The sequence below is a fragment of the Novosphingobium sp. FW305-C-111 genome, assembly GCF_058783565.1.
This window is the reverse complement of the sequence record NZ_JBYSYP010000001.1, coordinates 54,640-109,854: the sequence shown is the minus strand read 5'-3', so window position 1 is coordinate 109,854 and position 55,215 is coordinate 54,640. Positions and strand designations below refer to the sequence as shown.

51 protein-coding genes, 1 tRNA gene and 2 other RNA genes (2 of these 54 cut by a window edge) are annotated in these 55,215 nt (G+C 68.0%); 28 read left to right on the top strand and 26 right to left on the bottom strand.

What is annotated here, in order from left to right:
- A protein-coding gene (locus AC3WLD_RS00555; protein ID WP_492554958.1) for an NAD(P)-dependent alcohol dehydrogenase crosses the window boundary here: on the bottom strand, nt 1-67 show its 5' end (the start). 974 nt of this gene lie to the left of the window's left edge; only the first 67 of its 1,041 coding nucleotides appear in the window; its start codon is at nt 65-67; its stop codon lies beyond the left edge, outside the window.
- Nucleotides 68-164: 97 nt separating this feature from the next.
- Here AC3WLD_RS00555 and AC3WLD_RS00550 point away from each other — a divergent pair, with 97 nt between their 5' ends.
- Both AC3WLD_RS00550 and AC3WLD_RS00545 read left to right on the top strand, forming a co-directional pair.
- Nucleotides 165-947 carry an SDR family oxidoreductase gene (locus AC3WLD_RS00550; RefSeq protein ID WP_492554957.1) on the top strand — a complete coding sequence of 261 codons (783 nt, stop codon included), beginning with the start codon at nt 165-167 and terminating at the stop codon, nt 945-947.
- A gap of 72 nt (nt 948-1,019) precedes the next feature.
- Complete coding sequence (locus tag AC3WLD_RS00545) at nt 1,020-2,291, top strand: MFS transporter (RefSeq protein ID WP_492554956.1); 1,272 nt, start codon at nt 1,020-1,022, stop codon at nt 2,289-2,291.
- On the opposite strand, the gene AC3WLD_RS00540 is transcribed toward AC3WLD_RS00545, so the two are convergent.
- The gene (locus AC3WLD_RS00540) at nt 2,286-2,975 is read right to left on the bottom strand and encodes a L,D-transpeptidase family protein (protein ID WP_492554955.1); all 690 of its coding nucleotides are present in this window, start codon (nt 2,973-2,975) and stop codon (nt 2,286-2,288) included. The two genes, AC3WLD_RS00545 and AC3WLD_RS00540, sit on opposite strands and share 6 nt — an antisense overlap.
- A gap of 98 nt (nt 2,976-3,073) precedes the next feature.
- On the bottom strand, nt 3,074-4,285 hold the full coding sequence (locus tag AC3WLD_RS00535; protein ID WP_492554954.1) for a glycosyltransferase: 1,212 nt from the start codon (nt 4,283-4,285) through the stop codon (nt 3,074-3,076).
- 47 nt (nt 4,286-4,332) lie between these two features.
- Here AC3WLD_RS00535 and AC3WLD_RS00530 point away from each other — a divergent pair, with 47 nt between their 5' ends.
- Nucleotides 4,333-5,457: a phospholipase D-like domain-containing protein gene (locus AC3WLD_RS00530; protein WP_492554953.1), complete on the top strand. Its 1,125-nt coding sequence runs from the start codon at nt 4,333-4,335 to the stop codon at nt 5,455-5,457.
- Here the strand turns inward: AC3WLD_RS00530 and AC3WLD_RS00525 are convergent.
- The gene (locus AC3WLD_RS00525; protein ID WP_492554952.1) at nt 5,454-7,823 is read right to left on the bottom strand and encodes a putative bifunctional diguanylate cyclase/phosphodiesterase; all 2,370 of its coding nucleotides are present in this window, start codon (nt 7,821-7,823) and stop codon (nt 5,454-5,456) included. The genes AC3WLD_RS00530 and AC3WLD_RS00525 overlap by 4 nt on opposite strands.
- A gap of 85 nt (nt 7,824-7,908) precedes the next feature.
- Complete coding sequence (locus tag AC3WLD_RS00520; RefSeq protein WP_492554951.1) at nt 7,909-8,703, bottom strand: transglutaminase-like domain-containing protein; 795 nt, start codon at nt 8,701-8,703, stop codon at nt 7,909-7,911.
- A gap of 91 nt (nt 8,704-8,794) precedes the next feature.
- Between AC3WLD_RS00520 and AC3WLD_RS00515 the strand changes: the two genes are divergently transcribed.
- Nucleotides 8,795-9,424 carry a retropepsin-like aspartic protease family protein gene (locus tag AC3WLD_RS00515; protein WP_492554950.1) on the top strand — a complete coding sequence of 210 codons (630 nt, stop codon included), beginning with the start codon at nt 8,795-8,797 and terminating at the stop codon, nt 9,422-9,424.
- A 3-nt stretch (nt 9,425-9,427) separates the two neighbouring features.
- Here the strand turns inward: AC3WLD_RS00515 and AC3WLD_RS00510 are convergent, their stop codons facing one another.
- The gene (locus AC3WLD_RS00510; protein ID WP_492554949.1) at nt 9,428-10,651 is read right to left on the bottom strand and encodes an SPOR domain-containing protein; all 1,224 of its coding nucleotides are present in this window, start codon (nt 10,649-10,651) and stop codon (nt 9,428-9,430) included.
- A gap of 268 nt (nt 10,652-10,919) precedes the next feature.
- Here AC3WLD_RS00510 and AC3WLD_RS00505 point away from each other — a divergent pair, with 268 nt between their 5' ends.
- The 3 genes from AC3WLD_RS00505 to AC3WLD_RS00495 are packed head-to-tail and all read left to right on the top strand — an operon-like array spanning nt 10,920 to nt 13,634.
- Entirely contained in the window at nt 10,920-11,639 is a 720-nt protein-coding gene (locus tag AC3WLD_RS00505) for an AAA family ATPase (RefSeq protein ID WP_492554948.1), read from the top strand.
- A 16-nt stretch (nt 11,640-11,655) separates the two neighbouring features.
- Nucleotides 11,656-12,228: a hypothetical protein gene (locus tag AC3WLD_RS00500; RefSeq protein WP_492554947.1), complete on the top strand. Its 573-nt coding sequence runs from the start codon at nt 11,656-11,658 to the stop codon at nt 12,226-12,228.
- A 26-nt stretch (nt 12,229-12,254) separates the two neighbouring features.
- Complete coding sequence (locus AC3WLD_RS00495; protein ID WP_492554946.1) at nt 12,255-13,634, top strand: SPOR domain-containing protein; 1,380 nt, start codon at nt 12,255-12,257, stop codon at nt 13,632-13,634.
- A 119-nt stretch (nt 13,635-13,753) separates the two neighbouring features.
- Here the strand turns inward: AC3WLD_RS00495 and AC3WLD_RS00490 are convergent, their stop codons facing one another.
- Nucleotides 13,754-14,980 (bottom strand): dihydroorotase, encoded by a 1,227-nt coding sequence (locus AC3WLD_RS00490; protein WP_492554945.1) that lies wholly within the window; start codon nt 14,978-14,980, stop codon nt 13,754-13,756.
- On the bottom strand, nt 14,977-15,990 hold the full coding sequence (locus AC3WLD_RS00485) for an aspartate carbamoyltransferase catalytic subunit (protein ID WP_492554944.1): 1,014 nt from the start codon (nt 15,988-15,990) through the stop codon (nt 14,977-14,979). Before AC3WLD_RS00485 ends, AC3WLD_RS00490 begins: the two co-directional genes overlap by 4 nt.
- A gap of 110 nt (nt 15,991-16,100) precedes the next feature.
- On the opposite strand from AC3WLD_RS00485, the gene sppA reads away from it, so the two are divergent.
- Nucleotides 16,101-17,993 carry a signal peptide peptidase SppA gene (sppA, locus tag AC3WLD_RS00480; protein WP_492554943.1) on the top strand — a complete coding sequence of 631 codons (1,893 nt, stop codon included), beginning with the start codon at nt 16,101-16,103 and terminating at the stop codon, nt 17,991-17,993.
- 104 nt (nt 17,994-18,097) lie between these two features.
- Here the strand turns inward: sppA and AC3WLD_RS00475 are convergent, their stop codons facing one another.
- Nucleotides 18,098-18,274: a hypothetical protein gene (locus tag AC3WLD_RS00475; protein ID WP_492554942.1), complete on the bottom strand. Its 177-nt coding sequence runs from the start codon at nt 18,272-18,274 to the stop codon at nt 18,098-18,100.
- A gap of 134 nt (nt 18,275-18,408) precedes the next feature.
- On the opposite strand from AC3WLD_RS00475, the gene AC3WLD_RS00470 reads away from it, so the two are divergent.
- The 3 genes from AC3WLD_RS00470 to AC3WLD_RS00460 all read left to right on the top strand — a co-directional run bounded on the left by AC3WLD_RS00470 (nt 18,409) and on the right by AC3WLD_RS00460 (nt 20,769).
- Nucleotides 18,409-18,493 (top strand) — tRNA-Leu (locus AC3WLD_RS00470).
- A gap of 56 nt (nt 18,494-18,549) precedes the next feature.
- Nucleotides 18,550-20,112: a trigger factor gene (gene tig / locus AC3WLD_RS00465; protein WP_492554941.1), complete on the top strand. Its 1,563-nt coding sequence runs from the start codon at nt 18,550-18,552 to the stop codon at nt 20,110-20,112.
- A gap of 405 nt (nt 20,113-20,517) precedes the next feature.
- On the top strand, nt 20,518-20,769 hold the full coding sequence (locus AC3WLD_RS00460; RefSeq protein ID WP_492554940.1) for a hypothetical protein: 252 nt from the start codon (nt 20,518-20,520) through the stop codon (nt 20,767-20,769).
- A gap of 3 nt (nt 20,770-20,772) precedes the next feature.
- Here the strand turns inward: AC3WLD_RS00460 and AC3WLD_RS00455 are convergent, their stop codons facing one another.
- Nucleotides 20,773-22,383, bottom strand: a complete 1,611-nt coding sequence (locus tag AC3WLD_RS00455) for an amidase (protein ID WP_492554939.1) — start codon at nt 22,381-22,383, stop codon at nt 20,773-20,775.
- 330 nt (nt 22,384-22,713) lie between these two features.
- Between AC3WLD_RS00455 and AC3WLD_RS00450 the strand changes: the two genes are divergently transcribed.
- Nucleotides 22,714-23,400 (top strand): ATP-dependent Clp protease proteolytic subunit, encoded by a 687-nt coding sequence (locus tag AC3WLD_RS00450; RefSeq protein ID WP_492554938.1) that lies wholly within the window; start codon nt 22,714-22,716, stop codon nt 23,398-23,400.
- Between the two features lie 141 nt (nt 23,401-23,541).
- Complete coding sequence (gene clpX / locus AC3WLD_RS00445) at nt 23,542-24,795, top strand: ATP-dependent Clp protease ATP-binding subunit ClpX (protein WP_492554937.1); 1,254 nt, start codon at nt 23,542-23,544, stop codon at nt 24,793-24,795.
- 31 nt (nt 24,796-24,826) lie between these two features.
- Here the strand turns inward: clpX and AC3WLD_RS00440 are convergent, their stop codons facing one another.
- Complete coding sequence (locus AC3WLD_RS00440) at nt 24,827-25,762, bottom strand: cation diffusion facilitator family transporter (protein ID WP_492554936.1); 936 nt, start codon at nt 25,760-25,762, stop codon at nt 24,827-24,829.
- 393 nt (nt 25,763-26,155) lie between these two features.
- Here AC3WLD_RS00440 and AC3WLD_RS00435 point away from each other — a divergent pair, with 393 nt between their 5' ends.
- The gene (locus tag AC3WLD_RS00435; RefSeq protein ID WP_492554935.1) at nt 26,156-29,377 is read left to right on the top strand and encodes a TonB-dependent receptor; all 3,222 of its coding nucleotides are present in this window, start codon (nt 26,156-26,158) and stop codon (nt 29,375-29,377) included.
- A gap of 198 nt (nt 29,378-29,575) precedes the next feature.
- Nucleotides 29,576-30,733 (top strand): PPC domain-containing protein, encoded by a 1,158-nt coding sequence (locus AC3WLD_RS00430; RefSeq protein WP_492554934.1) that lies wholly within the window; start codon nt 29,576-29,578, stop codon nt 30,731-30,733.
- Between the two features lie 34 nt (nt 30,734-30,767).
- Here AC3WLD_RS00430 and mtgA read toward each other — a convergent pair whose 3' ends face one another.
- Together mtgA and AC3WLD_RS00420 are read right to left on the bottom strand one after the other, a co-directional pair.
- On the bottom strand, nt 30,768-31,484 hold the full coding sequence (gene mtgA, locus AC3WLD_RS00425; RefSeq protein WP_492554933.1) for a monofunctional biosynthetic peptidoglycan transglycosylase: 717 nt from the start codon (nt 31,482-31,484) through the stop codon (nt 30,768-30,770).
- Nucleotides 31,485-31,523: 39 nt separating this feature from the next.
- A complete protein-coding gene (locus AC3WLD_RS00420) occupies nt 31,524-32,828 on the bottom strand; it encodes an acyltransferase family protein (RefSeq protein ID WP_492554932.1) in 1,305 nt (434 codons plus the stop codon).
- Nucleotides 32,829-33,043: 215 nt separating this feature from the next.
- Between AC3WLD_RS00420 and AC3WLD_RS00415 the strand changes: the two genes are divergently transcribed.
- Entirely contained in the window at nt 33,044-33,208 is a 165-nt protein-coding gene (locus tag AC3WLD_RS00415) for a hypothetical protein (RefSeq protein ID WP_492554931.1), read from the top strand.
- A 78-nt stretch (nt 33,209-33,286) separates the two neighbouring features.
- On the opposite strand, the gene rpoH is transcribed toward AC3WLD_RS00415, so the two are convergent.
- Nucleotides 33,287-34,192 (bottom strand): RNA polymerase sigma factor RpoH, encoded by a 906-nt coding sequence (gene rpoH / locus AC3WLD_RS00410; protein ID WP_492554930.1) that lies wholly within the window; start codon nt 34,190-34,192, stop codon nt 33,287-33,289.
- 79 nt (nt 34,193-34,271) lie between these two features.
- Nucleotides 34,272-35,252, bottom strand: a complete 981-nt coding sequence (locus AC3WLD_RS00405) for an RluA family pseudouridine synthase (RefSeq protein WP_492554929.1) — start codon at nt 35,250-35,252, stop codon at nt 34,272-34,274.
- 10 nt (nt 35,253-35,262) lie between these two features.
- Here AC3WLD_RS00405 and AC3WLD_RS00400 point away from each other — a divergent pair, with 10 nt between their 5' ends.
- From AC3WLD_RS00400 to AC3WLD_RS00375, 6 genes are all read left to right on the top strand, one after another.
- Complete coding sequence (locus AC3WLD_RS00400; protein WP_492554928.1) at nt 35,263-35,664, top strand: M67 family metallopeptidase; 402 nt, start codon at nt 35,263-35,265, stop codon at nt 35,662-35,664.
- An 11-nt stretch (nt 35,665-35,675) separates the two neighbouring features.
- Nucleotides 35,676-36,320 carry a histidine phosphotransferase family protein gene (locus AC3WLD_RS00395; protein WP_492554927.1) on the top strand — a complete coding sequence of 215 codons (645 nt, stop codon included), beginning with the start codon at nt 35,676-35,678 and terminating at the stop codon, nt 36,318-36,320.
- Nucleotides 36,321-36,326: 6 nt separating this feature from the next.
- A complete protein-coding gene (locus tag AC3WLD_RS00390; RefSeq protein ID WP_492554926.1) occupies nt 36,327-37,028 on the top strand; it encodes an N-acetylmuramoyl-L-alanine amidase in 702 nt (233 codons plus the stop codon).
- Nucleotides 37,029-37,128: 100 nt separating this feature from the next.
- Nucleotides 37,129-37,564, top strand: an RNA gene (gene rnpB, locus AC3WLD_RS00385) — RNase P RNA component class A.
- 79 nt (nt 37,565-37,643) lie between these two features.
- On the top strand, nt 37,644-38,813 hold the full coding sequence (locus tag AC3WLD_RS00380; protein WP_492554925.1) for an acyl-CoA dehydrogenase family protein: 1,170 nt from the start codon (nt 37,644-37,646) through the stop codon (nt 38,811-38,813).
- 13 nt (nt 38,814-38,826) lie between these two features.
- Nucleotides 38,827-39,747 carry an acyl-CoA dehydrogenase family protein gene (locus AC3WLD_RS00375; RefSeq protein ID WP_492554924.1) on the top strand — a complete coding sequence of 307 codons (921 nt, stop codon included), beginning with the start codon at nt 38,827-38,829 and terminating at the stop codon, nt 39,745-39,747.
- Here AC3WLD_RS00375 and AC3WLD_RS00370 read toward each other — a convergent pair whose 3' ends face one another.
- The gene (locus AC3WLD_RS00370) at nt 39,748-40,644 is read right to left on the bottom strand and encodes a dienelactone hydrolase family protein (RefSeq protein ID WP_492554923.1); all 897 of its coding nucleotides are present in this window, start codon (nt 40,642-40,644) and stop codon (nt 39,748-39,750) included.
- A 142-nt stretch (nt 40,645-40,786) separates the two neighbouring features.
- Here AC3WLD_RS00370 and AC3WLD_RS00365 point away from each other — a divergent pair, with 142 nt between their 5' ends.
- The 3 genes from AC3WLD_RS00365 to AC3WLD_RS00355 all read left to right on the top strand — a co-directional run bounded on the left by AC3WLD_RS00365 (nt 40,787) and on the right by AC3WLD_RS00355 (nt 44,162).
- Nucleotides 40,787-42,901, top strand: coding sequence for a PQQ-dependent dehydrogenase, methanol/ethanol family (locus tag AC3WLD_RS00365; RefSeq protein WP_492554922.1), 2,115 nt, complete (start codon nt 40,787-40,789; stop codon nt 42,899-42,901).
- 171 nt (nt 42,902-43,072) lie between these two features.
- The gene (locus AC3WLD_RS00360; protein WP_492554921.1) at nt 43,073-43,984 is read left to right on the top strand and encodes a methyltransferase domain-containing protein; all 912 of its coding nucleotides are present in this window, start codon (nt 43,073-43,075) and stop codon (nt 43,982-43,984) included.
- A gap of 43 nt (nt 43,985-44,027) precedes the next feature.
- Nucleotides 44,028-44,162 (top strand): hypothetical protein, encoded by a 135-nt coding sequence (locus AC3WLD_RS00355; protein WP_492554920.1) that lies wholly within the window; start codon nt 44,028-44,030, stop codon nt 44,160-44,162.
- Here AC3WLD_RS00355 and AC3WLD_RS00350 read toward each other — a convergent pair whose 3' ends face one another.
- The 6 genes from AC3WLD_RS00350 to AC3WLD_RS00325 all read right to left on the bottom strand — a co-directional run bounded on the left by AC3WLD_RS00350 (nt 44,163) and on the right by AC3WLD_RS00325 (nt 48,117).
- Nucleotides 44,163-44,564, bottom strand: coding sequence for a VOC family protein (locus AC3WLD_RS00350; protein WP_492554919.1), 402 nt, complete (start codon nt 44,562-44,564; stop codon nt 44,163-44,165).
- Nucleotides 44,565-44,574: 10 nt separating this feature from the next.
- Nucleotides 44,575-45,357 carry an SDR family oxidoreductase gene (locus AC3WLD_RS00345; protein ID WP_492554918.1) on the bottom strand — a complete coding sequence of 261 codons (783 nt, stop codon included), beginning with the start codon at nt 45,355-45,357 and terminating at the stop codon, nt 44,575-44,577.
- 123 nt (nt 45,358-45,480) lie between these two features.
- Complete coding sequence (locus AC3WLD_RS00340) at nt 45,481-46,023, bottom strand: NUDIX hydrolase (RefSeq protein WP_492554917.1); 543 nt, start codon at nt 46,021-46,023, stop codon at nt 45,481-45,483.
- 6 nt (nt 46,024-46,029) lie between these two features.
- A complete protein-coding gene (locus AC3WLD_RS00335) occupies nt 46,030-46,710 on the bottom strand; it encodes a TPM domain-containing protein (protein WP_492554916.1) in 681 nt (226 codons plus the stop codon).
- Between the two features lie 2 nt (nt 46,711-46,712).
- Nucleotides 46,713-47,492: a TPM domain-containing protein gene (locus AC3WLD_RS00330; protein ID WP_492554915.1), complete on the bottom strand. Its 780-nt coding sequence runs from the start codon at nt 47,490-47,492 to the stop codon at nt 46,713-46,715.
- Nucleotides 47,493-47,517: 25 nt separating this feature from the next.
- Nucleotides 47,518-48,117 (bottom strand): LemA family protein, encoded by a 600-nt coding sequence (locus tag AC3WLD_RS00325; protein ID WP_492555321.1) that lies wholly within the window; start codon nt 48,115-48,117, stop codon nt 47,518-47,520.
- 169 nt (nt 48,118-48,286) lie between these two features.
- Between AC3WLD_RS00325 and mscL the strand changes: the two genes are divergently transcribed.
- Together mscL and ssrA are read left to right on the top strand one after the other, a co-directional pair.
- Entirely contained in the window at nt 48,287-48,706 is a 420-nt protein-coding gene (gene mscL / locus AC3WLD_RS00320; RefSeq protein ID WP_492554914.1) for a large conductance mechanosensitive channel protein MscL, read from the top strand.
- A gap of 94 nt (nt 48,707-48,800) precedes the next feature.
- Nucleotides 48,801-49,165: a transfer-messenger RNA gene (gene ssrA / locus AC3WLD_RS00315) on the top strand.
- A gap of 156 nt (nt 49,166-49,321) precedes the next feature.
- Here the strand turns inward: ssrA and AC3WLD_RS00310 are convergent.
- The 4 genes from AC3WLD_RS00310 to AC3WLD_RS00295 all read right to left on the bottom strand — a co-directional run bounded on the left by AC3WLD_RS00310 (nt 49,322) and on the right by AC3WLD_RS00295 (nt 53,344).
- The gene (locus AC3WLD_RS00310) at nt 49,322-49,585 is read right to left on the bottom strand and encodes a hypothetical protein (protein WP_492554913.1); all 264 of its coding nucleotides are present in this window, start codon (nt 49,583-49,585) and stop codon (nt 49,322-49,324) included.
- A 141-nt stretch (nt 49,586-49,726) separates the two neighbouring features.
- A complete protein-coding gene (locus AC3WLD_RS00305) occupies nt 49,727-50,977 on the bottom strand; it encodes an N-succinylarginine dihydrolase (protein WP_492554912.1) in 1,251 nt (416 codons plus the stop codon).
- 130 nt (nt 50,978-51,107) lie between these two features.
- Nucleotides 51,108-52,124, bottom strand: a complete 1,017-nt coding sequence (locus tag AC3WLD_RS00300; RefSeq protein WP_492554911.1) for an arginine N-succinyltransferase — start codon at nt 52,122-52,124, stop codon at nt 51,108-51,110.
- A complete protein-coding gene (locus AC3WLD_RS00295; protein WP_492554910.1) occupies nt 52,121-53,344 on the bottom strand; it encodes a hydrolase in 1,224 nt (407 codons plus the stop codon). The genes AC3WLD_RS00300 and AC3WLD_RS00295 overlap by 4 nt, the downstream gene beginning before the upstream one ends.
- A gap of 183 nt (nt 53,345-53,527) precedes the next feature.
- Between AC3WLD_RS00295 and AC3WLD_RS00290 the strand changes: the two genes are divergently transcribed.
- Nucleotides 53,528-55,215, top strand: the 5' portion of a protein-coding gene (locus AC3WLD_RS00290) for a malate synthase G (RefSeq protein WP_492554909.1). It continues 421 nt past the right edge of the window; 1,688 of the gene's 2,109 nt are visible here — the first part of the coding sequence; it begins with the start codon at nt 53,528-53,530; its stop codon lies beyond the right edge, outside the window.

Genomic DNA, 55,215 nt, shown 5'->3' with positions numbered 1-55,215 from the left:
GGTCGATCGAAAGCGGGGTTATCGGCGCGTCGGCGGCGGCGGCGCCCCAGGCAGCGGTAGGGGTCATGCTCGTTCTCCCGGAGTTTGCAGCCAGTTGTTGCACCTGGTGCAATACCTTGGCAAGAGCTGCTTTAAGCGATCACTTAAACCGGGAAAGGCAGGAAATGAAAGTCGATTCGAACACCGCAGCGGTCGTCACGGGGGGCGCATCGGGCCTTGGTCGCGCGACGGCCGAAGCGCTGGCGTCTGCCGGGGCGAAAGTCGCGATCTTCGACATCAACGAAGAACAGGGCGAGGAGGTCGCCAAGGCGATCGGCGGGGTGTTCTGCAAGGTCGACATCATGAGCGAGGATTCGGTCGTCGCCGGTCTCGAAGGCGCGCGCGCCGCCAACGGGCAGGAGCGTGTGCTCGTCCACTGCGCGATGGCCAACCGCAAGGGCAAGACCGTTGGCCGCAATCGCGAGACCGGCGGATTCACGCGGCTTTCGACGGAGGACTATGCCTTCGCGGTCGAGGGTATCCTCGTCTCGAGCTACCGCGTCGCCTCGCTGTCGGCGCTCGGCATGGCCGGGCTCGAGCCGCTCGAGGACGGCGAGCGCGGTTCGATCGTCCTCACCGCCTCGGTCGCGGCGCAGGACGCCCAGATCGGGCAGGTTGCGTACGGTTCGGCCAAGGCCGGGGTGAACGGCCTCGTCCTGCCGATGGCGCGCGACCTGATGGACCTCGGCATCCGGGTGAACTCGATCATGCCGGGGATTTTCGGGACGCCGCTGCTCGGCCGCCTTCCCGAAAAGGTGCTCGACGGCCTCAACGCCTCCGTCCCGTTCCCCAAGCGCCTCGGCAAGCCCGAGGAATACGCGAGCCTCGCCATGGAGCTCGTTCGCAACAGCTATTTCAACGGACAGGCGATCCGCCTCGACGGGGCTATCCGCATGGCACCGCGCTGATCCGGACTGCCGGGGGGCGCCGCCACTGACGCGGATCCGGCGACGATGGCCGGGCCGCGGGGAGAGACCAGAATGACGAATGCGCCCCCGCATACCCCCAGCCCGCCGGTCCCGGCATGGCGGGCATGGCTGACCCTCGCGCTGCTGCTGAGCGTGGCGATCCTCAGCTATGTCGACCGGCAGATCTTCGGCATCCTGATGGAGCCGATCCGGATCGACCTCGGGCTCGACCGCAAGGAGATCGGGCTCATCGCCGGGCTTTCGTTCTCGGTGTTCTACCTGCTCGGCGCATTCCCCATCGCCCGCCTTGCCGACCGCGGCGACCGGCCGCTGATCGTGGCGCTGTGCGTGGGCGTGTGGAGCCTGGCGACGGCGGCGTGCGGGCTGGCCCAGAACGTCTGGCAGCTCGTGCTCGCGCGGGTTGGCCTGGCCGCGGGCGAGGGCGGGGCAGGTCCGGCCTCGCAGTCGCTGGTCCTCCACCTGTTCCCGCCGCAGCGACGCACGCTGGTGCTGGGCTCACTCGCGGCGGCGAGTGCGGTGGGCATCGGCGCCGGCGGCTGGATCGGCGGGGTGCTGTCGCAGCACTACACCTGGCGCGAGAGCATGATCATCGTCGGGCTGCCTGGCCTGGTGGTCGCGCTGCTGGTGTGGCTGCTCGCCGCCGAGCCGCGCCGCCGCGAGAAGGGCACGATCGCCCCGCCGCCGCAGCTGCCGATCCGCGAGGTGCTGCGCTTCATGGCGCACAACCCCTCGCTGCGCTGGATCGCGGCGACGATCATCCTCGTCTCGTCGTGCGGCTTCCCGTTCCTGATCTGGTCGGGCTCGTTCTACCAGACGGTTCACGGCATGAGCGTGCGCGAGAGCGGCGACGGACTGTTCTGGCCGATCACCGGCGGTCTCGTCATCGGCAACCTGCTCGCGGGATGGATCACCGACCGCTTCGGCAAGGGCAACCCGCGCTTTGCCGGGGCGATCGCCGGATTCGGGCCGCTCGCCGGCTATCCGTTCGGGATCGCGATGGCGCTGGTCGACGATCCGACGCTGTCGCTCGCCTGCTTCTTCGTGTTCCACATCCTCATCACCCTGCACCTGCCGCCGATGTTCGCGCTGGCCTTTGCGCAGGTGCCGGTGGCGATGCGGGCGATGCTGGGGGCGACCGTCAACGCGATCATCACGCTGTGCGGGATCGGCGTCGGCACCTTCCTCGTCGGCGCGCTCAGCGACTGGTTCGGCGCGCACTATGGCGCGATGGGCCTGCGCTATGCGATGGTGACGATGGCGAGCACACTGGTCCTCGCGGCGTTCACCGCGTGGCGGGCGGGGGCGACGGCAAAGCCGTTATGAGGCGAGCTGGCCGGCGATGATCGGGTCGCCGACGCCGATCCGCTTGCCGTCGGTGACGATGACCTTGTCGCCCAGGCTGACCACGCCGAACACTTTCTTCGCGAACGCTTCCGGCACGCCGATGCAGCCGTTGGTGGCATAGCCCTTTTCGACCTTCGAGCCGTGAATCGAAACCCCGTCGTTGGTCAGGCGCAGCATGTAGGGCATCGGCGCGTCATAGATGTTGGAGACGTGGTCAGCGTCCTTCTCGGTGATCGGGAACACGCCTGTCGGCGTCGGCTTGTCGCCATAGCCCTTGAGAATCGCCGCCGCGCCGATTTCGTGCCCGTCGCGGAAGACGGAGATGGTCCGCGCGGTCAGGTCCACGGTGATGACCATCGGGCCGGCCGCCGGGGCCCGCGCCTCGTCCCAGAAGAACTGGCCGAACTTGATCGGCTCGTGGATCGGCAGGATCGACTTGACCACGAACGGGCTGTCGACCGGCTTCGGTGCGGCTTTCGGGGCGGGAGCCGCGGCGCGCGGGGCCTCGGCGGCCTTCGCCGGCTCGGCCCCGCCCAGCACCTGCTGCGCGACGTCCTGCCCGGTCTCGAACGCCAGCAGCGTGGCGAGGCTCATCGCCGCCATGCCGAGGCCCTTGCGAACCCAGCGGTTGTGAAACGTCTCTGCCAGCACGAAGCGGATCATCGCCAAAGCTCCTCAAGGGATACAGATAGCGCGATTCGGCTGTTCTTGCAGGGGGTTCTGGAGCACGTCCCGCGCCGGGACGCGGGCCTTGGCAATGGTTACCCGCGGGAACCGGCGGCGGCCTGTTCCTCGAACAGCTTCGCATAGGCGGCCAGCATCGGATCGATACGGAACAGCTCGACCCGCCTGAGCCCTTCCGCGGTCAACCTCGCCCGCAGCTCCGGTTCGGAGATCATCCGGTAGATCTGCACCGCCAGCGCCGCCTCGTCGTCTACCGGCACGAGTTCGCCGCTCGTCCCCGGCACCAGCACGTCGCGCGGGCCGAAGCTGCAGTCGGTGAGCAGCAGCGGCGCGCCGCAGGCCATCGCCTCGGCGGCGACGGTCGGGAAACCCTCCCATCGGCTGGGCAGCACGAACAGGTCGGCCTTGGCCATCCATGCATAGGGATTGGCGACAAAGCCGATGAAGCGGACGTATTCGCCGATGCCGAGCTGCGCGGCGAGGCGGTGGAGTTCGCCCAGCCGGCTGCCCTTGCCGAGGATGACCAGCGCGTGCGTGCGCCACGCCTGGCTCTTGGCGAAGGCGCGCAGAAGGACTTCGTGCCCCTTCTGGTACTCGAGCCGCCCGGCGGTCAGGATGAACGGGCGGTTGGGCGCGCCGGGGATCGGTTCGCGCGCGCGGCGCTGGATGCCGTCGATGTCGATCGGGTTGTTGATCATCCGCATCTTCGCGGGATCGAGGTCGAGGTCGCGGGCGATGCCGGTGGCCATGTCGCTGGAATTGGCGAGGACGGCATCGGCCCGCTTGTATGCCCTAGCAGTGAGGTCACGGCTGACCTTGGCGACGAAGCCGTTGGGAGCCTCCTCGCGGATCACCTCCATCACGTTGTTGCCCTCGCGGGCGATCCACCGGGGGCGGCGTGCGCCCATGTTCACCAGCGCGAGCCAGACGAGCAGGTTGGTGCCCTTGAGGAAGCTCATCACCACGTCGGGGCGGAACTCGTCGATCATCCGCCGGAACGCGAGCGGCGCGCGCACCGCGCTGCCGATCAGCTTGCCGGGCCGGTACTGTGCCGAGTTGGGCCCGTCGTAGTTGAAGTGCGTCTCGCCGTCGGGCGCGACCATGACCCGGCTCATATCCGCCTGATCGAGATACGGACCGGCAGCGCGGAGCAGGCCCATCCGCATCTCGAACCTGTCATGCAGCTGGTTGAGGACGTGGACCGCGACGCGCTCCGCCCCGCCGCCGTGGAGCGAGGTCAGGAGCAGGAGGACGCGGGGGCGCGCAGTGCCGGCGGGGGTATTTGACACGTGCCGCCCTTGCCACCCGCCGCCCGCATTGGCAAGGAGCCCGCGCTGTGACCGCTGCCCCCTCCCGCTACCAACTCTCTGTCGGATCGGCCGATTTCTGGGCGCGCGCGGCGCAGGACATCGCCGCGGCCAGGCACCGCGTGCTGGTCCAGGCGATGACCTTCGAGGGCGACTCGGCCGGGCACTCGGTTGCCGAAGCGATCGCCTCTTCGCCGGCCGACGTGCGGCGGGTGCTCGTCGATGATTACAGCCGCAACGTGATCAACGACACGATGCTGCCGCTGCCGCTGCGCCCCGCGTCGGTCCGGGCGGAAGCCGGCGCCACGCTCGACATGTTCGATCGGCTGGTACGCCGGGGTGTCGGCGTTCGCATCACCAATCCGGTGCTCGGCAACCCGCTGCGCTACCCCTTGCGCAACCACAAGAAGCTGCTGGTGATGGACGGGGTCGCGTGGATCGGCGGGATCAACTTCTCCGACCACAACTTCGCCTGGCACGACCTCATGCTGCGGATCGACGACGCCGCAGTGGCGGACTGGCTTGCCGCGGACTTCGAGCGCGACTGGCGCGGCGTGCCGCAAGGCGCGATCCGCCGCTTCGGCGACATGGACCTGACGACGCTCGACGGCAGCACCAACCTCGCCCTGATACAGCCGCTGATCGACCTCGTTTCCCGGGCGCGGCACTCGGTGGAGATGGTCAGCGCCTATCCGACGATGCCGTTCGTCGAGGCGATGGCGAGCGCGGCGCGGCGCGGGGCGAGGGTCACCATCCACACCCCTGCCCCCAACAACAAGCCGGTGGTGCGCGACTACCTGACCGGCGTGGCCTCTGCGGCAGGAATCGAGCTGCGACTTGTGCCGGAGATGACTCACGTGAAGGCGGTGCTGGTGGACGGACACACCCTGATGCTGGGATCGAGCAATTTCAATTTCGCCAGCTTCCGCACCAGCAACGATATTGTCGCGGTGATCGCCCATGCCGGGCTCGTCGCCGATTTCGAGGCGCGGCTGCTCGGACCGATGCGGGCCCGGGGGCGGCCCGCCGGCCAGGGTGAGACCCCGCGCTGGCGGCAGTGGCGGGCAAAGCTGGCGCTCGAACTGGCCGATGCGGCGCTGGCCCGGCTCGATCACGGCCCGGTTCGCGCGATCGACTGGCGGCGGAAGGGTTAGCCCGTGAGACGGCCGTGGCGCGTCCGGCGCGTGCGCGCCGCGGCGGAGCGGGACTTGATCGGGATGACGTTCGCCATCCGCTTGCGCGGCTCGTAGTCCGCGACCGGGACGGCTTCGCCGAACAGCCAGCCCTGGACCATCTGGCAGCCCATCGCCCTCAGCGCGGCGAGCTGCGCGCTGTTCTCGACGCCTTCGGCCAGGGTGACCATGCCGAGCCGGTGGGCAAGTCCGATCACCGCCTGGACGATCGCCTGCGAATCCTCGCGCCCGGCAAGATCGCCGACGAAGCTGCGGTCGATCTTGATCTTGTCGAACGGGAAAGTGAGCAGGTAGTTGAGCGAGGCATAGCCGGTGCCGAAATCGTCCAGCGCGATCCGCAGGCCAAGCGCACGCAGGCGTTGCAGCACCTGCAGGTTCGACGCGCTGTTTTCGAGCAGCACGCTTTCGGTGATCTCGAACTCGACCCGGGCGGGATCGATGCCCGTCTCGCCCAGCGCGCGGATCACCGTCGGCAAGAGGTTGGCGCTGCCAAGCTGCACCGGCGAGAGGTTGATGGAGACCGTTTCCTGACCGCTCCACCGCGCCGCCTCCAGCAGCGCCTCGCGGATCACCCATTCGCCGATGCCGACGATCTGGCCGGTTTCCTCGGCGATGCGGATGAAATCGCCGGGCGGAACCATGCCGCGCTCCGGGTGCTGCCAGCGCAAGAGCACCTCGTATCCCGAGGTCACCCCGCTCGGCAGGTCGACCAGCGGTTGCAGGAACAGCCGGAGCTCGTCCTGCGTGACCGCCTGGCGCAGGTCGCGCGAGAGCATGTGCTTGTCGTGGAGCTTGCGGTCCATCCCGGACTCGAACATCTCCCAGCGATTGCGCCCGCCCTGCTTGGCCGCATCGAGCGCGATGCCGGCATCGACCAGCAGCTGCTGGGGCATGTCGGCATGGTCCGGGCACAGCGCGATGCCGATGCTGGCGGTGATGTCGATGGTACACTCGCCGATAACGAAGGTGCTGGAGAGTTCCGCAAGCAGTTCCTCGGCAAGGCGGACCGCGTGGTCGCAGGCGTCCTGCCCGGCAATCATGATCGCGAACTCGTCACCGCCGAGGCGGGCGACGAAATGGCCTTCGCCGCCCAGCCGGGTGCGGTCGATCGCGGTCCGCATCGCATCGGCTGCATCGCGCAGCAGCGCGTCGCCCACGGGATGGCCATGGACGTCGTTGACCAGCTTGAACTGGTCGAGATCGACCAGCAGCAGTGCCAGCCGCCCGTCGTTGCCCAGCGCCGCGATCATCCGCCGCGAGGCCCCTTCGAACAGGGCGCGGTTGGGCAGGTCGGTGAGGCTGTCGTAAAAGGCCATGCGCCGGGCGCGGCGCTCGGCCAGCTTCTGCCCGGTGACGTCGGAGATCACCCCGCGAAAAGCGACGCCCGATGCCAGCGTCGCGTATACCGGGCGGCCCGAAACGGACCACCAGCGGACGTTGGAGGCATCGCCGGCCCGCAGCGCCAGTTCGAGGTGGCGGAATGCGTGGCGTCCGGCCAGGCGCTCGACCAACTGCTCGCGCCCGCCACCTGCGGCGAACAGGCGCTCGAAAGGCTGGCCATCCATGTCGGTGACTGCGCGGCCCGCGGCTTCGGCGAAACGCTTCCCCACCGAAACCATCCTGCCCTCGCCGTCGAGCTCGAACAGCCAGTCGGACCCCGATTCCTCGAACTCGTTGAGCAGCAGCTTGACCGTGTGGTTGGCCGAATTGAGCTCGCGCTCGCGCAGGATGCGGGTGACGAACAGCATGTGGCCCACCTCGACCATGTGCAGCATCAGCCCGGTGTACACGGCCATCAGCACGACCGCGCTGTAGGCGGGCAGGCCGCCGACGCGGGCCAGGCCGATACACAGCCCCGCGGCTGCGGGGATCATGAAGGCGCGCGCCGCCTTGGGCAGGGTGCGTACGGTATAGCCCGTCGCCGCGAGCTGCGTCGCCACCGCCAGCCCCATGAGCATGCGATTGCCCGGGCCGACAAGCGGCATGAACAGGATGGAGCCGAGGCCGACCGTCACGCCCATGACCGCACTGTTGATAGTGAGGGCCCGTGCCATCCGCGTGACCTGGGCGCGCCGCCGGGCGCGGCTGATGCCGCGGGCAAGCCACAGACGCATGCCGATCACGCCGGCCAGGGCCACGTCGATCGCGACGAGCAGCGGCAGCGATACCGCGTGCCAGAGCGCAACCGTGACAACCACCAGGTTTAGCAGGCTGCCCATCGTGATCGCGGGAATGTTGCGAATGTGCGCCGTGACGACCCGGTTTGCGACCCAGTCGCGCAGTTCGGGCGCGACAGCAACGCCGCGATTGCTTTTCCTCCTGAGCATGCGGCGCCTGATCCCTCTGACCGTTCGTCAGGTTCCTATCGGCGCATTGTAAAGTTCGCGTTACCAGACGGGCGCGATAACTGCGCTAAGTCCTTGTAACGGAAATGGCCTTGTCGAGGAGTATGGCCGCGCCATAGGCGGTGAGGAAGCTGGCATCGGCGGCGTCCCGGCCGACTCCGATCCGGGCGATCTCGGACGGATCCGCCATTCCCGTAGCGTCGACGAGATGCCAGAAGCCCGATACTCCGTCGCCGGAATCGAGGAACACCTCGGCGACCGCATGGAAATCCTGCGGGGTCACATCGGGGGCATAGACGCTCGAGAACCGCGCGGGAATCGCCGCGGCACGGGCGAAGGTGACGAGGAGGTGGGCGAAATCGCGGCACACCCCCTGCCGGTCGAGGAACGTGTCGAGCGCACCGGTCCGGGACGTGCTGCTGCCCGCGACGTAGGCGACATGGCTTGTGATCCAGTCGCGCATCGCACCGACCAGCGTCCCGCCCGAAAGGCCGTCGAACTCGCCCGCGACGAACGACTGGAAGCGCGTGGCCGGGCAATACGTCGAGTCCATCAGGTAATCGACCGCCTCTCCCGGCAGGAGATGGGGCGGAAGCGCGGGCAGGCCTTCCAGAGGGCCGACATGGCGCTGGGGCGTGACCTCGGCGCGGTAGGCGATTTCGAGCCGGCCCTCATGGCGCAGCCAGATTCGCTCGCCGATGCCGCCATGGCCCGCGACCCGCGCGAAGTGGTCGCAGGGAGGCAGGTCGATCCACGGATCGCGGATGACCTGCTCGGGCAGGATCGCCGCTTCGATCTGGAGAAGGAGGTCGGCCTGCTGCGGCAGGTCTAGGACCAGGGTGGTTTCGATTATGAGGGACATGCCGCGACGAACCCGGCGCGGGCAGGGGTGTTCCCGCGAATCGTCGTCCGGGTCAGCACAGCGACAGGTTTGCCCTGCTATCCCGTTCGCAATGCAAGGTTTAACACCTTACCTGCCGACGACGCTGCCGCCGCTGCTCCTGCTGGCGCTGGCTGCGATCGTGCTCGGGATCATCGGCGGATTGGCCGGCCGCGTGCTTCCGCGGACCGGCGGGGCGCTTCGCCTCGTCGGCAACCTCGTCCTGGCCGGTGCGGTGCTGCTGTCGTTCGTTCGCTTCGCCCGGATGGACCCGGCGTTCGATTCGCTGCTCGCTCCGTTCGGGATGCCGGCTGAGCGGGTGTCGGGCGGGGAGACGCGGGTGCCGCTGTCGTCCGACGGGCACTACTGGATCAGCGCGACGATCAACGGCGAGACCGAGCGGTTCATGGTCGATACCGGCGCGACCATCTCCGCGCTCAGCGAGGAGGCGGCGAGCGCGGCGCGGCTCAAACCCGATCCGCTGCGCTTGCCGGTGATGGTCCGCACCGCCGGCGGCGACATCGCCGCGCGCCTCGCCCGGATCGAGGACCTGCGCTTCGGCAACGTCGTCGCCCGCGACCTCGACGTCATCGTGACCGGCGAGACCGGGGTGAACGTGCTCGGCATGAACTTCCTCTCGCGCCTCAAGGGCTGGCGGGTGGAAGAAGGCGTTCTCGTGCTGACCCCGAAGGGCGAGGGGTAGAGCCTAGTTCCGCACCACCAGGCACTGCCCGCTGGTCGCGACGAGCGCCTGGCACGCCCGGGTCGCCTCTGCCTCGCTGGCGAAAGGCCCGGCCTGCAGGCGGCTGACCGCTCCTGCGGGAACATCGAAACGGCTTCGGCCGGACAGCTCGGGCTTGCCCTTGAGCCGGTTCCACAACGCGTCCGCATTCCCCTTGTTGCCGAACGCGCCGAACTGGATGCGATAGCGGCCCGTGGTCGCAGTCGCAGCCGCGGGCGCGGGCGTCTTGGCCGGCTTCGCGGCGACGGCGGGCGCGGGCCTGGGCGCGGCCGGACGGATCGGCGGGACCCCGGCATGAACTGCGACCGGCGGCGGGGCGCTTGATGCGGCGGGCGCGGGTGCGGACGTCGGGGCCGGTTGCGGTGCGCCGGAAATGTACGAACCGACCACGCGCTTCGTTGGCTTGGCGGGCGGCGGCGGTGCTGCGTCGCCCAGCACCACGGGATTGGCGAAATCGGCTCCGGCCGTGGTTTCCCCGGCGCTCGACGGCGGGACGACAACGCTCGCCACCGGCTGCGGCGGATCGCTCCGGCGGATCGGCGCGGTCGCGCCCGAGCCTGAGCCGAGGTCGACGGCAGCGGTTTCGCGCGCGCGCGTCTCGGCCGCCTGGCGTTCCAGTTCGCCGGCAAGGCTGACGCCCATCTGGCGCTGTTCCATCGGCACGAGCTGATCCATCGAGGCCAGTCCGTCGCGCGCCTGCGGCAGCCCGGCAGCGGCGGCGCGGGTCATCAGCGCATAGGCGCGGACCCAGTCCTTGCCGACGATGTCGCCGTTGAAGCTGGCAATGCCGAGGATGTACTGCGCGCGCGGCTCGCCCCGCGCCGCGCTCTTCTCGATCCACGGCAGCGCCTGTTCGCGCTGGCCGCGCTGGAACAGCAGCAGGCCATAGTTGTCGCCCGCCTGGAGGTGGCCCTGCTGCGCCGCGCGCCCGTAAAGGTCTTCGGCCCGCGTGAGATCGGCCGGCACGCCGCGACCCAGCTTGTAGGCCTGTGCGAGGTTGAACTGCGCGTCGGCGTCGCCCGCCGCAGCGGGGCCTTGCCACGCCTTCACCGCGCCGGTGTAGTCCCCGGCGGTCCAGGCATCGACTCCCGCCTTGACCGTGACGGCCGTGTCGATCGGCCTGGCGGCAGGGCCGGCAAGCGCCGGCACGGCGATCCCGGCGAGAAGCATGGCTGCGAAAAGTCGCATCGTTCCAAATCCCTCCTGCGACCCGGCCGGAACCGGAGTCGCCGTAAACCCGGCGCGGGGGCGGTGAGGCACTCACCTCACGCCGCATCGCGCGATAGATGGTCAAGCGCTATAGTGAATCACCTCTTAGCAAAGTCTTTAGGGCGCAAACGGCGGATTTCCGGGCCGTTGCCGTGATCCCCGGCAAGGGCGCCGGGGCGCGCGTTAACCAATAATTAGGTCTGATCTGCGATCCCCGCTGGCAAGTTCGCTTCGCCAGGGGGAAGAATTGCGCGTTCTCGCATGTGCATCGCAAAAAGGTGGGTCCGGCAAGACAACCTTGTCAGGCCACCTCGCCGTCCAGGCCCAGCGCAGTGGCGCCGGGCCGGTCGTGCTGATCGACATCGACCCCCAGGGGAGCCTCGCCGACTGGTGGAACGAGCGTGAGGCGGAATTCCCCGCCTTCGCCCAGACCACCGTTGCGCGCCTCGCCAGCGACCTTGCGGTGCTGCGCCAGCAGGGCTTCAAGCTGGCGGTGATCGATACCCCCCCCGCGATCACCATGGCGATCCAGTCGGTCATCTCGGTCGCCGAGCTGATCGTCGTCCCGACCCGGCCCAGCCCGCATGACCTGCGCGCCGTGGGCGCCACGGTCGACCTGTGCGAACGCGCCGGCAAGCCGCTGATCTTCGTGGTCAACGCCGCCACGCCGAAGGCCAAGATCACCAGCGAGGCCGCGGTCGCGCTGTCGCAGCACGGCACCGTGGCCCCGGTGACGATCCATCACCGCACCGATTTCGCCGCCTCGATGATCGACGGCCGGACGGTCATGGAGGTCGATCCGGGTGGCAAGTCTGCGGCCGAGGTCACCGCGCTGTGGAACTACATCTCCGAACGGCTCGAAAAGAACTTCCGCCGCACCGTGTTCGCCGCGCCGAATTCGGTCTCCGCGATCCCTACCGGTCCGCGTCCGATGGGTGGCTTCGGCCGCCGCGTCGCCGGCTCGTAAGGCGGGAGGCCCGGCCATGTCCGAACCCAAGCCCATCGCCTCGCTTTCGCCCGGCCTGCTCGCCCGCAAGGGCGCGGCGCGGCCCGCGATGCGCCCGCAGCTTCAGCCGCTGAACTTCGACGACGACACGCCCTACGGCGCGCAGCTGCGTGCGCAATTCGGCTTCACCGATGCCGAGCCGGTCGCGCTGACCCAGGACGACCTCGGCTGGAACGACATGGGCGAAGAGCCCGCGCCCGCCCCGGTCGCCGAGCCTGCGCCGCAGGTCGTGCCGATCGCCGGGAGCGAAGCCGTGGACAGCCCGGTCGTCGCGCCGGTCTCGCCCGCGCTGCGCCAGCTCGAGGAACTCGCCCAGACCATTGCCGCCGCGCCCAAGCCGCGTGCGCCGCGGCAGATGCGCTCGGCGCTCAAGGAAGGGCGCAAGGCCGCCTTCACCCTGCGCGTCGACGGCGAACGCCACCTCCGCCTGCGCCTGGCCTGCACCTTGCAGAACCGCAGCGCGCAGTCGGTGGTGACCGAAGCGCTCGACCGGCTGCTGGAAGAGCTGCCGGGACTCGACGAACTTTCCCGCCGCGTGAAGCGGCACTGATCTTACGGACTGCACGGGGGACGATCATGACCACCACTGCCAGCATCCTTCGCACCGGCCTTTCCGCCGCGGTCATGGCGGGCCTTCTCGCCGGCTGCGCCATGGGCGGATCGGGCGCGCACCCCTCGAAATTCGCGGCCGGGGCCGGCTCGGCGCTGGAGAAGGGCAACCCCTCCCGCGCCATCGAGCTCGCCGAACAGGCGGTCGCCGGTGATCCGCGCAACGCCGAATACCGCGTGCTGCTCGGCAACGCATATCTTCGCGCGGGGCGCTTCGCCTCGGCCCAGCAGGCCTACAACGAGGCGATCGACCTCGGCGCGGACAGCGGCAAGGCCGGGCTCAGCCTCGCCCTGGCCGACGTTGCGCTGGGCCAGAATGCCCAGGCGCTCGATACGCTCAACACGTACCGCGCCGCCATCCCCGCCAGCGACCTCGGCCTCGCCTATGCGCTGGCCGGCGACACCAACCGCGGGGTCGCGGTGCTGGTCGATGCGCTGCGCGGCGGCGAGAACACCCCGAAGGTCCGCCAGAACCTCGCCTATGCCTATGCCCTCGACGGACAATGGCGCGAGGCGCGGATCATGGCCTCGCAGGACGTGCCCGCCGACCAGCTCGATGCGCGGATGAGCGACTGGGCGATGGCCGCCCACCCGGACAACGCCGGCGGCCGCGTCGCCGCGCTGCTCGGCGTACCGGCGGGCGTCGTCGATGCCGGCTTCCCGCAGGCGCTGGCGCTCGCCAACTTCCCCACCACCGACCAGCTCGCCGCCGAGGCCCAGGCCGCCGCGCCCGAGCTGGCCCAGGCCGCGCAAGCGGAACTGCCGCCGACCGATCTCGGTGCGCCGCTGATCGACAGCCAGCCGCCGGTCCAGCTCGCCGCGTGGGATGCGCCGGCCTCGTCCGCCGCGCCGGTCGGCCCCGAAGCCGCGCCTGCGCCGGCCCCGGCCAAGCGCGGCTCGGCCTACCGCGTCGTCGGTGATTACATTCCGGACACCCCGGCTCCCGCGCCGGTCATTCCCGGCGCGAGCCCGTCGCCCAAGGCGGCCCAGCCCGCCGCCAGCCCCGCGCCGCGCCAGACCGCGAGCTGGGTCGCCCCGCCGGAGCGCAGCACCCATGTCGTCCAGCTCGGCAGCTTCGCCACGCCCGAAGGCGCGCGCCGCGCCTGGCGGCATTACCTGTCGCTGATGCCGCAGCTCAAGAGCTACCGCAACGTGACCACGCAGGTCACCGTGAATGGCCGCCAGTTCTGGCGCGTCCGCGCCGAAGGCTTTGCCGGCTACGCGCCTGCGAGCAGCATGTGCGGCTCGGTCAAGGCCCGCGGCGGAGCCTGCCTGGTGATGGCTTCGACCAAGGCCCCGGTGCCGGGTTCGCGCGTGGTCGACACGCGGATGGCGCGCCGGCGCTGATTGGAATCGGCGTCGTCCCGGACTTGCCTGCCCTCGCGAAAGCGGGGGATCCGGGACCGCTGTGAAGCTGGGCGCAAGGCTGCCAGCGGTCCCGCGTCGAGCCCGGGACGACACTGGGGTTACGCGACCTTCATCCCGCCCTTGAACAGCGCGGTGCAGCGCCCTTCGACCGGCCGCCGGTCGAACGGGGTGTTGCCCGCGCTCGCCGCCATCTTGTCAGAATCGACGATCCACGGGCGCAGCGGATCGATGAGGGCGATGTCGGCCTCGGCCCCCTCCGCGAGAGTTCCCGCGTCCACCCCCAGCAGCTTCGCCGGGTTCGCCGCGAGCAGGGCGAACGCACGGGGCAGGTCGATCACCCCGTCGCGCACCAGCGTCAGCGTCAAGGGTAGCAGCGTTTCCGCGCCCGCCATGCCTGGTTCGGCATCGGCAAAAGGCAGGCGCTTATCCTCCGGCCCGCGCGGGTCGTGGCCGCTGGCGATGACGTCGATGGTCCCGTCGCCGATGGCCTCGACCACCGCCTTGCGGTCGGCGTCACTGCGCAGCGGCGGGGACAGGCGGCAGAACGTGCGGAAGTTGGCAAGTTCCAGGTCGGAGAGCATGAAGTGCGCCGGGGTCACCCCCGCCGTCACCGCCACGCCGCGCTTCTTCGCCGCCCGCACCAGATCGAGCGCCGCGCGCGTCGTCACCTGCCGCAAGTGGAGCCGCGCCCCGCTGATTTCGGCGAGCGCGATGTCGCGCGCCACCGCGAGCGCCTCGGCCTCCGCGGGCGCGCTGGGCAGGCCGAGCCGGGTCGCCATTTCTCCCGCGGTCGCCACCGCGCTGCCGGCGAGGCCGGCATCCTCGGCGTGGCTTACCACCACCAGCCCGAGCATCGCCGCATAGCGCAGCAGCCGCAGCATCGTCCCGGAATCGCCGATCCACTGCCGCCCGGTGGCGACCGCCTTCGCGCCCGCGTCGCGCATCAGCGCGAGTTCGGCGAGTTCCTCGCCCTCCAGGGCGCGTGTCGCGGCGGCAAGGGGGTGGACCCACAGGTCGGGCTTGCCCGAAGCGGCGGCAAAGCGGACGCGCGCCGGGTGGTCGAGCGGCGGGCCCTGGTCGGGCATCAGTGCGGCGCGGGTGATCCCGCCGAAGTGGAACGCCGGCTTGTCGATCGCGAACACGCCCATGTCGACGAGGCCCGGCGCGATCAGCTGGCCCCGGGCCGCCACGACCTCGTCGCCGTCCCGCGCGGCGATGTCGCCCAGCGCGACGATGCGCCCGTCCTCACAGCGCAGGCCGCCTTCGCGGACTTCGCCGGCCAGGACCAGCCGACCTCCGGTGATGGTCAGCGGCCGCGCCTTCATGCCACGGCTCCTTCGTGATCGCCCCAACCGGGCACACCCCGCGCCCGGCGGGTCAGCACGTCGAGGCAGGCCATGCGGATCGCGACGCCCATTTCGACCTGGCGGGTGATCAGGCTGCGCTCCGGATCGTCGGCGACGGTGCTGTCAATCTCCACCCCGCGGTTCATCGGCCCGGGGTGCATGACCAGCGCCCCCGGCGCGGCCCGCGCCAGCCGTTCCGGGGTGAGGCCGTAGAGGTGGCGGTATTCGCGCGGTGAAGGGATGAACTGGCCCTGCATCCGCTCCTGCTGGAGCCGCAACATCATCACCACTTCCGCGCCGTGCAGTGCCGCGTCGAAATCGTGGAACGGGATCACCCCCATCGCCTCGATCCCTTCCGGCATCAGCGCGGGCGGGGCGCAGACCCGCACCTCTGCCCCCAGCGCGGTCAGCGAAAGGATGTTCGAGCGCGCCACCCGGCTGTGGAGGATGTCGCCGCAGATGGTGACCTTGAGCCCGGTGAAGTCCTCGCAGCCCAGCGCCTGGCGCAAGGTCAGGGCATCGAGCAGGGCCTGGGTCGGGTGTTCGTGCTGGCCGTCGCCGGCGTTGAGCACCGGGCAGTCGACCTTCTCCGCGATCAGCCGCACCGCGCCGGAACTGGCGTGGCGGATGACGATGGCGTCGGCGCGCATGGCGTTGAGCGTCATCGCCGTGTCGATCAGCGTTTCGCCCTTCTTCACGCTGCTGGTGGCCGCGTGCATGTTGACCACGTCCGCACCCAGCCGCTTGCCGGCGATCTCGAAGCTCAGCAGCGTGCGGGTCGAGTTTTCGAAGAACGCGTTGATGATGGTGAGGCCCGAGAGCAGGTTCGCCCGCTTCTTCGGCTGGCGGTTGAGCTCGACCCACTGCGCCGCTTCGTCGAGCAGATACAGGATCTCGTGCCGCGCAAGCTGGCCGATACCGGTCAGGTCACGGTGGGGAAAGGCGAGCGCGCCTTCGGGATAGCGTCCGGGGGGTGTCGATGCCTGCATCGAAACCAGCCCCCTAGAGCGGGTAGGGCCGCCCCTCAAGTCGTTTCGGCTGGAACCTGTGGACGGTGATGCCTAGATGGCGGGGCATTGGTCCCGGAGCACGCACCCACATGACGTTCGCAGGCAAAGTCTGGAAACTCCTCGTCGGGATCAAGGACGGGCTGACGCTCGCGTTGCTGCTCCTGTTCTTCTGGGCGCTGTTCGCGGTGCTGTCGTCGCGGCCCTCGCCGGCCGAGGTGCGCGAGGGCGCGCTGTACCTGCCGCTCGACGGGCGCATCGTCGAGGAGAAGAGCAAGGTCGAGTTCACCGCGATGCTGCTTTCGGGCCAGGCCCCGGACGGTGAGTTCCTCACCCGCGACCTGGTCCGCGCGATCGAGGCGGCGGCGGGCGACGAGCGGATCAAGGCGGTCGCCATCGACCTCGAGAATTTCGGCGGCGGGGGGCGGGTCAGCCTCCAGCGGATCGGCGCGGCGATGGACAAGGTCCGCGCCGCGAAGAAGCCGGTGCTGGTCCGCGCGCCGATCTACACCGACGGACGGATGCTGCTCGCCGCGCATGCCAGCGAGGTCTGGGTCGATCCACTCGGCGGGGCGATGATCACCGGGCCGGGCGGCTACCAGCTCTACTACAAGGGCCTGCTCGACCGGCTGAAGGTGGAGGCGCACGTCTTCCGCGTCGGCACCTACAAGAGCGCGGTCGAACCGTTCGAGCGCGCCGATGCCTCCGCCCCGGCGAAGGAATCGCTGGCCCAGGTCTATGGCGCGATCTGGCAGCAGTACCTCGACGAGGTGAAGAAGGCGCGGCCCAAGGCGAACCTCGCGCTGGTGACCAGCGACCCGCAGGCGTGGCTCGCGGCGTCGGGTGGTGATGCGGCGAAGGCGGCGGTCGCCGCCGGCCTTGCCGACCGGATCGGCGACAGGGTCGCCTTCGGCAAGCGCGTCGCCGAACTGGCGGGCGACGAGGACGCTGGAAATGATGGGGGCGCGCCGGGCAGCTTCGCGCACACCGAGCTCGGCCCTTGGCTCGCCGCCAACCCGGAGAGCACCGACGGCAAGGCGATCGCCGTGGTCACGGTCGCGGGCGACATCGTCGATGGCGATGCCGGCCCGGGCTCGGCGGGCGGCGACCGCATTGCCGACCTGATCGACGGCGCCGTGGCCGACAAGGACTACGCCGCGCTCGTCCTGCGGGTCGATTCCCCGGGCGGGTCGGTCACCGCCAGCGAGCGGATCCGCGCCGCGGTCGAACGCTTCCGCGCCACCGGGCGGCCGGTCGTGGCCTCGATGGGCAACATGGCGGCGAGCGGCGGGTACTGGGTCTCGACCCCCGCTCAGCGGATCTTCGCCGAACCGAGCACGATCACCGGCTCGATCGGCGTGTTCGGGGTGATCCCGACCTTCGAGAAGACCCTCGCCGACTACGGCGTGACCAGCGACGGGGTGCGGACTACGCCGCTGTCGGGCCAGCCGGACGTGTTCGCGGGCCTGACGCCGGAGTCCAAGGCGATCATCCAGCAGCAGATCGAGCAGACCTATGGCCGGTTCCTCGGCCTCGTCGCGGCGTCGCGCGGCAAGTCGCCGCAGGACATCGACAGGATCGCGCAAGGGCGGGTGTGGGACGGCGGCACCGCCCGCCAGCTCGGGCTCGTCGACCAGTTCGGCGGGATTGAGGACGCGCTCGCCTGGGCGGCCGGGCAGGCCAAGCTCAAGGACGGCGAGTGGCATGCCGATTACCTTGGCGGCGGGATCGACGCGTTCAGCACCACGCTGGCCGGCCTGTTCGGCGGGGGCGAGGCGCGGGCGGCGCAGCCGAAGGACTTCGTCTCGTTCGCCGCACTCGGCCAGCAGCAGACGATGGCGCGGCTCGGCGCGGATCTCTCGCGGCTGCTGTCGGGCGAGGGCGCGCAGGCGGCGTGCCTCGAGTGCGCGGGGTTGGTAGATGCCGCGCCTGTGAAGGCAGACGCGCGTGGGTGGCTCGCGGTGCTGGGCGGCTTGCTGAGGTAGGGAAAGACAGGCCCACCCTAGCCCCTCCCGCGAGCGGGAGGGGAACCGGTCGCGCCTATTCTCCCCCTCCCGCTGGCGGGAGGGGGCCGAGGGGTGGGCGAGACCTAAGCCGTTGGCACCTCATCCGGGATCGAACCCGGGTCAGCAATGTCCGGTCCGACCGGGTCCACTTCGTCCGGCTGGCCCGGCGGGGCTTCCTGCGGAGTCGGGTCGGCAGGCCGCTCCGGCGGGGCCTGGGGATCGATGCGGTTCGGATTCGGGTCGTCGGGACGGCTCGCCATGTGGATAACTCCGTGGATTATTCCGACTCAACACGGCTCGCCGCACCCTTGTTCCGGCGGAACTCCGCCATTTTTGCCAAGGCTTGCCCTTTGCACCCCCTTTCGATAGAGGCACCGCCTGCTTTTCCCGGAACGCGGGCGTGGCGGAACTGGTAGACGCGCCAGATTTAGGTTCTGGTATCGCAAGATGTGGGGGTTCGAGTCCCTTCGCCCGCACCAGCCGCCGCGCGATGCGTGGAGCACTCCGGACAGGATCAAACTGGAAGACTTTGCCAATGCAGATCGTCGAAACGACCAACGAGGGCCTGAAGCGCTCCTACACCGTCACCATTCCCGCGACCGACATCGCCGCGCGGATCGAGGGCGAGGTCAAGAAGATCGCCCCGCAGGTGCGGATGCCTGGCTTCCGTCCCGGCAAGGTCCCGGCCAACCTCGTACGCAAGATGCACGGCGCGGCGCTCCACGGCGATGCGCTCAACACCTCGATCCGCGAGGCGATGGACAAGCTGGTGCGCGATCACCAGCTGCGCCCGGCGATGCAGCCGCAGGTCGACCTCGGCGAAGGCTATGAGGAGGGCAAGGACGCCCAGCTCACCGTCAGCCTCGAAGTGCTGCCCGAAATCACCGCGCCGACGCTCGACGGGCTCAAGCTCGAAAAGCTGGTCGTGCCGGTCACCGACGCCGAAGTCGCAGAGGCCGTGGCCCGCATCGGCGCTGGCTCGAAGAGCTTCAAGGACGCCAAGAAGGGCGCCAAGGCCAAGGACGGCGACCAGCTGACCATCGACTTCACCGGCAAGCTGAACGGCGAGGAATTCGAAGGCGGCAAGGCCGAGGACGCTGCGCTGGAAATCGGCGCGGGCCGCTTCATCCCGGGCTTCGAGGAACAGCTCGTCGGCGTGAAGGCGGGCGATGAGAAGACCATCACCGTGACCTTCCCCGAAGACTACCCGGCCGACAACCTCAAGGGCCAGGAAGCGACCTTCGACATCGTTGTCAAGGCGGTCAAGAACCCCGGCGAATTCGAGGCGAACGACGAGTTCGCCAAGATGCTCGGCCTCGAAAGCCTCGAGCAGCTCCAGGGCCTGCTGCGCGGCCAGCTCGAGCAGGAGACCGCCGGTCTCACCCGCACCCAGATGAAGCGCCAGCTGCTCGACATCCTCGCCGCCGGCCACGACTTCGCGGTGCCGCCGTCGATGGTCGACGCCGAGTTCGATCAGATCTGGAACCAGCTCCAGCAGGAAGCCCAGAACGAGGAAAATCCGGAAGAGGCGCTGAAGGAGATCGAGGCGGAGAAGGACGACTACCGCAAGATCGCCGAACGCCGCGTCCGCCTCGGCCTGCTCCTTTCGGAAATCGGCCAGGCCAACGGCGTCCAGGTCTCCGCGCAGGAAATGGAAATGCTGATCCGCCAGGCGGCGCAGCAGTACCGCGAGGAAGACCGCCAGCGCTTCGTCGACTACGTCCGCTCGGAACCCCTCGTCGCCGCCCAGCTGCGCGCGCCGCTCTATGAGGACAAGGTCGTCGACTTCCTGTTCGACAAGGCCGAAGTCAGCGAGCGCGAAGTGACCAAGGACGAACTCCAGGCCGCGATCGAAGCCGAGGATGGCGCCGCGCCGGCCCCGGCCAAGAAGCCCGCCGCGAAAAAGGCCCCGGCCAAGAAGGCCGCCAAGGAAGAGGCGCCCGCCGAGGACGCCGCTGCCCCTGAGGCCGCTGCCGAAAAGCCGGCCAAGAAGGCTCCCGCGAAGAAGGCGACCGCTCCGAAGGCCGAAGCCGCCGCCGACGAGGCTGCGCCCGCGCCGAAGAAGAAGGCCCCGGCCAAGAAGAAGGCCGAAGGCTGAGTTTCAGGCCTCCCGGCCGAAAACACGAAAGGCCTCGGGGTGACCCGGGGCCTTTTGCTTTGGGGGAGGGCGCTTGTTCTTTACGCTCCGTCACCCTGAACTCGTTTCAGGGTCCCACCAGTAGCACCCCTGATCTCCGGAATAGCGCACCACCGCGCCGCTCGGTCGCGCTTGCTCTCGGGCACCTGTACGCCGGCAGGGGAGACCCTGAAACAAGTTCAGGGTGACGAGGTTGGTTGTCGTATCAAACAGCGGCCTCTTTCGGACCGCCTAGCAAGAGACTAACATCCAAGCGTGCTCCATTTGCCGCTTCTCTTTCTGGTCGCTGCGCCTGAGCTGCCTGGATTGCCTGCAGTCAAAGTCGATGCGTCAAGCAAATCAGAGGCCTGCCGCCCATCGACCCGCATGTCCGGCCGCTACTACGTCGACGAGAACGCGTACTTCGAGCGGAGCGCTTGCGGCGACCGGTTCCGGATCAGGATGAGCGCCGACACAGTCGACATGGCCAAGTTTAATGCGGCAGTCCGAGAGGCCAACAGGCGGGGGCTGCGCTACATCGAGGTTGAACTCGTCGGCAACTCGTCTTCACGGCCTGGGCGGCTTGGAGGCCCAGTGTTCGAAGTGACCGAAGTGGTCACTGCAAGCTTGCCCCGGTAGCACCTACTCCCCCCACCGCTTCAGCCCAGCCACCGGCACCGCCGCGCTGCGCACCTTCTCATAGGCCGCTCCGGCTTCCAGCAGCCGCCGTTCGCTCCACGCCGGGCCGATGAAGCTCAAACCCACCGGCAGGCCCTCGACCGCGCCCATCGGGACCGAGAGGTGGGGGTAGCCGGCCACCGCCGGCAGCGTCCCCGCGCCGATCGCGCCGAGGTAGTGGTCGCCGGTGACGAGGTCGATCGGCCACGCCGGGCCGGACGTCGGGGCGACCAGCACGGTGACCTTGTACTTCGCCAGCAGCATGTCGATCCCGTCCTTGCCGGCGAGGCGCAGCGAATTGGCGCGGGCCTTTTCATAGGCTGCCTGGTCGGTGGTCTTCGCAGAAAGCTCGAACAGGTCCTGCCCGAACCAGCGCAGTTCGCGTTCCGCGTGCGCCTTGTTGAACGCGATCACGTCGGCAAGGCTGCGAACCGGCGGGTTGCCGGGAAGCGCGGCGAGATAGGCGGTGAGATCGGCCTGCTGTTCATAGAGCAGCACCTGGAACTCGTCGCGGCCGATCTCCGATGAAGGATCCCAGGTGATCTCGACCAGCTCCGCGCCGCCGCGCCTGAGGTCGGCAAGCGCGGTCTCGAACAGCCGATTCACGCCGGAATGGTTGCCCGCCTGCCCGCGCAGCACGCCGATCCGCACGCCGGAGAGGCTCGCGTTCTCGAGCCCCTCGGCATAGGCCTCGATGTGGATCTCGCTGCGCGCGGTCGCCTTGTCGGTCGGGTCTGGCCCCGCCATCGCATCGAGCAGCAGGGCGACATCGTGGACGCTCGTCGCCATCGGCCCTGCGGTATCCTGGCTGTGGCTGATCGGGACGATGAGGCTGCGGCTGACGAGGCCGACCGTTGGCTTGAGGCCAACGATGCCGTTGACGCTGGCCGGGCAGGTGACCGAACCGTCGGTCTCGGTCCCGATCGCCGCCCACGCGAGCCCCGCCGCGACCGCTGCGCCGCTGCCGCTCGACGAGCCGCAGGGCGAGCGGTCGATCGCGTGCGGGTTCTTCGTCTGCCCGCCCGCGCCGCTCCATCCGCTGGACGAATCCGACGAACGGAAGTTGGCCCATTCGGACAGGTTGGTCTTGCCGAGGATCACCACGCCGGCCGCGCGCAGCTTCGCGATGACCGGCGCGTCGCGGCCCGTCACGTTGTCCTTCAGCGCGAGGCTGCCGGCGGTGGTCGGCATCGGATCGGCGGTCTCGATGTTGTCCTTGACGAGGATCGCCTTGCCCGCAAGCGGCCCCGACATCGCGGCCGCCGCCTTCGCCTGCTTCATCGCCTCGGGATTGACCGCGATGACGGCGTTCAGCTGCGGCCCATGGTCGTCGATCGCATCGATCCGCTGCAGATACCGCGCCGTCTCTGCCTCGGCCGACGACAAATGCGGCTGCGGCACCGCCGCGCACCCGGCGATGAAAGCGGCGGCGGCGAGGATGGCTGGTTTCATCGGTGAGCTCCCCTGTGTGGCGGAGATGCTGGTGGAGCGAAGGGCGGTTGGCAAGGGGGTGGGTGGGCAGGATTTGCGCACGAAGACTCGGATAGGTCTCGCCGGGCGGATGTGAGGCCTCATCGACGCGCCGCCTGTCCTACACGCGCCGGCTGTGGCACGAGCAGGCTATGGCCGCGTTTCCATCTTCATTGCACCGCGCTCAACCCCGCCACGCGGCGGCCAGGACCCTGCAAAACGGAAAGTCACACAATCTGCCCCGATCAGGCCCCAAAGTCGGTCACTTTTCGTATTTTTGCCAAGCCCTTGGTGCGATCCCGCCGGCCCTGCGAAACTGCCGCATCCAGCGTCAACTTCGCGCAGCCCTACGCGCTCCACCCCCATCTGGGTTAACGCCCTTGAACATCCGCCAAGGGCACGCGACATAGGGCTTCTAATCAAGCGAGGGATTCCATGCTCGACCTGTTCGGCGCCTCCTCGGCGCAAGGAAAGTTTTCTGTCGACCCGATCACCGGGGCGCTCGTGCCGGTGGTGGTCGAGCAGACCAGCCGCGGCGAACGCAGCTTCGACATCTTTTCGCGCCTGCTGCGCGAACGCATCGTCTTCGTCACCGGCGAGGTCGAGGACCACATGGCCTCGCTGATCGTGGCGCAGCTGCTGTTCCTCGAAAGCGAGAATCCGTCGAAGGACATCTCGATGTACATCAACTCGCCGGGCGGGGTGGTGACCGCGGGTCTCGCGATCCACGACACCATGCAGTACATCAAGCCGCGCGTTTCGACCGTCTGCATCGGCCAGGCATGCTCGATGGGTTCGTTCCTCCTCGCCGCGGGCGAGCCGGGGATGCGCATCGCGCTGCCGAACTCGCGGATCATGATCCACCAGCCTTCGGGCGGCGCGCGCGGCATGGCGACCGACATCGAGATCCAGGCCCGCGAGATCCTGCGCCTGCGCAAGCGGCTGAACGAATACTATGTGAAGTATACCGGCAAGACGCTGAAGGAGATCGAGTCCGCGGTCGATCGCGATACCTGGCTCGATGCGGACGAGGCGCTCGCCTTCGGCCTGGTCGACAAGGTATTCGAAACCCGGCCCGACTCCGATCGCCCGGCCGACGAAGGCAGCGGCGGCGCGCCGTAAATGACGGACGGGCCCTTTCAGCGCAGCGAAAGCATCGCGCTGGTAGGGCTTTGTTCGCGATGATCGTGTCCGGTTGATTAATGCCCTTGCGGCATTAGGATAGCCGGACTCGCCTTCTCCGGGAGGCGCACGGAAGAGAATATGACCAAACTCAGCGGATCCGATACCAAGAGCACCCTTTACTGCAGCTTCTGCGGGAAGTCGCAGCACGAGGTGCGCAAGCTCATTGCCGGGCCGACCGTGTTCATCTGCGATGAATGCGTCGAGCTGTGCAACGACATCATCCGCGAGGAAACGAAGGCCGGCATCGCCGGCAAGAAGGATGGCGGGGTGCCGAGCCCGCGCGACATCTTCGAGACGCTGAACGACTATGTGATCGGTCAGGACCGCGCCAAGCGCGTGCTCTCGGTCGCGGTGCACAACCACTACAAGCGCCTCAAGCACAGCGGCAAGGGCGGCGACGTCGAGCTGTCGAAGTCGAACATCCTGCTGGTCGGGCCGACCGGTTCGGGCAAGACCCTGCTGGCCCAGACGCTCGCCAAGACCTTCGACGTGCCCTTCACCATGGCCGACGCGACCACGCTGACCGAGGCCGGTTACGTGGGCGAGGACGTCGAGAACATCATCCTCAAGCTGCTCCAGGCCAGCGACTACAACGTCGAGAAGGCCCAGCACGGGATCGTTTACATCGACGAGATCGACAAGATCAGTCGCAAGGCGGAGAACCCCTCGATCACCCGCGACGTGTCGGGCGAGGGCGTCCAGCAGGCGCTGCTCAAGCTGATGGAAGGGACCACCGCCTCGGTTCCGCCGCAGGGCGGGCGCAAGCATCCGCAGCAGGAGTTCCTCCAGGTCGACACGACCAACATCCTGTTCATCTGCGGCGGCGCGTTTGCGGGCCTTGAAAAGATCATCGCCGACCGCCTGCAGAAGCGCTCGATCGGTTTCGGCGCGCACGTCGCCGATCCCGACAAGCGCAAGGTCGGCGAACTGCTCCAGAAGGCGGAGCCGGAAGACCTGCTCAAGTTCGGCCTGATCCCCGAATTCGTCGGCCGCCTGCCGGTGATCGCGACGCTCAACGACCTCGACATCGAGGCGCTGGTCAAGATCCTCAAGGAGCCGAAGAACGCGCTGGTCAAGCAGTACGCCAAGCTGTTCGAGCTGGAAGACGTCGCGCTGACCTTCACCGACGACGCGCTCGAGGCGATCGCCAAGCGCGCCATCGAACGCAAGACCGGCGCGCGCGGCCTGCGCTCGATCGTCGAAGGGCTGCTGCTCGACACGATGTTCGACCTGCCGACTCTGGAAGACGTCACCGAGGTGGTCGTCGACAAGGACGTCGTCGAGGGCCGCAAGGAACCGATGCAGGTGCTGAAAGGCAAGGAAGCGGCCTGATCTTCGGGCGGCCGCCCAATCGCCGTAGCTCCTAGACTACGCTCTCCGGATGCAGGTGGCAGTCCACCTGCCCGGTTTCGACCTGCAGCGTCGCGTGGCCGATCCCGAAGTCGTGTTCCAGCTCGTGACACAGGTCGTGGAGGAAGCGGTCGCCAGGGTGACCTGCGGGCATGACGAGGTGCGCGGTGAGCGCCGTTTCGGTGGTGCTCATCGGCCAGATATGGAGGTCGTGGACCGCGTTCACCCCCGGCTGGCCCGACAGGAACGCGCGGACCTTTGCCTCGTCGATCCCCTCGGGCACGCCGAGCAGGCCGAGCTTCACCGAATCCTTGAGCAGCCCCCAGGTGCCATGCGCGATCACCGCGACGATCAGCAGGCTCGTCACCGGGTCGATCCACGCCTGCCCGGTCAGCGCGATCAGCAGGCCGGCGATCACCACCCCGGCGGAAACCGCCGCGTCCGCCGCCATGTGGAGGTAGGCACCGCGGATGTTGAGGTCGGTCTTGCGGCCGCGCATGAACATCAGCGCGGTGGCGGTGTTGATCAGGATGCCGATCGCCGCGACGATCATCACCGGGCCGGGTTCGACCGGCGCGGGCTCGAACAGGCGGCGCACCGTCTCCACCGCGATCGCACCGATTGCGATCAGCAGCAGCGACGCATTGGCCAGCGCGGCAAGGATCGAGCTCGACTTGAAGCCATAGGTGAACCGCGCGGAAGGCGGGCGCGCGGCGAGGCGGGTCGCCGCCAACGCGATCACCAGCCCGAGCACGTCAGAGAGGTTGTGTCCCGCGTCGGCGACCAGCGCCATCGACCCCGAGATGATCCCGGCCGCCGCCTCGACCGCGACGAACCCGGCATTGAGGGCAATGCCGACGGCAAAGGCACGGCCGTATCCGGCCGGCGGCGCATGGTCGTGGCCGTGCCTGTGCCCGTGATGGTGGTGATGTCCGTGACCGCTGCCCATGGCCTGCGCCTTAGCCCGATCGGGCGCGACCGCCTACCGTGGCATTTATGCCGCACTGCAGCAGGAAAATGAAATGCCGGGCAACCGGCCTGCGCAACGATCGTGCAATAGCACATTCGCCCTAGCAACTTTCATATGAAACTACACTCCTGTCAGTAATTTGGTTTCACGGCGCTGGACGGAACGTCCCGGAACCGTCGCATTGTCACCAGCTGGTCACACGCGGACGGTTTTGGGGCGGGGCGGAGGCCGGTAAATCCCGGCCATCGCGGGCTAGGGGGCGATTCGTGCGACGCGTGCGCACGCGCCGTGATCCGGCCAGCCAAAAATTTGAAACGAAACGACTTTTCGTCTTCGCCAGTGCCGGTCGACCGGACAATTCGGGGTCATACGATGCAGATCAGATATTTCCTTGCCGCCAGCGTCGCGTCGCTTTCGCTCGCCGCCGGCCTCTCGTCGCCCGCGATGGCGCAGGAAACCTCCTCGGCCGTGCGCGGCGAGGTCATGAGCAACGGTGCCCCGGTCGGCGGCGCGACGGTGACCATCGTCCACGAACCCTCGGGCACCACCGCGACCACCACGACCGACGGGAACGGCAACTTCTCGGCCAACGGCCTGCGCGTCGGCGGTCCGTTCACCGTGACCGTCAATGCCGACGGCTATGAAGCCGGCATCGTCAGCGACCTCTACCTCCAGGCCGGCCAGCCGGTCCGCCTGCCGGTCGATCTCCAGGCCGCGACCCAGATCGTCGTCACCGCCGCCTCGCTCGGGCCGGCGATCGCCACTTCGGACGGTCCGACGACCTCGCTGGGCGCAGAGCAGATCGCAGCCGCCGCGTCGATCAACCGCGACATCCGCGACCTCGCCCGCCGCGATCCGCTGGTCACCATCGACCTGACCAACGCCCGCACCATCGAAATCGCCGGCAACAACGGCCGCCTAAACCGCTTCTCGGTCGACGGCATGCAGCTGTCGGACGACTTCGGCCTCAACAACGGCGGCCTGCCGACCAGCCGCGGTCCGGTGCCGTTCGACGCGATCGAGCAGTTCACCGTCAAGGTCGCCCCGTTCGATATCGCCGAGGGCGACATGCAGGGCGGCGCGATCAACGTCGTGCTCAAGTCGGGTGGCAACAAGTTCCATGGCGGCGCGTTCTACAGCTACACCGACGACAACCTGACCGGTCACAAGTCCAAGAACGCGGTCGTCAAGCTGAACTTCGATTCGAAGCAGTACGGCGGTTGGCTCTCGGGCCCGCTGGTCAAGGACAAGCTGTTCTTCATGGCCGCCTATGAGCGCACCAAGGAAGGCCAGCCGCTCAACGACGGCTTCGGCCCCGGCTTCGCCAACCAGGTTCCCGGACTGACCCAGTCGATCATCGACCAGGTCACCTCGATCGCCAAGAGCCGCTATGGCTATGACACGCTGGGCCTGATCGCGACCACGCAGGAAGAAGACGAGAAAATCGTCGGCAAGCTCGACTGGAACATCAGCGACGACCAGCGCCTTTCGCTGACCTACATCCGCAACGTCGGCACCAATCAGTTCCAGCAGAACAACTTCCTCACCCCTGCCTACGGCCTCGGCTACCAGTCGAACGGGTATGAGCTACGCGAGGAAATCAATACCGGCACCGTCGAGCTGAACTCGACCTGGTCCGACCAGTTCTCGACAACCGTTCGCGCGTCGTATCGCGACTATAATCGCGACCAGGCACCGTTCGGTGGCCGCAGCTTCCCGCAAATGGAAGTCTGCCTTGATGGTGCTTCGCCGCTGACCCCGGCGTCGAACAGCGCGACGACCTGCGGCACCACTCGCCTGTTTTTCGGTCCGGACGTGTCGCGCCAGTCGAATGACCTCAACACCGACAACCTGTCGATCGACGTCACGGCGCGTTACGATATGGGCGACTTCTCGCTGCGCATGATGGGCGGCTACACCAAGGTCGACGTCTATAACCTGTTCCTCCAGCGCTCGCTGGGCGATTTCTACTTCGACAGCCTTGCCGACTTTGCCGCCGGCAACGCCAACCGCCTGCGCTACGGCAACGCGGTGCCATCGAACGATCCGAACGACGCCGCAGCCCGGTTCAACACCACGAACTGGACCTTCGGCATCCAGGGCGACCTGCAGGCCACCGACACGCTGAGCCTGACTGCCGGCGTGCGTTATGACCTGTTCGATAACAACATTGCCCCGCCGCTCAACCCGAACTTCCTTGCGCGGTACGGCTTCAACAACCGCTCGACCTTCAAGGGCCGTGGTCTTCTCCAGCCGCGCTTCGCCGCGACCTGGGAAGCAACCCCGCGCCTGATCTTGCGCGCGGGGGCGGGCGTGTTCGGTGGCGGTACTCCGGACGTGTTCCTGTCGAACGTGTTCTCGAACACTGGCCTGCTGACCAACTCGGTTGATATCACCCGCGCCAACTGTGCCGCTTCGGGCACCTGCAACGCGCTCAACGGCATCACTGGCGGCACCATTCCGGCGAATGTGGTCAACTTCCTGACCACTAACACCGCGAGCCTTGCCGGCGCTCCGACCGACTCGATCGATCCGGACCTTGATCTGGCCAGCAAGTTCAAGGCGACCTTCTCGGCCGACTACAAGGCCGACCTCGGCCCGCTCGGCGACGACTGGATGTTTGGCGTCCAGTTCCTCTACGACAAGACGATCGACGGCTACTTGTGGACCGACCTGCGTTCGGTGCCGATCGGTACCCTGCCGGACGGGCGCACGCGCTATGGTCCGATCGGCGGCGTGGCGACCACCAACCGCGACCTGATCCTGACCAACACCAGCGATGGCCGCGGCATCTTCGCGACCGTCCGGTTCGAAAAGAACTGGGACATGGGCCTTGGCATCTCGGGCAGCTACACCCGCTCGGACGTCAAGGATCGCTCATCGCTGACCTCGTCGACCTCGTCGTCGAACTACAGCAACAACGCCTTCGAGGATCCGAACTACCCCGCGTACGGCCGCTCGATCTATGAGTACCGCAACCAGTGGAAGTTCGGAGTGGACTACAAGCACGCCTTCTTCGGCGATGCCAAGACCACCATCGGCATCTTCGGCGAACTGCGCTCGGGCCGTCCGTACAGCGTGACGATGCTCGACAACAATGGCACCCGTGGCAACGTCTTCGGGACCGTCGGGAACCTCGGCAACATGCTGCTCTACGTGCCGACCGCTGGAAGCGATCCGAAGGTGGTGTTCGACACGACCGCCAGCGAGACCGCCTTCAATGCGCTCGTCGACCAGCTCGGGCTCGGCAAGTACCGCGGCAAGATCGTCCCGAAGAACAGCCAGACCTCGCCGAACTTCTTCAAGGTCGACCTCCACTTCGGCCAGGAAGTGCCGCTGCCGGTCGTCGATGGCGCCAAGCTCGAATTCTTCGCCGACATCGAGAACGTTCTGAACCTGATCGACAAGGACTGGGGCGCGCTGCGCCAGGTGCAGTTCCCGTATAACGCGGCGATTGTCCGCGTCGCTTGCAACGCGACTTCGGGCAACAACTGCACCCAGTACAAGTACAGCGGCGTGCTCGCCCCGAACCAGGTGCTGCAGACCCGCCAGTCGCTCTACGGCGTGCGCATCGGTGCCCGCCTGAAGTTCTGATCTTCGCCTGACGGCAGAACCGCGAAAGGCGCGGGGGAGGCATATTGCTTCCCCCGCGCTTTTTCGTTTCCGACATCCGGACCTGTGCGGTTTGCCACTTTTTGCTGCGACGAAACGTGCCATACCGTCGATCAGTCGAGGCGGCGGGACTCACGCCTCGTGCAATCGAACGGTGAGCCCCACGGACATCGAAGACCCATGAAAAGGCACCTTCTCCTCGCCTCCGCCACCATTGCCGCGCTTGTCTCGGGTGGCCCCGCATTTGCTGCGGGCTGCCCCTCGGGCGGCGCGGGACCGATCGCCGTCGGCCAGCTGCAGAGCGTCGGCGCGCAGGCCCGCACCTTCACCGTGACCCTCGCCGCCGGTGACGGCATCCAGGCCGACCTCACCACGATCGCCGGGACGAGCGAGGGCGGCGATGGCGACGAACACGAAGGCGAGAGCAGCGGCAATGCCGCGCCGACCGGGCTGATGGTCTGCGACGCATCCGGCAAGGTCCTCGCACCGCTGCCCAGCGAAGTGTTCGCCAGCGGCGGCAGCATGAGCCGGATCGAGGACGGCGTCCGCCTGCGCTTTGCCGCGCCGACCACCGGGGCCTACCGCATCGCGGTCGCGGCCGGCGCCGACGGGCGCGAACTGCTGCTCCGCCGCCGCGCTGTGCCCGCGCAGGACCGCACCCCGACGGAGCTCGAGCTTGGCGGCAGCGACTTCGCCAAGGTCAGCCGCGACAAGCCGCTGACCTACCAGTTCGCCGGCAAGGCCGGGCAGTGGGTCAGGATCACCGCCACCTCCGACAACGACACCGTGCTGCATCTCGCCGGGCCGGGGGCGGACGGCTATGAGAGCATTGCCGACAACGACGACGCCGACGGGCTCAACCCGGCGATCCGCCGCCGCCTGCCGGTAAGCGGGACCTATTATGTCCAGCTCGAGTCGCTTTCGGCTAGCGAGGCGGACGCCAGCCTGCTGGTCGAGACCGTCGACGCCCCGCCGCCTCCGACGGCCCCGCTCGCGCTGAAGAGCGGCGCGGCGGTGACCGGCAAGCTCGAGGACGGCGGGCAGAAGGTGCTCTATGCGCTGCCGGTGACCGCCGGGCACAGCTACCGCCTCGAACTGACCGCGCCTTACGACTCGGTGATCGAGGTCGGGCTCGACGATCCGCTGGTGCCCGAGGACGATGACGGGACCGGCAACGGATTTTCCTCGGTTCGCTCCACCGACCGCAACCTGACCGGGACCGAGAAGCTGAACTTCACCGCGCGCTCGACCGGCCGCGTGCTCGTCCAGGTTCGCGCCTATGGTCTCGGCGAAAGCGACGGCGGCTACACGCTGAAGGCGGTCGACGCCGGGATGTAGCCAATGATCTCCCCTCCTGCTTGCGGGAGGGGAATCAGTACACGCAGGCATCCAGCCCATCGCCGCGCACGATCCTCACCTGGGCGGCGATGCGGTTGCCGTGGCGGCGGGTGAAGCCGCCCGCGCCGTTGACTTCGCGCTCCTTGGGCAGCGGGAACACGGCGGCGATCCGGGCCGCCTCGACCGGCGAGAGCCGCCGCGCGGACTTCCGGTAATAGCGCTGCGCCCCGGCCTCGACCCCGTAGGTGCCGATCCCGGTCTCGGCGACGTTGAGGTAGACCTCCATGATCCGCCGCTTGCCCCAGATGGTCTCGATCAGCACGGTGAAATAGGCCTCCAGCGCTTTCCGGAAATACCCACCGCCCTGCCACAGGAACACGTTCTTGGCGGTCTGCTGGCTGATCGTCGAGCCGCCGCGGATCCGCCCGCCGCGCTGGTTGCGTTCATAGGCCTTCTGGATCGCCTCGGTGTCGAAGCCATTGTGCGAGCAGAACTTGCCGTCTTCCCCGGCGATCGCGGCATCCACCATGGTCCGGTCGATGTCGTTCAGGCTCGTCCAGTCCTTGGTGAAGCCGTTGGGGTCCATCAGCATGGTCGCCGTCACCGGCGGCGGCACGAACCGATAGAGCACCACCAGGCCGACCGTAATGACAAGGAAGTACACGATCGCCCGGCCGACGAACCAGCCGAAGCGGTAGGCTGGCCCATGCGACTTTGCCGGGCGGGAGGGCTTGAGGAAGCGGAAGGGCATTGGGCGAGAGGTTAGCCAGCCTTGCGTCCCGGGTCCAGATCAGTGCGCGCTCGCCGCTTTCGCACCGCGTGGGTGGATCCCGATTAGTGCCGCGCCCAGCAGCGGCATCGCCACGACCCAGAGGCGCAGGCCGGTCACTCCTTCGGGGCTCGCGATGCTGATCGCCGCCGTCAGTCCGAGCCCGGCGCAAACGAGCAGCAGGCCGGCAATCAGCCTTCCGTGCGACACCGCCGCGATCCCGCCGCGGCTGCGGCTGCTGCCGTCGCGCTCGAACCGGGCGAACAGCAGTACCAGCGGGAGCAGCGCGGCGATGTAGAGCGCGAACCAGAGGGGCCGCGCCAGCCACCACGCCTCGCTCCCCGGCAGAGCCCCGAGTCCGACGCCGCCGAGCAGCCACGCGCCGACCACCACCAGCACGAACGCGGTGAGGTGCCACAGGTAAATGGTCATGATCATCGCATTGACCAGCACGGTCGCGGTCCACAGCGTCAGGTTCTCCAGCATCCGCCGTCCCACCGGTTCCAGCAGCAGGACCAGGCCCGCCTGCGCGAGACCAAGCGCGAGCAGCGCCAGCGTCGGCGGCATCGAGTTCGACAGCTCCGTGCCCGGCACTCCGATCATCGCCACGGGGTAGGGGCCGAAGCGGACCAGCGCGAGCAGCGCGGCCAGCCCTGCGGCGAACAGCGCGAACGGACGCCAGCGCCCGGCCATGCGCCCGTCGGCCCAGGCGTAGCCCAGCTGGTGAACAGCGAGCCAGACAAAGCCGAAATTGGCGAAATTGACGAACGGCACGCCCTGGCGAATCGCAAGCAGGTCGATGGCCACCGCGCCAAGAACCAGCACCGCGAGCGAGGCGAAGCCCCACCGCCGCCACGCCGCATGGCTCCACGGCACGACGGCCGAGACCATCAGGTAAACCGAGAGAAACCACACCGGCACCAATGCCAGCTGCGCCGCCAGCCGCACCACGTCGCGCTCCACCCCCACCGCAGTGCCGAGAAGCGCAAAGCCGCTCCACAGCGCGAACAGCGGTAGCAGCGGGTAGACGAGGCGGTGGAGCCGGCTGGCGAACCAGCCGTTCCAGTCCCCGCCCTTGCGCCGCGTCGCAGCCCACGAAACGCCGTTGGAGAAGCCGCCCACGAGGAAAAAGACCGGCATGACCTGGAATCCCCAGGTCAGCCACTGTGTCCAGGGCAGAATGCCGAGAAGGTGTCCGCCGTGGACCTCGCCGTTTGAGATATAGGGCGCGGCGACCAGCCAGTGGCCGACGACCACCGCAAAGATCGAGAAGGCGCGCAGGAAGTCGACCCAGCGATTGCGCTCTGGTGGGGCCAGCTCTGCCATCGCCCGCGCCCGTGCCCAAGTGCCCCCCGATGGCTGCCTGCCCGGATCAGCTGTCATCGTCGTCGTCCTCCCGCCGCGCATCATGACCGAGACCCGGGCGAGCGCAAGCAGCGCCGGAATCATTGTCCGTGGAATAATCGGCGGGCAGCGCCGTTATCCCCCCGTGCAAGGGGGGCAGGGTTGGCCGCCGGGGCACGCCAACACGGGAGAATACCATGTTCAAGAAGATCACCACCGCCGCTGCGGCGGCCGCGATGCTGGCCGGCGGCGTTGCCGCCCTTGCGCCCGCCGCGCAGGCCCGCGAGGGCGCGCAGTCGGTCGGCCACGGGATCAAGTGCTATTACTATCTGGGCGTCCAGATTTGCTACAAAAGCGTCTGATCTCTTCGGGAAGCGCCAAAAGAAAACCCCGCGCCAGTCCGTCCGGCGCGGGGTTTTCCTGTTTCTGCGATGACCCGGTCAGTGCGCCGGAATCAAAATCCGTCGCTCGCCCGCGATCCGCTGCATTGCCTTCTGCAGCTTTTCGAAGGCCCGCACCTCGATCTGGCGGACGCGTTCGCGGCTGACGTTGTAGACCTGGCTCAACTCCTCGAGCGTCTTCGGATCATCGACCAGGCGGCGGTCGGTGAGGATGTGGCGCTCGCGCTCGTTGAGGCTGTCCATCGCCTCGACCAACATGGCGTGGCGCATGCTCGCTTCCTCGGCGTCGGCGACGGTTTCGTCCTGCAGCGGGCGGTCGTCGGTCAGCCAGTCCTGCCAGGTGCCCTCGCCGTCCTCGCGCATGGGGACGTTGAGCGACGCGTCGCCGCCCATCATCATCCGGCGGTTCATGTTGACCACCTCCTGCTCGGGCACGCCGAGGTCGGTGGCGATCTTGCGGACATCGTCGGGGTGAAGGTCGCTGTCCTCGAACGCCTCGAGGTTCTTCTTCATCCGGCGGAGGTTGAAGAACAGCTTCTTTTGCGCCGCGGTGGTGCCCATCTTCACGAGGGACCACGAGCGCAGGATGAACTCCTGCATCGAGGCCTTGATCCACCACATCGCGTAGGTCGCGAGGCGGAAGCCGCGATCGGGTTCGAACTTCTTGACGCCCTGCATCAGGCCGATGTTGCCTTCGCTGATCAGCTCGCTGACCGGCAGGCCATAGCCGCGGTAGCCCATGGCGATCTTCGCCACGAGTCGCAGGTGGCTGGTCACCAGCTGGGCGGCGGCTTCGGGATCCTGGTGTTCCGCATAACGCTTGGCGAGCATGTATTCCTGCTCGGGCGTGAGTATGGGAAACTTCCTGATTTCCGAGAGATAGCGGTTGAGGCTCGCCTCTCCGCCGAGGGCGGGAACGGTCAGAGCGGTCTTGGTCTCACTCACCTGAACTTTCCTTTCTCGTCGATCCCTGAGGTTCGACCCCTAATGGGCATCGCACGGCGGGACCACGTGATTGCTTGTATCACAGTATTCGCTTTTTTGCCCGCAATTCCTCTATCGAACCGCCAAGCTCGACGATCAGTTCCGTCATGTCGCGGGGTAACGGACTGTTAAATTGCACCGGTTCGGCGCGTATGGGGTGGATGAAGCCGAGTTCGGCGGCATGCAGCGCCTGGCGGCGGAAGCCGAGCTGGCTGAGAATCGGGCGCAGGCGCGTGTTCGGTCGTCCATAGACAGGGTCGCCCAATAGCGCATGGCCAATTGATGCAAGGTGAACGCGCACCTGGTGGGTCCTCCCGGTCTCGAGCCGGCACTCGACGAGCGCCGCCGAGTCGAGCGCCGTCAGCGTCTTGTAGTGCGTCACCGCATGCTTGCCGCGGCCTTCATCGACCAAGGCCATTTTCTTCCGGTCGGACGACGAGCGGGCGATGTGGCCGCGCACCGTACCCGCCGCCGGGACGGGCACCCCGCCGGTGACCGCCAGGTAGGCGCGGTGGATCGAATGGTCGGCGAACTGCTTCGCCAGCCCTTCGTGCGCGGCGTCGCTCTTGGCGACGACCAGCAGGCCCGAGGTATCCTTGTCGATGCGGTGGACGATGCCGGGCCTCGCCACGCCGCCGATGCCCGACAGCTGCCCGCGGCAGTGGTGGAGCAGGGCGTTGACCAGCGTCCCGTCGAGGTTGCCGGCCGCGGGATGGACGACGAGGCCCGCGGGCTTGTCGACCACGATCAGGTGCTCGTCCTCGAAGGCGACGGTCAGCGGAATGTCCTGCGGTTGGGCTTCGGCGGGCGCGGCTTCGGGCACGCGGATTTCCCACGAGGAGCCCGCCGCCGGCTTCATCGAGGCGGTCCGCGCCGGCTGTCCGGCGAGGGTCACCCGGCCCTCGTCCATCAGCGCCTTGACCCGCTCGCGCGACAGCCCGCTGGCTTCCGCGAGCGCCTTGTCGAGCCGCTGGCCGGACGCGGCGATGGTGCCTTGCAAGATGGTGTCGCTTCCCCCCATGCTGCCCGAGATGGGAACCCTGCTGCGGCTGACAAGTGGCGTGCTTGCCACACTGTGCGAAGAAGCGATGCGCTCCGCCTCCCGCGAAGCCTGCGGCCTGCTCCTCGGCACCGGCGCGCAGATTCACACGGCCACCGTCACCGCCAACGTCCACCCAACGCCCGAAACGCACTTCGAGATCGACCCAGCGGCCCTCATCGCCGCGCATCGCGCCGCGCGGGAGGGCGGGCCGGAGGTGCTCGGCTACTGGCACTCGCACCCCAACGGCCTTGCCCGCCCGTCGACCACCGACGCCGCGATGGCGAGCGGCGACGGCAAGCTCTGGGCGATCGTCGCGTCGGGCGAGGTCACTTTGTGGCGCGATACGCCGTCCGGGTTCGTCGCGCTTCCCTATGGAATCGAAGCCGGGTAAGGCAGCGCGCGATGACCAGCGTTACCGATATCGATCTCGCCGCCCTGCTCTGCTCGCGCCTGTGCCACGACCTGCTCTCGCCGGTCGGCGCGCTGACCAACGGGCTCGAACTCCTCAGTGACGAGAAGGACCCGGAGATGCGCCAGCGCTGCTTCGAGCTGCTCGAACAAAGCGCCAAAACCAGCGCCGATAAGTTGAAGTTCTTTCGCCTAGCTTTCGGGGCGGCCGGCGGCTTCGGCGAGATGGTCCCCGTGGCCGAGCCGCGCGCGTTGATCGACGCGCTGGTTTCCGCCAACGCGCGGATCAGCGTCAACTGGGCGCTGGCCGGGGACGCGCTCCCCAAGCCGGCGGTCAAGACCCTGCTCAATCTCGCCCAGATCGGGATGGAGGCGCTGGTCCGTGGGGGCACGCTCGACATCGCGGCGGAGATGCGCGGGAATGCCAGCGAGATCGTGGTCCGCGCCACCGGCCAGCGGATCGCCTTTGATCCCGCGATCGGCGCGGCGCTGGATGGCTCGCTCCCTGTGGCCGAACTCTCCAGCCGCACCGCGCCCGCGGCGATGCTGCAGAAGCTCGCGGCGAGCGTCGGCGGCGGGGTGCAGTACCATGTCGGTGACGAAACGCTGGTGCTGGGGGCGGTGCTTCCGGTAGGCTGACCCGCGATGGATGAGCTGGTCCACCGCGAGAACCTCTCCCCCAACTGGGACGAGCGCGCGCTGCCGGTCTCGATGGTCGTGCTCCACTATACCGGGATGCCGACCGGCGCGGAGGCCGAGGCGCGGCTCGTCGACCCGGACGCCAAGGTCAGCGCCCATTACCTGATCCACGAGGACGGCGAGGTCGTGCGCCTGGTGCCGGAGGACAAGCGCGCCTGGCACGCCGGGCGCAGTTACTGGCGCGGAATCTCCGACGTGAACTCGGCCAGCATCGGCATCGAGCTGGTCAATCCGGGGCACGAATGGGGCTATCGCGAATTTCCCGAGGCGCAGATCGAGGCGCTGATCCCCCTGCTTTTCGAGATCGTCGAGGCCCACGACATCCCCCGCGCCAACGTCGTCGGCCACTCCGACGTCGCCCCGGCGCGCAAGGACGATCCGGGCGAGCTGTTCCCCTGGCACCTGCTCGCCCGCTACAACCTCGCGCTGCCGGTGCCCAAGCCGTCGATGCGGCTGGTCTACGACAATCCCGGCGCGTTCTATCTCGCGCTGGAGCGGTTCGGGTACGACATCGCCGACGGCCACGCCGCGGTGCGAGCCTTCCAGCGGCGCTGGCGGCCGAGCCTGATCGACGGGGAGCTCGACGGCCAGATCGGGGCGATGCTGTTTGAGCTTTTGCTGGACCGCGACCTCGGACGTGCGCGTTGATGCATGGACCGGCGCAAGCTGACGCTTGCGCCTTGCGCGGTGCCGCAACGCGAACACGGAGGTGTTCGCCCCGCGCGAAGCGTGCTAGACAATCAGCGCGCCAGGGGGCCGGGCAGCCGCGGCATGAGTGTCGAGGAAAGTCCGGGCTCCACGAAACAAGGGTGGCGGGTAACGCCCGCCGGGCAGGGGCTTCGGCCCAGGCCAAGGGACAGTGCCACAGAGAGCAGACCGCCCCTTCGGCAAGCTCAGGATGAGCGGGTTTGAGGGGCAAGGGTGAAAGGGTGCGGTAAGAGCGCACCGGGCTTCCGGCAACGGCGGCCGCACGGCAAACCCCACCCGGAGCAAGACCGAATAGGGGCGGCGGGCCCTTGGGTTTTCGAACTCAAGAGCAGGCGGGTTTCACGCCAGTCGCCCGGGTTGGTCGCTAGAGCGTCGCAGCAATGCGCCGCCCAGAGGAATGGCTGCCCCGGCCGATACGGTGCGACAATCGCATACCGTCGGCCGGACAGAACCCGGCTTACAGGCTCCCTGGCGCATAACCACCACTTGCCAAAAGATGACGTATCGTCAATCATGCGCGCAACCCGCAGCATGGCGGGGTGAGAGGATGCGCCCGTGGACATCGCCTTTTCCCCCGCCGAGCAGCGGTTCCGCGACGAGGTTCGCGGCTGGCTGGCCGACAACGTGCCGAAGGAGCAGCGCCCGCTCCAGCCGGCGGAGGCCAAGCCGTTCGACCTCGCCTGGCAACGGCGGCAGTTCGAGGGCGGCTGGGCCGGGATCAACTGGCCGGTCGAATACGGCGGGCGCGGGCTCTCGCTGATGGAGCAGATCATCTGGTTCGAGGAGTACGCCCGCGCCGGCGCGCCGTGGATCGGCGTGTGCTTCGTCGGGGTGAACCACGGCGGTCCGACCCTGATCATGCGCGGCAGCGAGGCGCAGAAAGCCTACCATCTCCCGCGAATCCTCAAGGGGGAGACTGTCTGGTGCCAGGGCTTTTCGGAGCCCGGTGCGGGTTCGGACCTCGCGTCCTTGCGCACCCACGCCCGGATCGAGGGCGATCAGCTGGTCATCAACGGGTCCAAGATCTGGACCAGCTTCGCCGGGCAGGCCGACTGGCAGGAACTGCTCCTGCGTACCGACCGCGAGGCGCAGCGCCATCATGGCCTGTCCTGGGTGATCTGCGACATGCACGCGCCGGGCATCGAGATTCGCCCGATCCGGATGATGAGCGGCGAGTGGGACTTCTGCCAGGTGTTCTACGACGAGGTGAAGATTCCGCTGGAGAACGTCGTCGGCGGCGTCGGCAACGGCTGGTCGGTGGCGATGTCGACCCTCGCGTTCGAGCGCGGCACCGGCTTCATCGCCGAGCAGGTCAAGCTGGCCGAGCGGGTCGAGCACCTGCTCGCCAAGGCGCAGTCGACGATCGGGCCGGACGGCCGGGCGCTCATTCGCCGCGAGGACATGGCCGAACGGCTGGCGACGTTGCGCGCCGAGGTCGCCGCTCTCAAGGCGGTAACCTACACCACAGTTTCAACGACCGCGCGTACGGGACAACCTGGCCCGGAAGCCTCGGTCGTCCGCCTGTTCACGGCAGAGCTGAGCCAGCGGATCGCGCACCTCGACCTCGAAATGCTGGGGGCAGACATGCTGGACTTCCGGTACGGCGACCAGAACGAGGTCCACGATTACTTCCGCGGCTTTGCTTCGACGATCGCCGGCGGCTCGGCGCAGATCCAGCGCGACATCATCGCCGAGCGTATCCTCGGCCTGCCGCGCTCGCGCTGAGGGGAGAATACGCATGGACCTGACCCCCACCGGCGAGATCGAAGCGATCCGCGAAGCCGCCGCGAGTTTCATGGCGGAGGCGATGCCGCTGTCCTCGGTGCGCAAACGTACGCCCGAACAATGGCGTGCCCTCGCCGAGATGGGCCTGATCGGCGCGGGCCTGCCCGAGGACGCGGGAGGCTCGGGGCTCGGTCATGCGGGTGAGGCGCTGGTGTTCGCCGAGCTTGGCCGCCAGCTCGCTCCGCTCGCCGCGCTCGCGGGGGCCGTGGGGGCCGGACTTGCCGCGCGCGCAGGGGATGGCGCGCTCGCCGGGCGGCTTGCCGAGGGCGAGCGGGTAGCTCTGGCCGTGGCGGGCGGGCGCCTGCTCGATGCCGCCGATGCGCGGTGGTTCGTGTCGCTCGATAACGGCCTTGCGGCGCTCCATCCGCTGGACGGCGTGGAGCTTCGCTCCGGCTTCGACGTCGGGACGATGCATGCCGACCGGCCCGATACCCAGGCCGTCCATTCCGATGCGGCCGGCGCGTATCACCTCTCTCTGCTCGTTTCTGCCTATGCCCTAGGTGCTGCGGAAGCGGCGCGGGACCTTGCGGCGGGGCATGCCCGCACCCGCGAGCAGTTCGGCCGCCCCATCGGGGCGTTCCAGGGGGTCAAACACCCGGTCGCCGACATGGCGGTCCGCTGCATCATGATCCGCGCCCAGCTCACCTTCGCCGCGCTGGCGCTTGAGGGGGGAGAGCCGGACGCCGCTTTCCATGTCGCGGCGGTGCGGCGGCTCGCCGGGCAGGCGGCGATCGACAATGCCCGCACCTGCATCCAGGTCCATGGTGGGATGGGCATGACCGACGAGTGCGACGCCCACCTGCCGCTCAAGCGGGCGCACGCGCTGGCGTTCATCGCGCCCGCCGACCGCGAGGCGCTGCTCGCACCCGCCTGACTAGAGGTTCGCCGAAAGCGTCGCCAGCATCCGCGCCCAGGCGTGCTCGGCCTGGGGTTCGTCGTAGACCGGGCTGTCGATGGTGCACCAGCCGTGCTGGGCCGGATAGACCTCGACCTCCGCCTTGCGCCCGGCATCGGCGGCCGTCTTGCGCAGCACGTCTTTGGCGTCCGGTTGCCGCTCGTCGTCGTTCTGGGCGATTGCGAGAAGCAGCGCGGCGTCGAGCTTCGGGATCAGCAGGTGCGGGCTGTCCGGCGTGTCGTCGACCAGCCCTGCGCCGTGGAACGAGCACGCCGCGCCGATCCGCGCCGGCACCGCGGCGGCGGTCCGCAAGGTGTAAGGGCCGGTCATGCAATAGCCGAGCGCGGCGATCTGCTTGCCGGCATCCACCTCGCGCTGCGCGTCGAGCCAGGTGACGAACGCACGCGCGTCCGAAGCGATGCCCGGAAGCGTGATCGCGGCGATCATCGGCTTGATCCTGGCCTGTCCCTCCGGCGTCCGCCATTCGGCCATCGTCGCGACGATAGGTGCGCGGGAGGAGCGGTAATAGTGGTTCACCACCAGCACCGCGTAACCTTCGCCAGCCAGCCGCGTGGCCATGGTCTTGTAGGCATCGCGCAGGCCCGCGATGTCGGGCCACAGGATCACGCCGGGGTGACGGCCGGACTTCGGCGCAACGAAGAAGGCGTCGGCCTGTCCGTCGCTCGTCGGCACCATGACCGATCGCGCCATGGTCTCGCGCCCGGCCGCAGCGGCCTTGTCGCTGCCTCCGGTCATGCAGCCGGGGAGCGCGGCGATCGCTGCCGCACTCGCACTGGCGCGGCCGAAGTCACGGCGGCTCAGGCTCTTGGCGGCAAGCCAGCGGGCATTGTCATGTTCGGTAAAGTCGTCGCACATGGCGCAGGCGGTCCTTTCTCGCGCCCTCCCGCAGCCAGCTTATCATCGCTTTGCCGGCCCGCAAGCGACGAGCCTCTTGCCTTGCGCTGGGGCTGGCATATACCGTCCGGTACCCGCATCGAGACGGGACGGAGAGGAATCGATGGCTCTGAGGTCGTTCGCGCTGGCCGCGCTGTTCTCGCTTGCCGCCTGCACGGGCTCCAATGCGCCCACGGGATCGGCCCCGGCAGCCAGCGGGGTGACCGATGCCCTGCTCGCCGCGCAGCCGGAGGGCGAGTGGCTGAGCTATGGCCGCGACCACAACGAGCAGCGTTTCTCCACGCTCGCCCAGGTGACCGACCAGAACGTGAGCCAGTTGGGCCTCGCCTGGTTCGCGGACCTCGATACCGCGCGCGGACAGGAAGCGACCCCGCTGATGCACGACGGGGTGCTCTACATCACCACCGCGTGGAGCAAGGTCGCCGCCTACGACGCGAAGACCGGCAAGCCGCTGTGGACGTACGACCCCGAAGTGCCCCGGTCGAAGCTGGTCGACGTGTGCTGCGACGCGGTCAACCGCGGCGTCGCGCTCTATGGCGACAAGGTGTTTGTCGGCACGCTCGACGGCCGGCTGATCGCGCTCGACCAGAAGAGCGGCAAGGCCCTTTGGAGCAAGCTGGTCATCCCCGAGGGCTCGCACATGTCGATCACCGGCGCGCCGCGGGTGGTCAAGGGGCGGATCCTGCTCGGCGCGGCGGGCGCGGAATACTTCACGCGCGGCTACCTCGCCGCCTATGATCCCGAGACCGGGAACGAGGCGTGGAAGTTCTACACCGTCCCCGGCGACCCGTCGAAGCCGTTCGAGGGCAAGCACCTCGAGGCTGCAGCCAAGACCTGGACCGGCGAGTGGTGGAAGCTCGGCGGCGGGGGCACGGTGTGGGATTCGATCACCTATGATCCCGCCACCAACCTGGTGTTCTTCGGCACTGCCAATGCCGAGCCGTGGAACCCGCAGCACCGGAATACGAAGGGCCAGGGCGACAGCCTCTACACCGCCTCGATCGTCGCGGTGAACGCCGACACCGGCGAATACGCGTGGCATTTCCAGGAGACCCCGGACGACCGCTGGGACTTCGATTCGACCCAGCAGATCATCGTCGCCGACCTGCCCGTGAACGGCCAGGTCCAGCACGTGATCATGCACGCGCCGAAGAACGGGTTCTTCTATGTCCTCGACGCCAGGACGGGCAAGTTCCTCTCGGGCAAGCCGTTCGTGCAGGGGATCAACTGGGCCTCGGGCCTCGATCCCGTCACCGGCGCGCCGATGGTCAATCCCGAGGCCAAGTACGAGATCACCGGCAAGCCATTCGTCGGGATCCCCGGCGCGGTCGGGGCACATAGCTGGACGCCGATGAGCTTCAGCCCGAAGACGGGCCTCGTCTACATCCCGACCAACAACACGCCGCAGTACTACATGGCCGATCCCGACTGGGAGCCGGGCAAGACCGGGTTCCAGCTCGGCCTCGATTTCTCCGGCGGCGCGATCCCCGCCGACAAGGCCGTGCGGGAAGCGACGGCGAAGGGGTTCACCGGCGCGCTGGTGGCCTTCGATCCGGTCGCAGGCAAGGTCCGCTGGACCGTCCCGCACCCGCACGCGACCAACGGCGGAACGTTGGCGACGGCGGGCAACCTCGTCTTCCAGGGAGTCGCGGAAGGGCTGTTCAACGCCTATGCGGCCGACACCGGCAAGCAGGTGTGGAGCTTCCCGGTCCAGTCCGGCGTGCTCGCCGCGCCGATGACCTATGCGATCGACGGCGAACAGTACGTCGCGGTGCTGGTCGGCTGGGGCGGTGTGCTCGACGTCTCGGGCGGCGAACTGGTCGGCAAGATGACCCCGAACATCAGCCGCCTGATGGTGTTCAAGCTCGGTGCCAAGGGCGTCACGTTGCCGGCCCCGCCGCCACAGAGCGCGCGGGTCCTCGATCCGCCGCCGTTCACCGGCAAGCCCGAGCAGGTCGCGGCCGGAGCGAAGTTCTACGCCAACAGCTGCTCGGTCTGCCACGGCAACGCCGCGGTCGCGGGCAAGCTCAATCCCGACATCCGCCACTCGGTCGCGCTCGGCAAGGCCGACCTGTGGCAGCAGATCGTCCACGACGGCGCGCTCAAGGACAACGGCATGGTCGCGTGGAAGGACCAGTACTCGGCCGAGCAGATCGAGCAGATCAGGCAGTACGTGATCAGCCGGGCCAACGAGGACAAGGCGCTCGAACGCAAATGAGCCGGGTTGGGTGCGGCGCAGCAGCGTTGCATCCGACTTCGCCCCGATTTGAACCAAATTGCGCGACCAGGCGGGAACTTGGCATTGGCCTCCCGCCGGCCTGCTTGTTACGCAGGTGCAGCATGGGGGAGGCGGAGTCTTAGGCCGGTTCCTGGCAACGGACGTCTGGTCATGACTGCGCACCGAAGAGTAAGCATCAGTTGGAAGGCTAAATCACTGGCCTTCAACCTGTTCGATCGCATTCCCCAAGGCGAGCGGCTCTACTATCTGTTCCAGAAGTTTATTACGAAAACCCAGCCGCGGCCCTATGTGCCGACGAGCGGGTCGGCTCGAATACAAATCCTGCAGGCCCAACGCATTATGCAGCGCCGAGCTGATGCGCCCAAATTGCAGCTGCTGGAAATCGGTGCCGGCTGGGACCTTTACGCCAACCTGATCTACTGGTGCTATGGGTTCGAGAATCAGATCGCGATCGATGTCCGCCGTTGGGCCCGGGCTGAAACGGTCAACGCGGCAATCGCGCATCTCGCCAAGGACCCGCCGCCCGCCGCCTTGCGTGTGCCGAAGATCAAACTGGACGCGGCGAGCTTCGAAACGTCGCTGAAAGAGGTTTACGGCATTCGCTACCTCGCTCCGCTTGACGCATCATCGACCGATCTGCCTGCGGGCTCGATTGATGTCATTTGCACGACCAGCGTGTTCGAACATATCCCCGAACAGGTTCTTGCCGCGATCCTGAAGGAGTTCCGGCGGATTATCAGACCCGACGGGATGATGACGCACACGATCGATTTTACCGACCATTACAGTCACGCAGATCCGGCAATAACGGACTTCAACTATCTGCAATTCGGCAATCGGCAGTGGATGCGTCACAATCCCGGAATCCACTTCCAGAACCGTCTGCGAACCAGGGACTTTCGCCGACTGATTGAGGACGCCGATTTCGATGTGAGCGAGTGCGAGGAATGGGGTGGTCGGCCGAGCGAACTCGATCGGACCGCTGTGCATCCGGATTTCAAGCATTACCGCCGCGAAGAACTTCTGGTCATTGGAGCGAACCTGATCGCGAAGCCCAAGTGACGAATCAGATTGCGCCGGCGCAAAGCTTGATGGTTTCCCGTTCATGGGCCGCGAGATCGCCTTCATCGACCAGCCGCTCGCCAGCCGCGCGATCTACCAGAAGTTCGCCGAGCGCGGGCTGGGCAAGCTGGGTGAGCGGCTCACCCCGCACCGCGGGCGGCGCTTCGCCCGGCAGTGATCAGGCGGTGTAGAAGTTCAGTTCCAGCAGAACGTTGTGCGGATCGCGGACGAAGATCTGCCGCAGCCTGGCCATCGGGACCTCGGCGGTTTCATAGCTGAGGGCCATGCCCTCGATCCGCGCGACGGTCGCGTCATAATCGTCACACGCCATCGCAACGTGGTGGATCGCACCGGTTTCCGCGCTCGCCGGGAAGTCGCGGTCGAAGGCACGCCCGAGGCTGCGGTGATTGAGATGGACGATCGGACGGCCCTCCTCGTCGCACAGCCAGGCAGCGGCGTCCTTCATCGCCGCCGGTATCCGCGGGTCGAGCGTCAGGCCCAGCAGCGCCGTATAGAACGCGGTCGCGGCGGCGATATCGTCGGTGACGATGTTGACGTGATCGAGGCCCTTTACCGACATGCCCGCCTCCTTACATCGCCGAGATGCCGCCATCGACCTTGAGTTCCGCTCCGGTCACGAAGCGGCTTTCGTCGGAGGCGAGATAGAGCACGGCGCTGGCGATGTCGTCGGGCTCGCCAACGCGGCCAAGCGGGATCTGGCGGGCGAGCTTGCCCATGACAACGCCCTTGTCGAGGTTGGCATTGGCGGCAATGCCGTCGAGGATCGGGGTGTCGATGAAGGTCGGGTGGACCGAATTGCAGCGCACGTCCCAGCCGCGCTTGGCGCAGTACAGTGCAACCGATTTCGACAGCATCCACACCGCCGCCTTGCTGGCGTTGTAGCCGGGCATGGTATCCGACGCGATCAGCCCGGCGATCGAGCTGATGTTGATGATCGAGCCGGGCTGGTTGTCGCGAAGCAGCGGGATTGCCGTCTGGCAGCCGAGGAACACCGAATCGACGTTCACAGCAAAGCCACGCTTCCAGGTCTCGAATTCGCAGGTCTCGATGTTGCCGCGCACACCGATCCCGGCGTTGTTGACGAGGACGGAGAGACCGCCCAGCGCATCGCCGGCCAGCTCGACCGCCTGCTTCCAGTCGTCCGGGCTGGTCACGTCGTGGCGCAGCGAGAACGCGGTGCCGGCGCCGTATTCGTGGTTGATCCATTCGGCCTGCGCCGCCGCACCGTCGGCGTTGAGGTCGGTGAGGAGCAGCTTCGCCCCCTCCTTCGCCAGCCGCCGCGCCGTCGCCGCACCGAGACCCTGCGCCGCGCCGGTGACCAGCGCCTTCTTGCCTTCGACCCTGCGGCTCATCCTGTCTCTCCGTCTATGTTATCGTCATTGCGAGCCCTGAAAGGGCGAAGCCATCCACCGCGGCCGCGATGGATGGCCGCGGCCTTCGGCCTCGCAATGACGAGGCTTCAGGAGCCGCGTATCTTATTTCATCGCGAGGATGCCCGGCCCGAGCAGCGTGAGCAAGCGCACGTCGATGGCGTCGCCCTGCGCACGGCGGCTCGCGAGGAAGTCACTGAGCCCCGCCAAGGGCACGTGGTGGACGGTGATGTCCTCGCCCGGCAGACCGCCGCCCTCGCTGACCTTCTCGAGGTCGAAGGCCCGCAGGAGGGTGAAGCTTTCGGTGACCATGCCGGGCGAGGAATGGAACTCGCCGATGGTTTCCATCCGGCCGGGACGGTAGCCGGTTTCTTCCTCCAGCTCGCGCGCGGCGGCGACCTCGGCGGCTTCGCCTTCCGCGCCTTCGTCGTCGCCGATCAGGCCGGCGGGAAGCTCGATGCACACGCGGTTCAACGGCACGCGGAACTGCTCGACCAGCACGACCTCGTCATCGGGGGTGAGGGCGAGGATCACCGCGGCGCGGATGTTGCGGGCGCGGCTGACATACTCCCACTTGCCCTTCTTCTTGGCGACGACGAAGCGCCCCGCCCACATCACCTCTTCGGGCGCGTCACCTGTCTTGCTCATGGGATATCAGACCTCGATCAGCCGGTCGGGAAGTTCGTTGGTATCGTTCTCGGCGCGGGGGAAATGCGCGGCAAGCACGGCGCCCACCTTTTCCACCGCGGCAATCATCCCGTCGGCGATGCGGCCGTCGCGGATATGACCGAGCATCGCCTGCATCGCATCGCCCCACACCGCGGCGTCGACCTTGCTGGCGATGGCTTCGTCGGCGACGATCTCGGCGCGGTGCTCGGCCAGGGACAGGTAGATGAGGATGCCGGTGCGGCCGTGGGTCCGCCGCTCGGCGCCGACCTTGAAGCAGGTCACGGCGCGGGCATGGACGCGCCCCGTCTTGACCGGCGCGGGTACCAGCAGCAGCCGCAGCGGCCGCCACAGCAGGATCAGGTACATGCCGGCGAACTTGACCACGCCGACGGTCAGCGCGAGGCCCAGCACCGCGCGCGGGCTCCATTCGGTCGCCCACAGGCCGAGCATCCGGTCGACGAGGCCGAGATAGAACCCCGGCGCGATCTCCAGCGCGGCGAGCGCCAGCAGCGCGACGAGCGCCGACCAGGCTAGCGCAACGTCGTGGTAATCGTCGGACTGCGGGGTGACGATCGTGACTATCTCGCCCGCGCTCGCCCCTTCCGCGGCGGAGACGGCGACGCTCACCCGGTCGCGGTCGGCTTCGGTCATGACAGGTAGCGCCATCGTCACCAGCTCCCCGATGCCCCGCCGCCGCCGAAGCTGCCGCCGCCACCGGAGAAGCCCCCGCCGCCAGAAAAGCCTCCGCCGCCAAAGCCCCCGCCACCGCCCGACCAGCCGCCACTCGGCACGACCCATATCCCGCTCGAATGGCGCTTGCCGCCCTTGCCGAACAGGCTGCGCAGGAATGGCAGCACGAAGAAAAAGAAGAAGATCACCAGCCAGACCCAGAATCCGAAATCGAACTCGGGCGCATTGTCCGCCTGTTGCTGCTGCGCCGCGCTGGCGGCGACCTTGCGCGCCTCGTCCTCGGGAAGCTGGAGCTGGGCGATCAGCTGGTCGGTCGCGGCCATTATCCCGCCGGGGTAGTCGTTGGCCTTGAACCGGGGGATCACCTCGCGCTGGATGATCACGCTCGACAGCGCGTCGGTGAGGATGCCCTCGAGCCCGTAGCCGACCTCGATCCGCACCTTGCGCTCGTTCGGCGCGACGAGGAGGATCGCCCCGTCGTCGCGGTCCTTGTTGCCGAGCGCCCAGGTCCGACCGAGCTGGTAGCCGTAGTCCTCGATCTCGTAGCCCTGCAGGCTCGGCACGGTCGCGACGACCAGCTGGCGCTGCGACTGCGTCTCCAGCGCGGCGAGCTTGGCGTCGAGTTCGGCCACCTGCTGCGGCGAGAGCAGGTGCGCCTCGTCGACCACCCGGCCGGTGAGCTTGGGAAACTCCTGGGCCCACGCCGGGCCGGCGAGAAACGCCAGCGCGGCCAGAAGCAGGAGAAGCGCGCGGCGCATGGGCCGGCCTTTCAGAAACGAGGGCTTAGTTGAAGTCGACCTTCGGCGCCGTCTCCGCGCCCGGCGTCGTCGCCTGGAACGGGGTCATCGGCTTGGAGCCATAGATGATCTTGGCCCCGACGATCGACGGGAAGGTGCGGATCTCGGTGTTATAGGCCTGCACGGCCTCGTTGTAGTCCTTGCGGGCGACCGAGATGCGGTTTTCGGTCCCTTCGAGCTGGCTCTGCAGGGCGAGGAAGTTCTGGTTGGACTTGAGGTCGGGGTAGGCTTCGACCGATACGAGCAACCGCCCGAGGCTCTGCGACAGCGCGCCCTGGGCCTGCTCGTACTGCGCAACCTTGGCCGGGTCGGTCAGGTCGTTGGCGCTGACCTGCACCGAGGTCGCCTTGGCGCGCGCCTCGGTCACCGCGACCAGCGTGCCCTGCTCCTGCTTGGCATAGGCCTTCACCGTGGCGACGAGGTTGGGAATCAGGTCGGCGCGGCGCTGGTACTGGTTCTGCACATCGGCCCACTTGGCCTTGGCGTTTTCCTCGGCGGTCGGGATCGAGTTCACCCCGCAGGCCGACAGGCTCAGCGCGGCCGCTGCGACAAGGGCGGCGCGGCCCAGCTTCGAGAACAGCGACATCGTCATGGCAACCCCTTGCAATCTCGCCGGACGGCCGGCCCCATTGGCCGCGAATGTAGCGAAGGGGCGCGCCCATTCAAGCGCCGTATCGGACCGTGCGCCCGCTTGACGCCATGGCGGTTCGTGGCAGTGTCCACGCCGGGCTTCGCAAACGGGAAGGGGAATACCCATGCTTTCGGAATTCAAGGCGTTCATCGCGCGCGGCAACGTGCTCGACCTCGCGGTCGGCGTGATCATCGGCGCGGCGTTCGGCAAGATCGTCTCTTCGCTGACCGACGACGTGCTGATGCCGCTGATCGGCAAGGCAACCGGCGGGCTCGACTTTTCGCAAAAGTACGTGCTGCTGGGTGACATCCCGGCCGACTACAAGGGCGAGATGACCTATGCCGCGCTCAAGGACGCGGGCGTGGCGATGCTGGGCTATGGCGCGTTCGTCACCGCGATCATCAACTTCCTTATCATGGCCTTCGTCATCTTCCTGATCGTCCGCCAGGCCAACAGGATGATGCCCGCGCCTGAGGCCGCGCCCGCCGGGCCGAGCGAGGTGGAACTGCTTGCGGAAATCCGGGACGAACTGCGGAAGAAGTAAGCGCAAAAAGAAGAATGCGCCCCCGCGAAGGCGGGGGCCTCCATCGGCCAGACGGTCCGTTCGCGGCACGAGGTCCCCGCCTTCGCGGGGACGCGCTCTTTCATTTCAGGCAAGACCCCCTATATGTGCCTTCGCCGGGTTCGCCCGGCTATGGCGATAAACTGCGGCGTACAATAGGCGCAGCGGACCCGGGGGCAGTACCCGGCGGCTCCACCATCACCACCGGTAACCAGTCCGGGCGCTGTTGTCGCAGCGGTGTTGACGGGGCCGAACCAGGATCGACGTGTGTTGAAAAGCGCTGTTTTTGCCCGGGCTGAGTAACCCGTTAAAGGCTCAAAACCTACAAGTGCCAACGACAACGAAGCACTTGCTCTCGCGGCGTAATGTGACGGCCTAACGGCCCGAATTTACAAAGCGACAGCACGGTTCGGACCGAACCGGGTAACAGAATCGGAAACCGGCGGCTGGGGGCGAGCCGAGCAACAGAATCGCCCCACTTTTCCTCTGTCCATCGCCATCGTCATTGCGAGCGACCGCAAGTCGCGCGGCAATCCAGCGGGCAGCGCGCACCTGGATTGCTTCGCTTCGCTCGCAATGACGAGCGAGGGCGCGACTCTAATAAACCCGCGGCATCCCCACCGCTTCCTCGGCGCGCCGCTTCTCGGCGGCCTTTTCGTGGTCGATGCAGTCGAGGATCTTGGCGCCGCCGAGGAATACCGAACCCGTGCAGGCGAGGAACAGCAGCTTGCCGCCGAAGCCGGGGTACTGGGTGAGGTAGTGCGAGCCGCGCTCCACCGCGCCGAGGCCCAGCGCATAGATGATCATGTACGCCTCGACCTTGGTCTTGATCTTGAACAGGCGCGCGATCTTCTGGAGCATTGTTAACCTCTCTTGCCGGGCATCCACCGCAACCTCCGTGCCAACCGCGGAGAATCGCGGGATGCGAAGGTTAACCGCAAACCGGGTGTAAGGCACCCCGACAGGGTCTGGTAAACGCGCGTCAAGGAAACCCGCGAGGGGTCAGAGCAGTTCCGTCAGCGCCATCGCTTCGAGCAGGGCCTTGCGCGCAGCGATGACCCGTCCGGCGAGTTCGGGCTTGCCGAGATCGGCGGGGTCGATGCTCTCCGGCCAGTGCGCCGCGACCACCGCCTCGATCCGCGCCGCTTTCGCCTCGTCGAGCAGGAAGCGCGGGTCGACCGTCGCCGGATCGGCCACCACCCGCAGGCGCAGGCAGGCGGGGCCGCCGCCGTTGGCCATCGACTGCTTCACGTCGACCGGGATGACCCGGCGGATCGGCCCGTTGCTGGCGACGAGGCTGTCGAGATACGCGCTCACCGGTCCGCTCTCGGCGCATTCAGACGGCACCACCAGCGCCATCCCACCCGCTGGCAGGGTGAGCAGCTGGGCGTTGAAGAGATAGGACCGGATCGCCTCTGCCAGGCTGACCGCGCTGTCCGGCACGACGACGATTTCCGCCTCGGGCATCTTGTCGCGAATCGCGGCGTATGTCCCCTCGGGGTCGGCAAAGGCGAGCTCGTGGGTGAACAGCACCGTCTCGTTGGCGACCGCCACCACGTCGTTGTGGAAAGCCCCCGCCGCGATCGCCGCGGGATTCTGCTCGACATGGAGGACGCGGGCGGGGTCGAGCCGGTGCAGCCGCGCCACCGCGCGTCCGGCCTGCTCGTGCTGCCGGGCCGGGAATGCGCCGCCGCTCTTGCCATAGACGAAGATTTCCAGCCCGGGCGCGTCGTGGCGCGGCCCCATCCGCATGTGGTTGGCCGCGCCTTCGTCGCCGAAGCACGGCGGCACGGCGGGGTGGACCGCGAAGTGCGCCGGGTCGGCGAAGGCGAGGCGCAGCTGGCGCAGCGTGTCCGGCCACTCCTGCGAACGGTGCGGCATGGTGACGAGGTTGGCGGCGGTCAGGTGGCAGCGCCCGTCCGCGGTATCGGGCGCGGGGGAGACGGTTGCGGCGTTGGCGGTCCACATCGACGAGGCGCTCCACGCTGCCGCGACCAGCGCCGGGTCGGCCTCGCCCTGGTCGAGGCCAAGTGCGCCGAGGAACGCCGGGTTGGGCCGGGGCAGCGGCGCGAACCAGCCCTGGATCAGCCCCAGCGCCATGTTGCTGCGCATCTTCGCCAGCCCCTGCAGCGCCGCCGCGCGCGGGTGCGAGGCCCGCCCCGCATTGGCCGTCGCGGCAAGGTTGCCGAGGCTCAGCCCGGCGTAGTTGTGGCTGGGGCCGACGAGGCCGTCGAAGTTGATTTCAGCGAGCATTGGTCACCTTTACTGCGAGGCCGTGCTGCTTGCCCACCTCCGACCCCTCCCGCTTGCGGGAGGGGGGGCAGGGCAGCGCTTCAGTCCCCCTCCCGCCTGCGGGAGGGGTTAGGGGTGGGGACACACGCCCTCACCGATCCACGAACCACACCGTATCACCCGCCCCGACATCCAGTGCCGCCGCCGCCACCCCGTCGAGCGCGACGCCGTGGCCCTCCTCGCACAGTTCGGCGAAGGTGCAGCGGAACTCCGCGAGCGATCCGGTCGCGGCCAGCACGCGCCGCTTGCCCGCCCCGGGATCGCCGGTGCGCATCACCGTGCGCGACTTGGCCTGCGAAATCGATTCGACCTTGTCGGTCCGCGCGGTCATCGTCGGGCCGCCGTCGAAGATGTCGACGTAGCCTTCATAGGCGAAGCCCTCCGCCTCGAGCATCCGCATCGCCGCCCGGCCCGACGGGTGCGGCAGGCCGATCGCCGAGCGCGCGGTTTCGGGGAGCATGGCGATATAGACCGGATGCTTGGGCATCAGGTCGGCGATGAACTGGTTGCCGTTGATCGCGTTGAAATAGTCGGCTTCCTGGAAGCTCATCCCGAAGAAGCGCCCGGCGACCCCGTCCCAGAACGGCGAGCCGCCGCGCTCGTCGATCACCCCGCGCAGTTCGGCGAGGATGCGGTCGCCGAAGCGGGCGCGGTGCATGGCGATGAACAGGTAACGGCTGCGGGCGAGCAGCATGCCAAGTCCCCCGGCGCGCTCCGAAGGATGAAGGAACAGCCCGCCGACTTCGCTCGACCCTTCGAGATCGGTGACGAGGTTGAGCATCTCGGCGCGGAAAGTCCGGCCCAGTTCCTTGGAGTGCTGGGTCAGCGTGGCGAGGCGGTACGAATAGAACGGCCAGGCCTGCCCGACCCGGGTGAACAGCTGCGAGGTGCCGCGCACCTCGCCGGTTTCGAGGTTTTCCAGCACCAGCACGAACAGCTCGTCGTGTCCGGGCTCGGTCCGCGCATAGGCTTCGGCCGAGCGGTCGAGCTTGGCAGTCAGCGCCTTGCGGTCCGGCGGCAGGTTGGTGAAACCGCCGCCTGTCAGCTTGGCCATTTCGTAGAGGTGCTGGAGGTCGCCGCCGGTTGCGGCGCGGATGCGGAAGGTCATGAGGTCCCCCCAAGGGAATGATCGGCCAGACGGTGGAGGACGAGCGCGGACAGCGCCGCCCGCTCAGGCAGCGAGGGCACGATCAGAAACTCGTCGGGTGAATGGATCGCGCCGCCGCACACGCCCATGGTGTCGACCACGGGCACGCCGCAGGCGGCGATGTTGTTGCCGTCGCAGACCCCGCCCGACCTTTGCCAGGCGATCGACTGGCCAAGTGCGGTACCGCAGTCGCGGACGAGGTGGAACAGGCGTTCGGCGGCGGGCGTCAGCGGTTTGGGCGGGCGGGTGATCCCGCCGTGTAGGTGGACGGAGACCTCGTGCTCCAGCTCGATCTCGCGGGTCAGGCCATAGATGACGCGGGCAAAGCGCTCGGCGTCGTCCTCGCCCTGCGGGCGGATGTTGAAGCGCAGCACGGCGTGGTCGGGCACCACGTTGTTGGCGCTGCCGCCTTCGATCTTCGCCGGGTTCACGCTGAGCGTCGCGGTCTCGCAGGCCTTGAGGCGAAGCGCGAGGTCGGCGGCGGCGACGACCGCGTTGCGGCCCCAGCCGGGGTTGCGCCCGGCGTGGGCGGAGCGGCCGGTGACGACTGCGGAGAAGTTGCCGCTCCCGCCGCGCGCGCCGGCGAGCGTGCCGTCGGGCAGGGCGGATGGTTCATAGGTCAGCGCCGCGACCTTGCCCCGCGCGAGCCGTTCGATCAGCGAGGCGGAAGAAAGGCTCCCGGTCTCCTCGTCCGAATTGATCATCACGTCGTAGCCGACCGAAGCCGCCGCCGGACTGGCCGCCTCGAATGCCTTCAGCGCGGCAAGGATCACCGCGATCCCGCCTTTCATGTCGGCGACGCCGGGGCCGTTCAGCGTGTCGGCGTCGAGCCATTGCTGCGCCTGGAATGGATGGTCGCTGGCAAAGACCGTATCCATGTGCCCGGTCAGCAGGAACCGCCGCGCCGCTTCGGGGCGGACGGAGAGGACGAGATGGTGGCCGTGGACCAGCTCGACCTCGCGTCCGTCGGCACCCATCGCGGTGACCCGCGCCGGGGTTTCGAGGCGAACCTCGCCGGGCAGCGAAGCGAATGCGGCGGCCAGCAGTTCAGCCTGCTCGGCAAGGCCGGTGAGGTTGCGCGTGCCAGTATTGATGGCGCTCCACGCCTCGACCTCGGCGAGCATCGCCACCGGCTCGATCCGCTCGACCATCGCCGTTTCGGGGGACGAAAGCTGTTGCATATGTAACCGGTGTTAGCTTGGCCGGAGCCTGCGCGCCACCCCCGGCCCGGGACGCTGTCCCCGGTTGCCAAATCGCGAGGCAGCGGGCATAGGCGGCTCGTCCTCCCCGGGCCCATCCGCTAGAACCGCGCCTGCCGGCATCGCCGTGCCGGGCTTTCGCATGACCAAGGGTACAGGACACTTATGGAACAACGGGTTGATCGCGCCGGGCTGCAGGTCGAGGCTGGCCTTGCCGCTTTTGTCGAGGGCAAGGTCCTTGCGCCCCTGGGGCTGGACACAGATGCCTTCTGGACCGGCTTCGCCGCGCTGGTGACTCGCCTTGCTCCCGTCAACCGGGCGCTGCTGGCCAAGCGCGATTCGCTCCAGGCGCAGATCGACGCGTGGCATCTTGCCCGCAAGGGCAAGCCGCTCGACGCGGGCGAATACCGCGCCTTCCTCGAATCGATCGGCTATCTTGTCCCCGAGCCTGCGCCGTTCATGATCGGCACGCAGAATGTCGATCCTGAGATCGCGACGATGGCCGGGCCGCAGCTCGTCGTGCCTTCGCTCAACGACCGCTTCGTCCTCAACGCCGCCAATGCGCGCTGGGGCAGCCTCTATGACGCGTGGTACGGCACCGACGCGCTCGACGCCGCGCCGGCCAGGCCCGGCGGCTATGACCGCGAGCGCGGCGCGGCGGTGATCCGCGCCGGCCGGGCGTTCCTCGATCTCACGCTGCCGCTCGACAACATGAGCTGGTCCGACTGGGACGGCGAGGACATGCCGCCGCTGTGTGATCCCGGCCAGTTCGCCGGGCGCAAGGACGGCGGGCTGCTGTTCTGCAGCAACGGCCTGCACATCGAGCTGGTCCTCAACCGTGAGCACAACGTCGGCCGCGACGACGTGGCGGGCATCGCCGACATCGTCCTCGAAGCCGCGCTGACCACGATCATCGACCTCGAGGATTCGGTGGCCGCGGTCGATGCCGAGGACAAGACACTCGCCTACACCAACTGGCTCGGCCTGATGCGCGGCGACCTCGAGGCCTCGTTCGACAAGGGCGGCCGGACGATGACCCGCCGCATGGATGGTGACCGGGAGTGGACTTCGCCCGAAGGCAAGCCGCTGACCCTGCCGGGGCGCAGTCTGATGTTCGTGCGCAACGTCGGCCATCTGATGACCAACCCCGCGATCCTCCTCGCCGATGGCTCGGAAATCCCCGAGGGGATCATGGACGCGGTCATCACCAGCGCCATCGCGATGCACGACCTGAAGGGCCTTGGTCCGTGGCGCAACAGCCGTGCCGGTTCGATCTACATCGTCAAGCCGAAGATGCACGGGCCCGAGGAAGTCGCCTTCACCAACGACCTGTTCGATGCGGTCGAGGACTTGCTCGGCCTCGCCCGCCACACCGTCAAGGTCGGGGTGATGGACGAGGAGCGCCGCACGTCGGCCAACCTTGCCGCGTGCATCGCCGCGGTGAAGGACCGGATCGTGTTCATCAACACCGGCTTCCTCGACCGCACCGGCGACGAGATCCACACCTCGATGCAGGCCGGGCCCATGATCCGCAAGGGCGCGATCAAGGCCAGCACCTGGATCCAGGCCTACGAAAAGCGCAACGTTTCGATCGGGTTGTCGCACGGGTTCTCCGGCCACGCCCAGATCGGCAAGGGGATGTGGGCCGCGCCCGACATGATGCGCGACATGATGGAGCAGAAGATCGGCCACCCGCGCACCGGCGCGAACACCGCATGGGTGCCCTCGCCGACTGCCGCCACGCTCCACGCGATGCACTATCATCAGGTCGACGTGTTCGACCGCCAGCGCGAAGTCGCGCAGGAAGACTGCCCGGGGCTCGCCCCGCTGCTCTCGATCCCGCTCGCCGACGG

Excerpts from the sequence above, each read along its gene's own strand:
- AC3WLD_RS00355 (WP_492554920.1), top strand. The coding sequence starts at position 44,028 with ATGGGCCGCGAGATCGCCTTCATCGACCAGCCGCTCGCCAGCCGCGCG.
- AC3WLD_RS00500 (WP_492554947.1), top strand. The coding sequence starts at position 11,656 with ATGTCCGAACCCAAGCCCATCGCCTCGCTTTCGCCCGGCCTGCTCGCC.
- AC3WLD_RS00515 (WP_492554950.1), top strand. The coding sequence starts at position 8,795 with ATGCAAGGTTTAACACCTTACCTGCCGACGACGCTGCCGCCGCTGCTC.
- AC3WLD_RS00450 (WP_492554938.1), top strand. The coding sequence starts at position 22,714 with ATGCTCGACCTGTTCGGCGCCTCCTCGGCGCAAGGAAAGTTTTCTGTC.
- AC3WLD_RS00420 (WP_492554932.1), bottom strand. The coding sequence starts at position 32,828 with ATGGCAGAGCTGGCCCCACCAGAGCGCAATCGCTGGGTCGACTTCCTG.
- AC3WLD_RS00520 (WP_492554951.1), bottom strand. The coding sequence starts at position 8,703 with ATGTCCCTCATAATCGAAACCACCCTGGTCCTAGACCTGCCGCAGCAG.
- AC3WLD_RS00475 (WP_492554942.1), bottom strand. The coding sequence starts at position 18,274 with ATGGCGAGCCGTCCCGACGACCCGAATCCGAACCGCATCGATCCCCAG.
- AC3WLD_RS00365 (WP_492554922.1), top strand. The coding sequence starts at position 40,787 with ATGGCTCTGAGGTCGTTCGCGCTGGCCGCGCTGTTCTCGCTTGCCGCC.
- AC3WLD_RS00405 (WP_492554929.1), bottom strand. The coding sequence starts at position 35,252 with ATGGGGGGAAGCGACACCATCTTGCAAGGCACCATCGCCGCGTCCGGC.
- AC3WLD_RS00305 (WP_492554912.1), bottom strand. The coding sequence starts at position 50,977 with ATGCTCGCTGAAATCAACTTCGACGGCCTCGTCGGCCCCAGCCACAAC.
- AC3WLD_RS00440 (WP_492554936.1), bottom strand. The coding sequence starts at position 25,762 with ATGGGCAGCGGTCACGGACATCACCACCATCACGGGCACAGGCACGGC.
- clpX (WP_492554937.1), top strand. The coding sequence starts at position 23,542 with ATGACCAAACTCAGCGGATCCGATACCAAGAGCACCCTTTACTGCAGC.
- AC3WLD_RS00395 (WP_492554927.1), top strand. The coding sequence starts at position 35,676 with ATGACCAGCGTTACCGATATCGATCTCGCCGCCCTGCTCTGCTCGCGC.
- AC3WLD_RS00295 (WP_492554910.1), bottom strand. The coding sequence starts at position 53,344 with ATGCAACAGCTTTCGTCCCCCGAAACGGCGATGGTCGAGCGGATCGAG.
- AC3WLD_RS00545 (WP_492554956.1), top strand. The coding sequence starts at position 1,020 with ATGACGAATGCGCCCCCGCATACCCCCAGCCCGCCGGTCCCGGCATGG.
- AC3WLD_RS00370 (WP_492554923.1), bottom strand. The coding sequence starts at position 40,644 with ATGTGCGACGACTTTACCGAACATGACAATGCCCGCTGGCTTGCCGCC.
- AC3WLD_RS00330 (WP_492554915.1), bottom strand. The coding sequence starts at position 47,492 with ATGCGCCGCGCGCTTCTCCTGCTTCTGGCCGCGCTGGCGTTTCTCGCC.
- AC3WLD_RS00540 (WP_492554955.1), bottom strand. The coding sequence starts at position 2,975 with ATGATCCGCTTCGTGCTGGCAGAGACGTTTCACAACCGCTGGGTTCGC.
- AC3WLD_RS00525 (WP_492554952.1), bottom strand. The coding sequence starts at position 7,823 with ATGCTCAGGAGGAAAAGCAATCGCGGCGTTGCTGTCGCGCCCGAACTG.
- AC3WLD_RS00485 (WP_492554944.1), bottom strand. The coding sequence starts at position 15,990 with ATGCAGGCATCGACACCCCCCGGACGCTATCCCGAAGGCGCGCTCGCC.
- mscL (WP_492554914.1), top strand. The coding sequence starts at position 48,287 with ATGCTTTCGGAATTCAAGGCGTTCATCGCGCGCGGCAACGTGCTCGAC.
- AC3WLD_RS00350 (WP_492554919.1), bottom strand. The coding sequence starts at position 44,564 with ATGTCGGTAAAGGGCCTCGATCACGTCAACATCGTCACCGACGATATC.
- AC3WLD_RS00375 (WP_492554924.1), top strand. The coding sequence starts at position 38,827 with ATGGACCTGACCCCCACCGGCGAGATCGAAGCGATCCGCGAAGCCGCC.
- AC3WLD_RS00435 (WP_492554935.1), top strand. The coding sequence starts at position 26,156 with ATGCAGATCAGATATTTCCTTGCCGCCAGCGTCGCGTCGCTTTCGCTC.
- AC3WLD_RS00310 (WP_492554913.1), bottom strand. The coding sequence starts at position 49,585 with ATGCTCCAGAAGATCGCGCGCCTGTTCAAGATCAAGACCAAGGTCGAG.
- AC3WLD_RS00550 (WP_492554957.1), top strand. The coding sequence starts at position 165 with ATGAAAGTCGATTCGAACACCGCAGCGGTCGTCACGGGGGGCGCATCG.
- AC3WLD_RS00390 (WP_492554926.1), top strand. The coding sequence starts at position 36,327 with ATGGATGAGCTGGTCCACCGCGAGAACCTCTCCCCCAACTGGGACGAG.
- AC3WLD_RS00510 (WP_492554949.1), bottom strand. The coding sequence starts at position 10,651 with ATGCGACTTTTCGCAGCCATGCTTCTCGCCGGGATCGCCGTGCCGGCG.
- AC3WLD_RS00300 (WP_492554911.1), bottom strand. The coding sequence starts at position 52,124 with ATGACCTTCCGCATCCGCGCCGCAACCGGCGGCGACCTCCAGCACCTC.
- AC3WLD_RS00490 (WP_492554945.1), bottom strand. The coding sequence starts at position 14,980 with ATGAAGGCGCGGCCGCTGACCATCACCGGAGGTCGGCTGGTCCTGGCC.
- AC3WLD_RS00360 (WP_492554921.1), top strand. The coding sequence starts at position 43,073 with ATGACTGCGCACCGAAGAGTAAGCATCAGTTGGAAGGCTAAATCACTG.
- AC3WLD_RS00345 (WP_492554918.1), bottom strand. The coding sequence starts at position 45,357 with ATGAGCCGCAGGGTCGAAGGCAAGAAGGCGCTGGTCACCGGCGCGGCG.
- AC3WLD_RS00460 (WP_492554940.1), top strand. The coding sequence starts at position 20,518 with ATGTCCGGCCGCTACTACGTCGACGAGAACGCGTACTTCGAGCGGAGC.
- AC3WLD_RS00455 (WP_492554939.1), bottom strand. The coding sequence starts at position 22,383 with ATGAGGCCTCACATCCGCCCGGCGAGACCTATCCGAGTCTTCGTGCGC.
- mtgA (WP_492554933.1), bottom strand. The coding sequence starts at position 31,484 with ATGCCCTTCCGCTTCCTCAAGCCCTCCCGCCCGGCAAAGTCGCATGGG.
- AC3WLD_RS00335 (WP_492554916.1), bottom strand. The coding sequence starts at position 46,710 with ATGGCGCTACCTGTCATGACCGAAGCCGACCGCGACCGGGTGAGCGTC.
- AC3WLD_RS00415 (WP_492554931.1), top strand. The coding sequence starts at position 33,044 with ATGTTCAAGAAGATCACCACCGCCGCTGCGGCGGCCGCGATGCTGGCC.
- sppA (WP_492554943.1), top strand. The coding sequence starts at position 16,101 with ATGACGTTCGCAGGCAAAGTCTGGAAACTCCTCGTCGGGATCAAGGAC.
- AC3WLD_RS00400 (WP_492554928.1), top strand. The coding sequence starts at position 35,263 with ATGGGAACCCTGCTGCGGCTGACAAGTGGCGTGCTTGCCACACTGTGC.
- AC3WLD_RS00340 (WP_492554917.1), bottom strand. The coding sequence starts at position 46,023 with ATGAGCAAGACAGGTGACGCGCCCGAAGAGGTGATGTGGGCGGGGCGC.
- AC3WLD_RS00325 (WP_492555321.1), bottom strand. The coding sequence starts at position 48,117 with ATGTCGCTGTTCTCGAAGCTGGGCCGCGCCGCCCTTGTCGCAGCGGCC.
- tig (WP_492554941.1), top strand. The coding sequence starts at position 18,550 with ATGCAGATCGTCGAAACGACCAACGAGGGCCTGAAGCGCTCCTACACC.
- AC3WLD_RS00495 (WP_492554946.1), top strand. The coding sequence starts at position 12,255 with ATGACCACCACTGCCAGCATCCTTCGCACCGGCCTTTCCGCCGCGGTC.
- AC3WLD_RS00430 (WP_492554934.1), top strand. The coding sequence starts at position 29,576 with ATGAAAAGGCACCTTCTCCTCGCCTCCGCCACCATTGCCGCGCTTGTC.